This window comes from Pseudolabrys sp. FHR47 (assembly GCF_005153485.1).
Taxonomy (GTDB): Bacteria; Pseudomonadota; Alphaproteobacteria; order Rhizobiales; family Xanthobacteraceae; genus Pseudolabrys.
Genome location: NZ_CP039740.1, coordinates 892,499 through 949,077, shown reverse-complemented (window position 1 = coordinate 949,077; position 56,579 = coordinate 892,499). Strand labels below are relative to the sequence as shown.

Genomic DNA, 56,579 nt, shown 5'->3' with positions numbered 1-56,579 from the left:
TCGACCTGCAGCCGGTCGTTGTCGGGCACGATATACATAATCGGATCGGACGCGGTGATCACGCCGCCGATCGTATGCACCGACGACTGGAACACGAAGCCGGTCTGCGGCGCGCGGATGTCGATCCTGCGCAACTGATCCTCGGCGGTGATCTTGCGCTCGACGAACTCGCCGATCTTGCCGTCGGTCTCGCGCAATTCCTTGGCGACCTCGCTCGACAGGTTCTGGTCGATCTGGATGATCTGCAATCTGATTTCGGCGATCTTGCCTTTCGATTGCGCCGCGACCGCAATGAGCTGCGCCCGCTCGCCGCCGAGCCGCGCCATTTCGCGCTCGAGCTGGGTGAGGCGCGAGAGCTGCACCAGGTTCTTGTTGTAAAGGTCCCGCACGCCGGCAAGTTCACGGGCAATCAGGTCGAGTTCCTGGGCCTTAGCGGCCTGCTGCGCCTCGATGCCGCCGATCTCTTGCTCGAGTTGGGCGACGCGCTGGCTCAGTTGCGCCTTCTGGCCGGTGCGCTCGGTACGGCGCAATTCGAACAGCTTCTGCTCGCTGGTGAGCGTCGCGGCGATGTCGGGGTCCTTGCTGCGCGCCACCAGATCGGTCGGGAAGGCGATGGCTTCAACACCGTCGCGCTCGGCCTCGAGCCGCGCCTTGCGCGCCAGTTGCTGATCGAGCCCCTTGGCGACGATCGCCAGGTTGGCGCGCATCACCGTTTCGTCGAGGCGCACCAGTATGTCGCCGGCCTTGACGTGATCGCCGTCGCGCACACGCAGTTCGCCGACAATGCCGCCCGTCGGATGCTGGACCTTCTGTACGTTCTGGTCGACCACCACCGAGCCTTGCGCAATCAACGCACCCGACAGTTTCACCGTCGCCGCCCAGCCGCCGACGCCACCGCCGAGCAGGACCACAATCATCAGGCCGACGATCAGATGTCGCCGGATCGAGGCGCGCGCCGCCGAGTTTGGCTGCGGGCTCATGACGCCTGCCCTTCCGACCGCGCGTTGATCGGCGTCGCCGCGGCGACACCGGGCGGGCGCTGCAACACCTTGGCCAGCACTTCGTCCTTCGGTCCGAAGGCCTGCACGCGCCCCTGATTGAGCACGAGAATCTGATCGACGCCCGCGATCGCGCTCGGCCGATGGGCGATGACGACGACGATGCCCTTGCGCTCGCGGATGCCGAGGATGGCGCGTGTCAATGCGGTGTCGCCCTCGGCATCGAGATGTGAGTTCGGCTCGTCGAGCACTACCAGAAACGGATTGCGATAGACGGCGCGGGCGAGCGCGACGCGCTGCGCCTGCCCGGCTGACAGAGACTCGCCGTGGTCGCCGACCGGCGTCTCGTAACCTTGCGGCAGCGCCACGATCATTTCGTGGACGCCGACGGCTTTGGCGGCGGCAATGACGGCTTCGGCTTCCGGCTTGTCCTCGAAGCGGGCGATGTTCTCCGCGACCGTGCCGGCGAGCAGCTCGACGTCCTGCGGCAGATAGCCGATATGCGGGCCCAGTTGCTCCGGCGACCACTGATCGAGGGCGGCACCGTCGAGCCGCACCTTGCCGCGCGCAGACGGCCACACGCCGACCAGAACGCGCGCCAGCGACGACTTGCCCGAGCCGCTCGGTCCGATGATACCGAGGCCCTGCCCGGCTTCCAGCTTGAACCCAACCTCCTGCACCAACACTTTGTTGGTGCCCGGCGCGGTGGCGGCGACGCCTTCGACAATGAGCCGGTGCGACGGCGCCGGCAACGCCATGGGCTGCTGCGGCGCCGGCATCGCCTCGAGCAGATTGTTCAGACGTTTCCAGCTCTGCCGCGCGGCGACGAAGCCTTTCCAGTTGGCGATGGCCAGATCGACCGGCGCCAGCGCCCGCGCGCTGAGGATCGAGCTGGCGATGATGATGCCGGCGCTCGCCTGCTGATTGATGACCAGCCAGGCACCGACCGCGAGCACGGCCGATTGCAGCAGCATGCGCAGCACCTTCGACGCTGCGCCGAGGCCGCCGCCGATGTCGCTGGTCCGCTGCTGGTTTGACAGATAAGCGCCGTTGGCCCTGGCCCAGCGCGCCGCCAGGCGCGGCAGCATACCCATGGCGATCAGCGCCTCGGCATTACGCCGGCTCGACTCCGCGATGTTGCTGCGCGCGGCCGCCGCCTCCATCGCCGCCTTCGACGGCGCCTGCGTCATCATCTCGGTCGCCACCGTCAGCGCGACGAGAATGATAGCGCCGCCGAGCGCCGTGAGACCGATGAGCGGGTGGAAGACGAAGCAGATGGCAAGATAGAGCGGAATCCAGGGCAGGTCGAACAGCGCCACCGGGCCGAGCCCGGACAGATAGGAACGCACGGCGTCGAGATCGCGCAGCGGCTGGTTGCCGTCGCCGCGCGTACCGATACGCAGGGGCAAACGGACCAGAGTGTCGTAGACCCGACCGCTCAGGGATTCATCGAGCGCGGCGCCGACGCGGGCCAGAATACGGGAGCGGATGGCATCGAGCACGCCGAGCGCGGCGAACAGAACGACGACGAGAATAAACAGGCCCACGAGGGTCGGCACGCTGCGGCTGGGAAGCACGCGGTCATAGACCTCGAGCATGAACAGGGCGCCGGTGAGCATGAGGATGTTGCTCATGCCCGAGATTAGCCCGGTGCCGACGAATGCGCCGCGGCAGGCCGCGAGCGCATCCGAGAGTTCGGAACGGGGCTTGGTTGACCGGGGTCCGGCTTGCATCAGCCGATATTATACTGGGCCGGGTGGAAGATGAAATCCGCGGCCGTGAGCTGATTGGGATCGACGTCGACCAGAGTGATCGTGTCGCCGCCGCCAAAGTCGATCAGAGTCGTGTGATGGCCGTCCTGCCCGATGTCGGTGATGTCGGCATTTTGCTTCAATTCATTGAAGCTTGAGAAACTGAAGCCGTCGAGCGCGATGACGTCGCCCTGACCGGCGTGGCCGGAGAAGTCTTCGATCCTATCCTCGCCGCCGCCCGGCTGGAAAACGAAGGCGTCGGAGCCGCCATTGCCTGTCATGGCATCATTGCCGTCACTGCCGATCAGGACATTGTTGCCGCTGCCGCCGATCATGATGGACGCACTGGCGGCGACAAGGATGCGGTCGTCGGTGGATTGCGACTGATCGAGACTGGCGGCCTGCGTCACCGTAACGGTGGCGCTGTCCGTCAAACGGGTGTCGGAAACCGTGTAAGTGAAAGTTCGGTTGTCGCCGGCGAGGCCGTTCAGATCGACGGTCACCTGATCGTCGCAGTGGGAAGCCGAAATCGGTGCCGCGGCATTGCTCACCGTTTCCACGGACAGGAAGCCATCGGGATCGTTGTCGTTCCGCAGCAGAACCCAGTCCGGAATGTCGAAAGAGCCGCTTGCATTGGTGAACACGCTGTCATTCGACGGGTTCGGCCCGTCCTGATCGTAGACATGCACCGTGATGCTGGCGCTCGCCTTGTCGCCGTCATTGTCCACGAGGGTATATCGGAACACCTCGTTGCTCGAATGATCGACATTGTCCGGCGGCGTATAGGTCCAGTCACCGGCTTGATGGGCCTGGCCTTCGTCGCCGAAATAGAAGGTGAGAATGCCGCCGAGCGCCGTCGTTACCGTGAGCGAGGAAGCGGTATGGCTCCACTGCGCCTGCGAACTCGACGACACCGTATTGAGGCCGTCCCAGGTATAGGTCTGACCATCGACGGCGATCGACAGGATGCGGCCGCCATCGCCGCCGAAATCTGCGCCATCGTCGAAAATGTTATGGGTCGCGACGAAAGTGCCTTGCAGCGTGTCGTTAAGATCTGTCGCCGAATCGATCACGATGGGCGCGAAGTTCGGGTTGGTCGAACTCCAGGCGATCGGCGCAAGGTCCGCATCGTTCACATTGGTGCTGATGCCAATCGCGTAGGAAATGTCGACGTTATTGCTTTGCAGGAACGACTCCCAGGTTCCCGCATTCGCACCGTGACCGGAACTCGGCTCGCCGTCGGAGATGAAATAAGCGACCGTTTTCGACGCGGAGCTCGGGCCCTGCCCCCAATTGTCGGCGACTGCATCGAGCGCCGTGTCGTAATAGGTGCCGCCTCCCGGCTGGAGCGACTGAACGTACTGGTTGGCCTGCGCGGCGCTGACCCAGTGATTGCCATCAACATCGTAGACATAGGCCTGGCCGTCAAAGGCGACCACCATGACCTGGTTGATCGGAACCGAACTGGATTCAAGAAGGTTCTCAATCGCCTGCTTGGCCAGATCGAGACGGGATACGCCTTGCGACACCTCGGAACCCATACTTCCCGAAACATCGAGAATAAAGACCAGGTTATATGACGACGCCGCCGTCCCCGCGACGACATCGGCCGACACACCCTTCGCCACCGGCAGATGATCCTCGACCGCGGAGCTCGAATCGATGCCATCGCTGACGGAGACCGAATAGCTCACCGGGTCGCCGCTGCCGTCCGGCACGAACTTCACGCGACCGTTCGCGATGTCGTCGGCCGTGAACGTCACCGGCCCCTGCTGGAACGACTGTATCGAGAACAGGTTGTTCGACCCTGAATCGACCACGAACTCGCCGCCAGTAACGTTCGTCACCGTGAAGATCACGTTCGGGCCGTCGGGATCGGTAACGCTGAAATCGCTCGACGTCAGAACGACCGGGTCATCGCCGCTCACATTGAAGTTGAAGTAATTCAGCACCGGCGCGTCGTTCACGGCGGTGACGTTGAGAGTTACCGTCGTCGACAACAGCGCCGAGTTGCCGTCACCTGCCGAAATGCTCAAGGTGGCCGGGCCGTTGTAATCCTGCGACGGCGTATAAGTGAGGCCGTTCAGGGCGGCGGCGATCGCCGCCGGCGAGCCGCTGAAGGTCATCGCGCCATCGTTAGCACCGTCACCGGCGCTGAACGTCAACCCGGCGACATTGCCGAGGCTGAGCACGCCGTTCGTCACCGACAAGGTAACGGTCAGGGTCGAACTGTCATTATCGACGATGGAAATGGCTCTCGAACCGCCGAAGACGAGCGGCGTGTCTTCCGCCGTGGTCAACGACAAGGGCGCGAATGTAACCGGCGGCAAATTCACCGGAAGCGGCACCGTGATGGTCGGCGGACCGTCCGGGTCCTTGATGAGGGTTTCGATGACGGCGTGCGTCAGCGGCGTGACAGTGCCGTTATTGCCCGGATTGTCCTGGAACAGCGTGATCTTAAATCTGTCGTCGACCGGAATCTGGGTGTGCGGCCCGCCTTGCGGCGATTGTGGGTTGGGACTTTGCTGTTGCTGCTGCTGGAAGAACTGCTGCAGCAACTGGTCGCCGATCGCCTTGATGTTGACGATCTGCTGCAGCGCCTGGAGTTCGAGGGCGAGCTGCGCCGGAGATTTCTGAATCTCGTCGGCGACGACCTGCAGCGGTCCGACCGGCCGCACCACGATGAGCGGGCCGTCCTGCACGACGTTGGCGATGATCTGGCCCTGCTGATTGATGATAACCGCGCCGGTCGCGCTCTGCGACACGTAGAACTGCACGGTGCCATCGCTCGCCGTGGTGACGCCGCCGACGGTGCCACGGATGCCCATGGTCGCGACCGGCGTGCCGATGCGCATGTCACCGGAATGCGCGACTTCGCCGGAAATGAAGGTGAGCGAGCCCTGGATCAGGTCGAGCAGTTGCGAGTTGCCCGTGTTGCTCGGCGAATAGATGAACTCGCTGACCACGATCCGCGTATTGGCGGTCAGGTTGAGTGTCGAGCCATCGTTGAAGGTGACGGCCATGGTGCCACCCGCGGTCTGCAGCACATCGGCGCGCAGCACGGGATCGCCCGGACGCACCGTAACCGGTACGCCATTGCGCAGGATGGTCGAGTCGGAGCTTGCGGTGACGACGCGGCCGACCGCATCGCTTGCCGCGGGGGCCGGCGGCGTGGCCTGCGCATATTGATGCGGCGCGACCGACTTCGTCAGCGCTTCGACCAGATCGGGCGACAGGCGCGCGCCTTCGTGAGACATCAGCGAGGCCCGTTCGCCGATACCGAAGTAGTCGCTAACAATGGCGCGGTCGCCGCTGTGGCCGTCGATATGAAGGTCGTTGCCGCTGCGGGTGAAGTCCGAATTGAACAGCAGATGCGCGTCGGCGATCGTGGCGGTCGCGCCATGCGCGCCTTGCTCCACGGTGACGAGCGCCGGCGCCTTCGGCTCGCCCATATCGGCGAACGCGAAGCCTTGCGCGTCGAACACATCCGTTTCGCGTAACATGCCCCTGACCGCCCCGACGGCCGCGATAAGATCGGATTACCGCCCGGCTCGCCCACCTTGCCAGAATTGGGCTCGGCGCCAGCGGGTCGGGTCTTTAACAGGTCGTTTATAGTATACACTCCGCAAAATCGCCGGGAAAATCCGGAAAATCGCGGAATTATCATTAATCGGGGGCCAAACAGGCTCATTTCGGCAACTGCCGACAAATTGGGCTGCGCCGAGCCCGAATTTGCAACCTGCCGATGCGTTTTACGGAGACGCCCGCGAAGGCCTCCCTTTCCGGGGCCCTATTGGCCGCACGCCAAGGCGCCGAACCGCGGCATCCGCCCGATCCCTTCCAATTGAAGCTTATTCCGACCGCCGGCCGGTCTGCCGTGATCGGCATCACACCGGGGCCAACGATCCTGCGGCACATTGGCCACGCGATGGCCGGAGCCCCGCAGCCTTCCTGGCGATCCGCTAGGATGCAGGGCAAATGATTCCAAGAAACGACCGAAGGCGGCGGACTTCATGCGCGTACGATTCTGGGGAGTGAGGGGCAGCATCGCCTGCCCGGGCGCCGACACGATCCGTTACGGCGGCAATACGCCCTGCATCGAGGTCCACTGCGGCGACCATGTGCTGATCTTCGACGCCGGCACCGGACTGCGTCAGCTCGGCAACGCGCTGGTGAAAAATAGTATGCGCCGCGATGCCGATATCTTCCTCACCCACTGCCATCTCGACCACGTCACCGGTCTGCCATTCTTCGCGCCGTTCTTCGTCGACGGCTACAAGGTCGGCATCTGGGCCGGCAACCTGCTGCCCGACGGCAGCGTCGAGCAGGTGATGCGCAAGATCATGAGTTCGCCGCTGTTTCCAGTCGAAGTCGAGATCTTCCGCGCTGGCATCGAGTATCACGACTTCGTCTCGGGCGACGTGCTCAAGCCGCATCCCGGCATCGTCCTGCACACCGCGCCGCTCGACCATCCCGACGGCGCCAGCGGCTATCGCCTCGAATACGGCGGCAAGGTGTTCGCGCTGATCAGCGACACGTCCGGCTTCCCCGGCAGACGCGACCGCGAACTGGTGACGCTGGCGCGCAACGCCGATCTCATCGTCTATGATGCGACCTTCACCGAGGAAGAAATAAAGACCCGTGAGACCTGGGGCCACTCGACCTGGAATCGTGGCGTCAAGCTCGCCAATGAGGCCGGCGCCAAAACCCTCTGCCTGTTTCATCACGACCCGTCGCACGACGACGACTTCATGGACGCGCTGGCCGCCGACGCCGCCGACGCTCGCCCCGGCACGCTGACCGCGCGCGAGGGGCAGATCATCGATCTGTAGCGCTACGTAGCCGGATCCCGGCAGCATCGTCCACGAAGAATTAATGCTGAATCGTTCGTTGCCGTCATTTAAATTTTTAGACAAGTCCGCACGCGCGCATTGACGCTGCCCGGCAAAGTATCCGCCGTGGAACTTCTCACTTAACCGGCCGGCAGAGACCGGCATTCTATCGATAGCCCTACGAGCGGACCGACACCGGCCAACAGGACCGGTGCGCCGCTCCCATGGGAGCGTTCGATGGCTATCCGGTCGCAATGGCGAGCGTGGCTTTGTCTTGGCGCGATCCTCGGTCTGATCGTGTTCTGCGCGTGCCACAACAGAGCCCGCGCCGAACCTTTCATGTCGTCGATGCAGATCGCGCTGGCGCCATTCGATGCGCCTGCCGAATCGCCGGCGCCGCTCGCCGCGCCCTTCGGCCTGACGCAGTCGGCGATTTCGGAAGCGTCGGCGCAGGCGATGGCCGCGAAATGGAGGAGCCTGCAGGCCATAGTCGCGCTCGAGACGCGCGTCATTGCGCTGTGCCGGCAATTGCCGGACGCCTGCCCGCCTTCGACGGCGCACTTCCTGACGATCGTCGATGCGGCGCGCGAGGAGACCGGGCGCACCCGCGCCGGGCTGATCAACCGCGCCGTCAATCTCGCCATCCGCTTCTCGCGCGACACCGCGCAGTTCGGCGCCGCCGATGTCTGGCAATCGCCTCTGATGACCTTCGCATCGGGTAGCGGCGACTGCGAGGATTATGCGATTGCCAAATACGTGGCGTTGCGCGAAGCCGGCATGAGCGCCGACGACCTCAAATTTGTCATCGTCCATGACGCTCGCGTTGGCGAGGACCACGCCATCACCGCGGCGCGCATCGATGGCGAGTGGCTCATCCTCGATAACCGCAAGATGCTGCTGCTCACCGATGCGCAGGCGTCGGATATCAAGCCGCTCATCGCTCTGGGTGAGGACACGCCGAAGCCGGTGTTGGTGCGCGATGCGGGACTGGACGGATGGTTTGTGGCGGCGGCCGCGTTCGGCTGACGGTTCTCACCGACGCCAAGGGTCCCGGAGCGACTCGTAGCGCGGCCCCCGCGTCGCCATGCGATATGGCCGCGGGTCCGGGACATAACGGCAATCGCAATCGGACTTCCACTGCCGCGTAACGACGCCCGGTTCGGAATCATAGACCACGATCATGTCGGAACCGCAGTTGCAGTCCGTAAACCCGCCGCCGATGGAAAAATCGGCGGCCTGGGAGACGCAGGTCGAGCCCAGGACAGCGGCGATGATGATGGTGGCGCGTGCGAACATGCCGCGATGGTAGCGGCGCAAGGCAAACAAGGGGTTAAGCGGGTTTGGAGCGGGCGAAGGGAATCGAACCCTCGTATGCAGCTTGGGAAGCTGCCGTTCTACCATTGAACTACGCCCGCGTCGGGCGGGACCATAGCGAAAGAAGTGGCCCGGCGGAAGCACCGATGACGAGGCCGGCCAGATGGCTATAGCGAAATCCCCGGATCAAGAATCGGTGCCATCAGCGCAATATGCTGGTCGATCGCGTCCAGAACCGGCACCGGCACGACGTCACGCTCCGGTAGCGTGCGCCAACGCTCCATGACCGTAGCGACGGTTTTTGTGACGGCGTTCTCGACGGCGCCCACCGGCAGTCGCGCCCGATGCGCTAGGTTGCGCCACCGGTCGCGCGTGAGAGAACGAAACGATTTCGTACCGCCGAGGGACAGCGCCATATTGTCATCGGGCAGATAAGCGACGGTCGACAGCATGTCGTAAACCGGCGCGAACGCCGGCTTCGTGCCGTCGTCGGGATAGATCAGCGACCAGTTCTTGAGATGCATGTCGCCGTTGCCGGTCAGCGCCGAGAAGGCAAGGCGGCGGACGAAGTCGATCGACGCATCCTGCGACACCGCGATGTTCAGGACCTCGGCGATGTTGTGATAGCCCGCGCCATCGTATTTTCTGGACGGCGGCAGGCCGAAGACCTGCGCGAAGTCTTCGGTGTGGACGCGGCCCGCCGGCGTTCGGTCGAAGCGGCGGAGCAGCAGAACTCGACCGGTCGCCAGCGTGTTGAATTCCTTTGGGATGCCGTCGAACGCTTCCTTGTCGACGAGTTCATTCTCTGGCACGTCCATCCCGACAGCCTTCGCCAATGCCAGCATCGCGAATTCGTTCTCGGACAGGCCGATTTGATTGAGCGAAGGGAATTTGGCGATGAAATCTCCATCGGCGTTGCCGACTGGCAGCGTGATGCCGCCCTCCTTGCCGGTATTCTTCATCACCGACAATTTCATCTGGACGCCGGCCAGCGAGAACCGCGCCTTGCTCTTGAGCGCCGCAGGTACGAGCGGCGCCGATTGGCCGTCCTTCGGCATCGCGCGCACAGCACCGGGTAGATCGGCGCCGAGCGCGGCCAGCAAATCGAAATCATTGCCCCGCCGCACCGTGCCGGCATGATGCTTCTCCATGGCCTCCCTGAGCTTGTCTTCGGGCAGCAGGTTGGAGAAGAACGGCGGCAGCACGCCCTGTTGCGGCTTGGGATCGTTGCGCAGCCCGCCATTGGCGGCCCTGAACGACAGGCTGAGGATCGGCGGCGTCGCCAGCGCGCGATAGCCAGCTGCGAAGCTGAAGGCGTTGTAGTCGCCGGGCGTGCGCACCATTGTGCCGACAGACAGCCCGTTGAGCGTGATGTCGAGCGTGTTGACGTCTTCGAGCGGGGAGCGAGAGCTCATCGTTGTGCTTCCCCTTCCTCGTCGTCATCGCTCCGATCGGGGACGAAAGCGGGCCGGTCCTGATCGTCCGCTGGACGGAGCATCGCCTGTACGGCCGGCAGCATCGGCTTGGGAATGAGCATGAGTTCGAGATCGAGTGCGCGCGCGATATTGATCAGCGTTGTCGCCCGCGCCGCGGCTTCGCCCGCCTCGATCGTGCGATAGCGCAGCCTGCTCAGGCCTGCCCGGGTAGCAACCTGCTCCTGCGTCATCCCGGCGCGCTCACGGGCCTGCCGTAGCAGCCGTCCGAGGTCTCGCAACAAGTTCAAATCCTGGCGCATGGCACGTTTTCGTATCTTAAATTCGATAAAGATACGTAAAGGTATCTTTTCGGAAAGTCAAAAGATACGTTTTCGTATCAAAATGCCAAATATGATACGTTTGGGTGTCTTCCGAAGACACCCCGCGGTACGGCCTCTGCCGAGGCCCTCCAACAGGGCCTCAAACCTTGAAATGCTTACTGAGCTTCAGGCTCTGCGCCTGGTAGTTCGAGCCGATGCCCTGCCCGTACAGGCTCTTCGGCATGCCGAGCATCTTCTCGTAGACCAGCCGGCCGACGATCTGGCCGTGCTCGAGGATGAACGGCACTTCGCGCGAGCGCACTTCCAGCACCGCGCGCGATCCCTTCCCGCCGGCGCCGGCGTATCCGAAACCGGGATCGAAGAAGCCGGCATAGTGCACGCGAAATTCGCCGACCAGCGGATCGAACGGCACCATCTCGGCGGCAAAGCCGGGCGGCACCTGCACCGCCTCCTTGGAGGCGAGAATGTAGAACTCGTCCGGATCGAGGATGAGGCGCTGGTCCGGCCGCGCGTCGATCGGCTCCCAGAAATCGGCGACGTTGTAACCGGCACGGCGTTCGACATCGATGACCGCGGTGTGGCGTTTGGCGCGATAGCCGACAATGCCCGACCTGCCCTCGCCGGCGATGGTGCCGGAGAGATCGACGCTCACCGCGATGCCGTCGGACAAATCCGCGTCGTCGCTGTCGACAAGGCGCTGCTCCTTGTGCAGCGCCTTCAAGGCTTCGGCATCGAGCTGCGCGTGGCCGTGGCGGAAGCGGATCTGCGACAGGCGCGCGCCTTCGCGCACCAGCACCGGAAACGTGCGCGGTGAAATCTCGGCATAGAGCGGACCGATGTAGCCGGCTTCGATGCGGTCGAAGCCGCGCATCTCGTCGGCGATGACGCGGGTAAACACGTCGAGTCGGCCGGTCGAGCTTTTCGGATTGGCGGCGGCGGCAACGTCGGCCGGCAGCGCCAGGCTTTCGAGCAGCGGCACAATATAAACGCAACCGGTCTCCAGCACCGCGCCGTCTTTCAGCGAGAACTGATGCAGCGTCAGTTCCTGGATGCGTTGCGAAACCTTGGCCGTGCCCGGCAGAAACGAGGCGCGCACGCGATAAGCGACGGTGCCGAGACGCAGATCGAGGCTCGCCGGCTGAATCTGGTCGGGCGCGAAATCCTTCTCGCGCCGGATCGCGCCGTCGGCGGCGAGTTGCTCGATCATAGTATCGGGCAGAATGCCCTTGGCATCTTTGGCGAAAGTCAGCGGCACGCCCAACCTCTCTGGTGGGTGCCGATCTAACCCAACCGGCCGCTTGACGGGAAGCCGCGCGGGCCGCTAAAAAGGCCCTTATCCCGTGGTCATTTGAGCCGGCCGGCTTGCAGCCACGTAAAACAAATCGCTAAAAGGCCGTGGACATGCTGCCCCTGGGTTTCAACCAACCCTCAGGACATATGTGGCCCGGCCGAGGTAACCCCTCCGGCCGGTTTTTTATTGGCCGAGCGCGCCCCGCGCCCGGCCGAAGGAGCCCACGATGTCGGCGTCGAACGATCCCAAGAGCTACCGCCCCGAAACCCGGCTGGTGCATGCCGGCACCTTGCGCTCGCAGTACAACGAGATGTCGGAGGCGATCTACCTGACGCAGGGCTATCGCTACGAAAGCGCGGAGGATTGCGAGGCACGCTTTTCCGGCAAAATCCCGGGCTATGTCTATTCGCGCTACTCGAACCCAACCATGGACATGTTCGAGAAGCGCATGGCCGCACTCGAAGGCGCCGAGGCCGCGCGCGCCACCGTGACCGGCATGGCCGCGGTGACCAATGCGCTGATGGGCCTTGTCCGCGCCGGCGATCATATCGTCGCCGCCAAGGCTTTGTTCGGCTCGTGTCGCTGGGTGATCGAGGAGTGGCTGGCGCGCTTCGGCGTCACCTTCACGCTGGTAGACGGCAAGGATCTCGACGCCTGGCGCAAGGCGGTGCGCAAGGAGACCAAGGTTCTATTCATGGAGACGCCGACCAATCCGACGCTCGAAGTCTATGACATTGCGGCGGTGGCGGAAATCGCGCATGGCGTTGGCGCCAAGCTGGTGGTCGACAACGTATTCGCAACGCCGCTCTATCAGAGCCCGCTTCAGTTGGGCGCCGACGTGGTCGTTTATTCCGCAACCAAGCACATCGACGGTCAGGGCCGCGTGCTCGGCGGTGTCATTCTCGCCAGCGAAAAGATCATCGCCGACCATTATCACAACCTGCTGCGCCAGACCGGCCCGACCTTGCCGCCGTTCAACGCCTGGGTGCTGCTGAAGGGCCTCGAGACGCTCGCCGTGCGCGTCGAGCGTCAGACCAAGACCGCGGCCACGATCGCCGACCGGCTTGCCGGCCACGACAAACTCACGCGGATGATCTACCCCGGCCGCGCCGATCACCCGCAAGCAGATATCGTGAAGAAACAGATGAAGGCCGGATCGACGTTGATCGCCTTCGAGATCAAGGGCGGCAAGGAAGGCGCGTTCCGCTTCCTCAATGCGCTCAAGCTGATCCTGATCACCAACAATCTCGGCGACGCCAAGAGCCTGATCACGCATCCGACGACGACAACGCATCAGCGCCTGACGCCGGAACAGCGCGCCGAACTGGGCATCGGCGACGGACTGGTGCGGCTGTCATGCGGGCTCGAACACCCGGACGATATCGCCGAGGATCTGCTGGCGGCGCTCGAAAAGGTCTAACGGGTTAGCGCGATCCGCCGCGCTATCTTGCGACCGCCTTGGCCGCCACGATCGGACGCTTCACCGTCTCGGCGATTGCGACGCCGAGATTGTGCGCCATGCAGCCATAGCCCCAGTCGTTCATGTGCAGACCGTCGGCGACGACGAAGGCGTCGAACGGAATGCGCTCGACCTCGCTCCAGTGCTTCATCACCGCGAAGCGGCGGAACAGGCCGACGTTTTCATCGCGCGAAATCTCGGCGATGAAGTCGACCATTTGCGGCGCGTGCGGCTTGGCAATGACCTTCGGCGCATATTGCGGATCGATCAGGATGGTGTCGGCGCCGCTTGCACGGATCTTGAACAGACCCATGCGAATGGAGGCGCCGCGGTCGCTCATCTGATGATCGCGGATCAGCGAGTTGGTGCCGAGTTGCCACAGCACGAGGTCGGGCTTGTTGGCGATCACATCCGTATCGAAGCGACGCAGCATGTCCGCCACTTCCTCACCGTTGACTCCCTGATTGATGACATTGAAGCGGGCCTTCGGAAACTGCTGCTGCAGCTCGGCCGCCAGCCGGTTGGGGTAGTTCATGGCCGGCGACGTCGCGCCGGCGCCCGCGGTCGACGACGAGCCGATGGCGACGATGGTCACCGTCTGGCCGGCATCGATGCGGCGCGCGACCTGGGCCAGCGACCCGCCAAGACCCATCAGATTCTGCTGGGCCCGGCACGGCGGACTGGAGGCACTGGCGGGCGCCGCGATTACAAACATCAAGAGCGCCGCGACAAGCGATGCCATCGCCCGGCCGGCGAGAGTGAGAAGCGTCACGGTATGGATCCCAGAGCCAAGTATTTGTTCGCCGAGTATCTAAAGTCGTGCGGTATCTATTTGCTCTTCTCGATGGCTGCCGGATCTGGCTTCGCCGCCTCGACGATGAGGTCGGCCAGCAGTCGGCCAAGACAGTCATGCACGAGGCCAGCCATATCAAGTTTTTTGGTGGTCGAATAGAGGTCGAAGGTGCCGCGCTCGTACCATGCCTTCATCAGGTTGAACCGGTCGAAAACCGGAACCTCCTGTTGCACCGCGACCCAGCGCATGTTTTCGACGTAGGTCCCGAGCGCGATGACATATTCGGTACGCGGGCTGTATTGCGGATTGATGAAGATGACATCGGCGCCAGCGGCCCGCGCCAGCCGCACCCCCTTATCGAGGGCCTGGCTGAACTGCTCCGGATCGACCGCCTGGATCGCGTCCACCGTCGCCGTCTGCCACAGCACAAGGTTCGGCTTTGCAGCCGCCAGAGCAGGCGGGAAGGCTTTGACCATGGTGTCCGCCGTCCTTCGCTGCGCCACGTCCGAAGCGACCGTCACCGCCACGCCAGGCAGCATACGATTGAGCGCCGCCTGCAACCGCGCGGGATAGGCATTCTGTGCCGAGCCGCCCAGTTGCGAAGAGCCGGTACCGATGACAAGGATCGACAGGTTCTTGTTGGCGATCGCTTGTTTGACGTGCTCGAGCGGAAAAGCGATGTCGGACGACACGCCGTCAACCCGGCAATCGGCTGGGTGGCCCGCGAAAGCGGGGGCGCTGGCACCAAGTGCCATCACCGCAAGGCACAGCCCGATGAGCCATTTAAGCATCGGCACGGACCCTGCCCCGGTTTGCCGCCCGTTCATCACTCGCCCCCCGCGAAACCCGGCTTGGCAACCGGCGGCCGCGGCCCCTGTCTCTCGATCTTTTTGTACCATGAAATCAGCCAAGCGGCGCCAGCCATGATGGCGATTCCGACCAGGCTGACCAGGAACTGGACCGGGATCCGGTTGGAGACTTCGGTGAAAACAAAGTGCCCGGCGAAAGACAGGAACACGCCGAGGCAGAAGATGCCGAGCGAATGCTGGCCGCACAGGATCGCGGGGCGGAAAAAAGGCGACTTCAACGCCGGCCAGTCCCGCGGCACCAGACGGACGGTGACGACTGCCAGGGCCAGGAAATGCAGCACCCGCAGCACGTCCATGTCGGTCTTGTCGATCGGGTAGATGTTGTCGCTGATGATCCGCGGCACATAGACGCCGAGCGCCGGGAAGTACCAGGTCATCGCGATGGCGAAGGCGAACACCAGATAAGCGATGGCGAGCGCCAGCGTGATCGGCGAACCGATGGTGCGCGACAACCGCGCCGCGCCGCCGAGTGCGCACCAGGCGCCGAAAATGAACAGGAACTGCCAGGCGAATGGATTGAACACCCACTCGCCTTGCGGCCAGGCCGGCAGATTCCAGTTCAGCACATAGGCCACCGCATAAATCGCCCCGGACGCGAGCAGCGCCAGATTCGCCGAGCGCATCAGCAGCCACAGGAACGGCGGAAAGCCCACCAGGAGCACGATGTAGAGCGGCAGGACATCCATGTTCACAGGTTTGAATTTCAGGAGCAGCGCCTGGATGATCGTGACGTCCGGATTTTTCAGAAAATTCAGCACGCCCATTTCTTCGGTGAAGAGCGGGTTCTCGAAGGACTGGGCGATCCAGGAAATCTCGGCGAGGTAGATGGCGAACAGGAAGATGTGCGCCACATAGATCTGCCAGGCGCGCTTGATCACGCGCGCACCGGCCACGATGAAACCGCTGGCCTGCATCGCCCGGCCGTAGACGAAGGCGACGGTATAGCCGGAGATGAAGACGAAGATTTCGGTCGCATCCGAGAAACCATAGTTGCGGATCGTGACCCAGCTCACAGCATTGGACGGAATGTGGTCGAGAAAGATGAGCCATAGCGCGAGCCCACGGAACAGGTCGAGGCGCAGGTCTCGTTCACTCGGGATCGGGGCCATAGGCCGCTTTTCTTTCGTCGGTTGCTTCGGCCATAATCGCCGCGAGTCGTGCGACCTGCCACTACAATCGTCGGTTCCAATTAAGGCATATAGATGTACCGCGCCGTAACCCGCAAGATCGAGGTGACCGTGAAGCCCCGCTTCCTTGCGGACAGGTCGTCGCCGGCCAGCGGCTATTTTTTCTGGGCCTATACGATCGACATCGTCAACGGCGGCGACGAAACGGTCCAGCTCAAGACCCGGCACTGGAAGATCACCGATGCGCACGGACGGCTGCAGGAGGTGAAGGGCACCGGCGTGGTCGGCGAAGAACCGGTGCTGCGGCCGGGCGAGTCTTATGAGTATACCAGTGGCGTGCCGCTGCCGACCCCGTCCGGTTTCATGGAAGGGTCATACGGCATGATCACCGAGGATGGCCGTCCCTTCGATATCGATATCCCGCCGTTTTCGCTCGACGCGCCGCAGGGCGGCAAACGCACATTGAACTAGTTCGGGAAGCAGCCGGTAAATCGGCCAAGCGCCTGACGCGGTACCACGGCGAGCACGGCGCCGCCCGACGCAAAACGCTGCAGGCGTTCGACTTCGGGTTCCGGCAGCGACACGCAGCCGGACGTGCCCGGTACGCCCGGCTTGCGCACATGGATGAAGATGCAGGAGCCGGCCTTGGCCGCGCGGTCGGTTGGATAGTCGACCACCAGACCGCGCCGATATTCCGGTATGCGCCACATGTTCTCGCCGCTGACTTTCCAGCCGACCTCGGCCCGCGAAGTGATGGTGTTGTAGGTAGGCGAAGACGGATCGTCGACGCAAGTCATGCCGTCGGTGATACGCATATAACCACGCAGGCGCGACAGTCCGAAACCAAAGCTGCGGCCGAGTGGATAGATGCCGGCCGGGACGCGCTTGTCGCCATCGACTTTCACCGGCTCGCCAGGCACCGCATAAGACCGGAAAGCATGGGACCACGCGGTGCCGCCGCGGCCAATCGTTGCCGTAATCGGCCCGCCGTCGACGCGCCAAGGCGCGTTCATCGCACTGCGCGTATACCGCTGCATCGTCGCCATCGTGCTTGTCATCGTGTCGGGGGTGACCAGCACCAGTTTGCGCGCACTGGCCAAAGGCGCCGGGCAACTTTGTCCCAGCGCCGGCGATGCCACGAGCAGCAATGTCACTATTGGCAAGATGGACCGCATCGCGACCCGGCTCCTTGTTTGAAAGGAGTCGGGCCGCGTTATCGTCTCAGGCGCAAGGTTAATGCGGACGCAGAGTTAATTTGACTTCGCGCCGACGTCTTCCGGCTGGAACACGTATGTCGATGAGCAGAATTCGCAGGTCACGGAAATCCGGCCGTCCTCGACCATGTGATCGCGGTCGTCCTGCGAGAAGCTCTTGAGCATGGCCTCCACGGCGTCGCGCGAGCACGAGCATTGCGCCTTGACCTCCTGCGCGTTGAACACGCGCACGCCTGGCTCATGAAACAGCCGGTAGGCCAGACGCTCACTCGACAGCTCCGGATCGATCAGTTCGATATCCTCGACGGTCTCGAGCAGGGCCCGGCCTTGCACCCAGGCGTCATCTTCGATCACCGGCGCAACCTCAAGCCCATCCGGCGCATCGCCCGGATGCAGATCAGTCTGGGCCCGCTCCTGAGATTTCGGCAGAAACTGCAACATCACGCCGCCGGCACGCCAGCGATGGCTGCCGACGCCGGTGCCGGGCATGATCTCTTCCGCCACCGCGAGACGCACCCGCGTCGGGATTTGCTCCGAGCGCAGGAAGTATTCATGCGCGGCGTCTTCGAGCGAAACGCCGTCGAGTGCGACGAGACCCTGATAGCGCTGGGTATTCTCGCCCTGATCGATCGTCATGGCGAGATGGCCCTTGCCGAGCAGATTGCCGGACGTGGCTTCGCCCGCCGCGACCAGCGCCTCAACGCCCGGCGCGCCGTAGCGGGCGCAGGCGCGGACGTGGCCGGGGGTGGTGTAATCGACGACCAGCAGGCCGACCGGACCGTCGGTCTGGGTTTGCAGGATGAACCGGCCCTTCATCTTCAGCGAGGAACCGAGCATCACCGTCAGCACGATGGCCTCGCCCAGGAGCTTGGCAACCGGCAGCGGATAAGCGTGCTTGGACAGGATTTCGTCGACCATCGGCCCGAGCCGGACCAGCCGGCCGCGCAGGTCGAGGCTCGCCACCTCGAACGGCGTCACCGCGTCGTCGATCGAGACGGCGGACGGGGCACGTTCGGGAAGGGAGATGTCGGGGGAATTCGCCATGGAATCCAAATTGGTTTCGGTCATGCGGGGTTATGTAGCGAGCGAATGCGAAAATGCGAGGCCGCGGTTCCTTCACCTCTCCCATTGGGAGAGGTCGACGCGCGAAGCGCGTCGGGTGAGGGGTTACGGCCTGACGATAGTCACTTGCCCCCTCACCCCAACCCTCTCCCCCAAGGGGAGAGGGAGCAGGCTTGTGAATGCCGCGCCCTCTACGCGTTCTCGGCGTGCAGGCACCAGGCGAGCAGACCCTTCTGCGCATGCAGACGGTTCTCCGCTTCGTCGAAGACCACCGACTGCGGCCCGTCCATCACCTCGTCGGTGACTTCCTCGCCGCGATGTGCCGGCAGGCAGTGCATGAACAGCGCGTCGGGCTTGGCCTTGGCCATCAGCGCGGCGTTGACCTGGTAACGCTTGAGAATGTTGTGACGGTGCGTGGCTTCGCGATCGCCCATCGACACCCAGGTGTCGGTGAAGACGGCGTCGGCATCCTTGACCGCCACTTCCGGATCGTCGCCGATCGTAATGTTGGCACCCGAGGCCTTCACCCAGTCGACCAGCCATTTCTTCGGCTTGAGTTCCGGCGGGCAGGCCACGCGCAGTTCGAAATCGAAGCGCTCGGCGGCGTGCATCAGCGAAGCGCAGACATTGTTGGCATCGCCGGTCCAGGCAATGGTGCGGCCCGTGATCGGCCCGCGATGCTCCTCGAAGGTCATGACGTCCGCCAGCACCTGACAGGGATGCGAACGGCGCGTCAGGCCGTTGATCACTGGCACGGTGGCGTTGGCCGCGATTTCGGCGACTTCGTCATGGCTCAGCGTGCGGATCATGATGGCATCGACGAAGCGCGACAGGACGCGCGCGGTGTCGGCCAAAGTCTCGCCGCGACCGAGCTGCATTTCCTGCGCGGTGAGCATGATCGCCTCGCCGCCAAGCTGGCGCATGCCGACATCGAACGACACGCGCGTGCGCGTCGACGGCTTGTCGAAGATCATCGCCAGAGTCTTGCCTTCGAGCGGCTTTGGCCCCTGCCCACGCTTCTGCGCGGCCTTCATCGCGCGGCTATGCGTGATCATCTCCTTCAGCGTCGGCTTCGGGATGTCGGTGAGATCGAGGAAGTGCCTCACCTGATTGTTAGTCTTGCTCATGCCGCCGCTCCCGGCTTTCCGGCCTGCCGCGGATGCGCTTGCGCCAGCTTCGCGCAGGCACGCTCGATACGGTTCACCGCTTCGCCAATCTCGTCGTCGCTGATGATGAGCGGCGGGAGAAGGCGCACAACATTGTCGCCGGCCGCGACCGTGATCATCTGTTCATTGCGCAATTCGTCGACCATTTCGCCGACCGGCGGCACCATGCGCAGGCCGACGAGCAGGCCTTCGCCACGCACTTCGGCGACGACGGAGGAATATCGGTCCTTGATCTCGGCGAGGCGCTGTTTCAGCAGCAGGCCCTTGCGTTTGACCTCGTCGAGAAACGCCTTGTCGGCGACGATGTCGAGCACGGCATTGCCGGCCGCCATGGCGAGCTGATTGCCGCCGAAAGTCGAACCGTGCGAGCCGGCGGTCATGCCCTTAGCCGCTTCCGCGGTTGCAAGGCAGGCGCCGATCGGGAAGCCGCCGCCGAGCGCCTTGGCCAGACCCATGATGTCGGGGGTGACGCCGGTGTGCTGATAGGCGAACAGGTCGCCGGTGCGGCCGATGCCAGTCTGTACCTCGTCGAAGATCAGCAGCAGGCCATTGTCGTCGCACAATTTGCGAAGCGCGCGCAAAAACTCATGGGGAACGACGCGCACGCCGCCCTCGCCCATCACCGGCTCGGTAATGATGGCCGCGGTTTCCGGGGTGATCGCCTTCTTGACGACCTCGATGTCGCCGAACGGAAGCTGGTCGAAGCCCGGCATGTTGGGGCCGAAACCTTCGAGGTATTTCTTGTTGCCCGTGGCGGCGAGCGCGGCGAGCGTGCGGCCGTGGAAGGCGCCCTCGAAGGTGATGATGCGGTTACGTTCCGGCTTGCCGGACGCGTACTGATATTTCCGCGCCATCTTGATGCAGCATTCCATCGCCTCGGTGCCGGAGTTCTGGAAGAACACGAAATCGGCGAAGCTGTTGTCGCACAGCCGCTCGGCGAGCTTTTCGCCCTCCGGAATGCGGTAGAGGTTCGAGGTATGCCACAGCTTGGTGGCCTGCTCGGTCAGCTTGGCGACCATATGCGGGTGCGCATGGCCGAGCGCGTTGACGGCGACGCCGGAGGTGAAGTCCAGATAGCGGCGGCCGTCGGTCGCCGTCAGCCAGACACCATCGCCCCGCTCGAAAGCGAGGTCGACACGGGCATAGGTCGGCAACAGATGCGAGCTCACGGCCAGTCTCTTTCCAAAGTTCGAAATCCAACGCCTTTCGGGCGCAATACAGAAACAGCAACACGCCCCGGCGACAAAACCGAGGACGTTCGATGTTTATCGCCGATGACTAATCCCGGCCTCCGGGTGCGAGAGAACCCGGCCCCTGGACTGAGCGCTTTACCGGCAGGCGGCGCCCGAAACGAAATGTGCCGCCTCGCCGGGCGGCACTTTCAATATTTTAGGCCGCCCCGGCTCCAAGTCAAACGAAACGGCCGGCCCCGATTCGCGACTCAAAATCACCGCAGTTGCGGATTCTAAAGGAAAACCTGTGGGAGGCGGGCTTTGTCGGGAGGCAAATGCTTGCGGCCGAGTCAACCCATAGTGTAGCTTTTCAATCAAGCGATACGACATATCGTGCGTATCGCCGCCGAAATCTGGTTCATCCCTGAAGCGTACACGTTCAGGCGCGGAAAAGCCGTGCCGGACGATGGGGGTGGATTCTGTCCAAGGGCCTGGATCGCCGAGGGAAATGCCCCATGAGCTGGACCGATGAGCGGGTCGAACTCCTGAAAAAGCTCTGGTCCGACGGTCTGTCGGCCAGCCAGATTGCCGCCGAGCTTGGCGGCATCACAAGAAACGCCGTGATCGGCAAGGTTCACCGCCTCGGCCTGTCCGGGCGGGCCAAGAGCCCGTCCTCGAGCACGCCGCGCCCGCGCAAGGCTCGCTCGTCCGGCCACATGATCCGGGTGCAACGGCCGCAGGTGCGCGGCAATACCGCGCTGGCCTACGACTACGAGGTCGAGCCCGAGCCCGAGCTTCTGGAAATCCCGCTCGAGCAGCGCAAGACCCTGCTGCAGCTCAACGAGAAGACCTGCCGCTGGCCCGTGGGCGATCCGTCAGGTCCGGATTTCTTCTTCTGCGGCGGTGAAGCCGCCGAAGACCAGCCTTATTGCAGCTTCCACTGCCGCGTCGCCTTCCAGCCGGCCAATGATCGCCGCCGCCACAAGCCGGCATTCAGAGGCTGACTGCAAAGACGATACTGGATTGATGAAAGCCGGAGCGACGCTCCGGCTTTTTTTGCTTATCCCTTCCCCGCCTTCGGGGAGGGATCAGAAAGCGCGTGTGACGTGCCGCGCCTTTCCGATTCAATTTTCAAACAGCAGACGTGCCTGATCGCCCCTGTTCTTTGAAGGCCCGGGGCGGCCTGCCTTCCCCTTCGGCCCTCCGGCCAAGCCGGAGGGATGGAGCGCCGCGAGACGCTCTTTGATTTCGCACCTTGCGGTGCGCGGTTCTCCATAACGCGGAGAACCTGCGCCCCGCGGCGCTCCATCGCGGTGTCTTACGGCACACGGGCCGCGCTTCTGGCGGCTGATCTGCCTTTCAGCAGGTAGCGCTCACCATCAGCAAGCTCCTTGCGGCCGGTCTTATTGCCGGCGGGCGGAGCCCCGTCGCCGCCCGAGCGCCTGGCGTGCGTTTCGCCAGACCCGCGGGCACCGCGCCCTGCTCCCACTGAAACGACGCCTCATGACAGCGCCCCCGGCCGGAACAGGACAGGAGTGCTTATAGTCCTTCTAGGAATAATAGTCAAGGACTATTTTCTAGCAAGCCCGGAGCCCGGAACGACAAATCCCGTCGTCCTCCGCGCAAGCGGAGGACCCAGCGCTTTTCAAGGCTGACCAAGAGCTAGATCGCCCGCCTGCGCGGGCGATGACGCCGAGGAAGCCGTTTCGCCGAGCCCCGGAATGACCGAGCGGGAAGCGCCCTGGACTATTGGAGCGACTAACTCGCCACTCGTCCGAACCGATCGTCGAGCGCGTAGCCGGCGCCGCGCACGGTACGGATCGGGTCGGCCTGCTGGCCGCGGTTGATAGCCTTGCGCAAGCGGCCGACATGAACGTCGACGGTGCGCTCGTCGATATAGATGTCCGAACCCCAGACGCCATCGAGCAACTGCTCGCGCGAGAACACGCGGCCGGGACGCTCCATCAGGAACTCCAGCAGGCGGTATTCGGTGGGGCCGAGATCGATCGGCTTGCCGCTGCGCGATACCCGCTTCTTCTCGCGGTCGAGTTCGATATCGCCGATATTAAGCACGGTGGCGACGCGGTCGGGATGAGCGCGGCGGAGCAGCGCGCGCACGCGGGCGAGCAATTCCGGCACCGAGAACGGCTTGACGATGTAATCGTCGGCGCCGGTGGCGAGGCCGCGGATTTTCTCGCTCTCCTCGCCGCGCGCGGTCAGCATGATGATCGGCAGGTTCTGCGTCTCCGGCCGCGCCCGCAGCCGGCGGCATAGTTCGATGCCGGACAGGCCGGGCAGCATCCAGTCCAGCACCACGAGGTCCGGCACGCGCTCTTTCAGCTTGGTGTCGGCGTCGTCGCCGCGGGCCGCGGTCTCGACCTCGTAGCCTTCCTTCTCGAGATTGTAGACGAGGAGCATCGTGAGAGGCTCTTCATCTTCGACGATCAGGATTCGCGCGCTCATAAGTCAGTAGCTCGTCAAGCGGGAGTGCCGGCCAGGGCCGAAATCTCGGTGTCGCCTTTGGGCCGGCGCTCGGTGATCGGGGTGCCTTCGATGATGAAGTGCACGGTTTCGGCGATATTGGTGGCGTGGTCGCCCATGCGCTCGATGTTCTTGGCACAGAACATCAGATGGATGCAGAAGGTGATGTTGCGCGGGTCTTCCATCATGTAGGTCAGCAGTTCGCGGAACACCGAAGTGCAGACCGCGTCGATTTCCTCGTCGCCGCGCCACACCGCCATCGCCTTGCTATCGTCGCGGCGAGCGTAAGCATCGAGCACCGCCTTGAGCTGCTCAAGCACGAGGTCGGTCATGTGCTCGACGCCGCGGATCAGCTTCGGCGGCGGGAATTCGGCGTTGAGGGCGATAACGCGCTTGGCGATGTTCTTGGCGAGATCGCCGACGCGCTCGAGATCGTTGGCGAGCCGCAGCGCGCCGACGATTTCGCGCAGGTCCACAGCCATCGGCTGGCGGCGCGCGATGGTGAGCACCGACTTTTCCTCGATCTCACGCTGCAGGACGTCGATGGCGTTATCGGACGCGGTCACGCGCTGCGCCATGTTGGTATCGCGCTTGGCCAGCGCATCGACCGCGTCGGCGACCTGCTTCTCGGCCAGGCCGCCCATCTCGGCGACCATCCGGGACAACTCCTGGAGGTCGATGTCGAAGGCCTTGGCGGTGTGCTGCTCGTTCATGATCCTGATCCTTCATTCCCTTCCGGGCGCCGGCCTAGCCGAAGCGGCCGGTGATGTAGTCCTGGGTGCGGCGGTCGTTCGGCGCGGTAAAGATCTTGGTGGTCTCACCGTATTCCACGAGCTCGCCGAGATACATGAAGGCGGTGAAGTCGGAGACGCGCGCCGCCTGCTGCATGTTATGGGTGACGATGGCGATGGTGTAGTCTTCCTTGAGTTCGTCGATCAGCTCTTCGATCTTGGCGGTCGAGATCGGATCGAGCGCCGAGCACGGCTCGTCGAACAGGATGACTTCCGGCCGCACCGCCACGGTGCGAGCGATGCACAGGCGCTGCTGCTGGCCGCCCGAGAGCGACTGGCCGTTGGCGCCGAGCTTGTCCTTGACCTCGCCCCACAGCGCGGCGCGCTCCAGCGCGTGCTGCACGCGGCCGTCGAGTTCCGACTTCGGCAGCTTCTCGTAAAGACGGATGCCGAAGGCGATGTTCTCGTAGATCGTCATTGGGAACGGCGTCGGCTTCTGGAACACCATGCCGACCTTGGCGCGCAGCATGTTCAGGTCCTGCGACGGCGACAGGATGTTCTCGTTGTCGAGCTGAACCGTGCCGGTGGCGCGCTGGTTCGGGTAGAGATCGTACATCCGGTTGAGGATGCGAAGCAGGGTCGACTTGCCGCAGCCCGACGGGCCGATGAAGGCCGTGACCTTGCCGTGATAGAGCGACACGTTGATGGTCTTGAGGGCGCGGTGATCGCCGTAGAAGAAATCGAGATTCCGCACGCTGACCTTTTCGGTCAGGCCGTCGGCCGAGGTCACGGTGCTGGTGACGGTCGGGACAGTGAATGTGGCCATGGTCATTGTGATTTACTCTGCGAAGCGAGGGCGCGGGCGACGATGCTCAGGGTCAGAACCGACAGGGTGATGATGAGCGCGCCGGTCCAGGCGAGCTCCTGCCAGTCCTTGTAGGGGCTCAAGGCGAACTGGAAGATGACGACCGGCAGGCTGGCCATCGGAGCATTCATATTGGTGCTCCAGAACTGGTTGTTCAGCGCGGTGAACAACAGCGGCGCGGTCTCGCCGGAGATGCGCGCCACCGCGAGCAGCACGCCGGTGATCATGCCGGCGCGGGCGGCGCGGTAAGCAACCTTCTGGATCATCAGCGCACGCGGCAGGCCGATCGAGGCCGCCGCCTCGCGAAGCGTGTCCGGCACCAAAGTGAGCATGTCCTCGGTGGTGCGCACCACCACCGGCACAACGATCACGGCAAGCGCGATGGCGCCGGCCCAGGCGGAGAAGTGGCCCATCTGCGCGACCATGATCTCGTAGACGAACAGGCCGATCACGATCGACGGCGCCGACAGGAGGATGTCGTTGATGAATCGGACGACCGACGAGAGTTTGTCGTAGCGGCCGTACTCCGCCATGTAGGTACCGGCCAGGATGCCGAGCGGCGTGCCGATGATGACGGCGAGTATGGTCATCGCTAAACTGCCGAGGATCGGGTTGAGCAGACCGCCGGCCGATCCGGGCGGCGGCGTCATCTCGGTGAACACCCGCAGCGACAGACCGCTGAAGCCTTCCCACAACAGCACCGCGAGGATGAGCACCAGCCAGGTCAGGCCGAAGCCCGTAGCGGCATAGGCCAGCCCCATGGTGATGCCGTTCTTGCGCCGCCGCTGGGCGTAGAGCGGACTGTTTGCACCTGAAACAAGTGCCATGATCAGGCTCCCACGCGGGCGTTGAGGCGCATCAGCATGATGCGAGCGAAGGCCAGAACGATGAAGGTAATGACGAAGAGGATGAGGCCGAGCAGGATGAGCGAGGACGTGTAGATCGGCTCGACCGCTTCGGTGAACTCGTTGGCGATGGTCGCCGAGATGGTGGTGCCGGGCGCGAGGATCGAAGCCGATATGCGGTGCGCGTTGCCGATCACGAAAGTCACCGCCATCGTCTCGCCGAGCGCGCGGCCGAGGCCAAGCATGACGCCGCCGATGACGCCGACGCGGGTGAACGGCAGCACGACGTAACGCGACACTTCCCAAGTGGTGCAGCCCAGACCGTAGGCGGCCTCCTTCAGCACCGGCGGCACGGCCGCGAACACGTCACGCGAAATCGAGGTGATGAAGGGCAGCACCATGATCGCCAGGATCAGGCCGGCGGTGAGAATGCCGATGCCATAAGGCGGGCCGGCGAACAGGTTGCCGATGCCGGGCACGTTGCCGAGGGTGTTGATCAGGAAAGGCTGGACGTATTGCTGCAGGAACGGCGCGAAGACGAACAAGCCCCAGATGCCGTAGATGATCGACGGAATGCCGGCGAGCAGCTCGATGGCGATGCCGATCGGGCGGCGCAGGAACATCGGGCACAGCTCGGTCAGGAACAGAGCAATGAAGAGGCCGATCGGAACCGCGATCACCATCGCGATGATCGACGTAACGATGGTGCCGTAGATCGGCGAGATGGCACCGAACTGTTCGGTGACAGGATTCCAGCTTTCGGTGACGAGGAAGGCGAAGCCGAACTTGCTCATGGCCTCCCAGGAACCCCAGACCAGCGAGACAATGATGCCACCGAGGATCAGAAGGACCACAATCGCCGCGCCGCGTGTGAGCAGGCGGAAGCCGATATCGGTCAATCGCAGCTTTTGCAGAACCTTGCTGCGGTCGGACGTCTCCGCGATCGAGACATTCCCGCTTTGCAACGCAACATCCGCCACAGGTTGCCTCCCCCGGCTTTCCATCCGACGCTCCCGTAGCTGGTGTTCCTGCGGGCGGTCGGCAGTTCGATACGCCATCCGGCCATACGCTAGCCGTCAGGCCGACACCGGCCGCCACCTGCGATGATGGCCGGATGATAACGTGAAGAAGGAAGGGGCACCAGAACGGCGCCCCTTCCGAAGCGATGTGGATTTAGTTGGTAACGGCGTAGATCGGCTTGCCGTTGGCGTCGGTCACTTCCTTCGCCCAGTAACCTTCGATGTCCTTCACGACGTTCGTCGGCATGGGAACGTAGTGCAGTTCTTCCGCCAGCTTGTCGCCCTTGCGATAGGCCCAGTCGAAGAACTTGAGGGCATCGGCCGTGACGGCGGCATCAGCCGGCTTCTTGTACATGAGGATCCAGGTCGCGGCAGTCATCGGCCACGACTTGTCACCGGGCTGGTTGGCGAGGATCACGCCGTAGCCGGGCTTCGACTTCCAGTCGGCGTTGGCGGCGGCGGCCTGGAAGGCTTCCGACGTCGGGGCGACATTCTTGCCGGCGGCATTGACCATGTTGGTGTGGGTCAGCTTGTTCTGCAGCGCATAGGCATACTCGACGTAGCCGATCGAGCCCTTGGTGTTGCCGACGTTGTTGGCGACGCCTTCGTTACCCTTGGCGCCGATGCCGACCGGCCACTGCAGCGCGGTGTTCACGCCGACCTTCGACTTCCAGTCCGCGCTGACTTCAGCGAGGTAATAGGCGAAGTTGAAGGTGGTGCCCGAACCGTCCGAGCGGTGCACGACGGCGATGGCCTGGTCGGGCAACTTAACCTGCGCGTTGAGCCTTAACCTGCGCGTTGAGCTTGGCGATGGCCGGCTCGTTCCACTTCTTGATCTCGCCGAGGAAGATCTTGGCGAGCGTCGGGCCGTCGAGAACGATTTCGCCCGGCTTGATGCCGTCGAGGTTCACGACCGGCACGATGCCGCCCATGACCATCGGGAACTGCACGAGACCGGTTTCGTCGAGGTCCTTACCGCTGAGCGGGGCGTCGGACGCGCCGAAGGTCACGGTCTTGGCCTTGATCTGCTTGATGCCGCCACCCGAGCCGATCGACTGATAGTTCAGGCCGACACCGGTCTCTTTCTTATAGGAGTCCGCCCACTTGGCGTAGATCGGATAGGGGAAAGTCGCGCCGGCACCCGAGATGTCGGCGGCATTGGCCGGAAGAGACATCGCGGCGGCGACGAGGCCGGCGGCTGCCAGTACGGTCCAGTGTTTCAAGGGATCTCTCCATGTTTGCGGCCAAATCGAAAGAACCCGCAGGCCCCTCGATTCCGAGGCCCGAACGGGCGGCCGCTGTTGTTAAACGCACCCCGAAAAGGCTTCGGTTCGGGAGTTTTCTGGGCGTTGGCACAGTTCGTTTCCGAAGCCCACGGTCAGCCATAGAGTTGGCCTGTCATGGTTTTATAAAGCTTCCATGACAATCACATGACAGTGCAAGACATTGAAATGTATCGATATTATACGCCGGAGGGGGTTTCGGCTGTGCGTAACGGCAGGTGCATTGTGAAGGTCGCGCCCTGCCCCAAAGTGCTCTCTACCGCCACCCGTCCGCCATGCCGGTTGAGGATGTGCTTGACCAGCGCGAGGCCGAGACCCGTGCCGCCCTGCGAACGGCTGTCGGCAACGTCCACCCGGTAGAAGCGCTCGGTCAGCCGCGGCAGGTGTTCGGGTGCGATACCGGGGCCGAAGTCACGCACGGCGATCCGCGCTTCCGGCGCACCGGCGCGGGTCTGCGCCCGCGACAGCGTGATGTCGACGCGTTTGCCAGCGGCGCCATATTTGAGCGCGTTCTCGACCAGGTTTTCCAGGGCGCGAATAAGCTCATCGCGGTCGCCGAGCACGGTCAGCGGCTCGGGCGGCAACACCAGGCGGATTTCGACCTGCCGATCGCGCGCCAAAGTCTGCAGGCCGTCGGCGACCTGCCGAACCAGCGACGCCAATTCAACCGGTGTACTCGGCGCCATATGGGCGTTGAGTTCGATGCGGGACAGCGACAACAGGTCGTCGATCAGCCGCGCCATGCGCGCGGCCTGCTGCTGCATGATGGCGAGGAACTTCTCGCGTGCCGCGGTATCGTTCCTGGCAGGCCCCTGCAGCGTCTCGATGAAGCCGAGAAGCGCGGCCAGCGGCGTGCGCAGTTCGTGGCTGGCATTGGCGATGAAGTCCGCGCGCATTTCCTCGACGCGGCGCAGCGGCGTCAGGTCGTTGAAGGTCATGAGCAGCAGGTCGATATGCGCGCCGTCGGCCTCCGGCAACGACACCGGCGCGACGAAGGCCTCGAACCAGCGATCGTGCGGCACGCGCTCGATGAACTCGACGCGCTGCGGCTCCCGCTTCTTGGTGGCGCGGCGCACCGCATCCACCAGTTCCGGCATGCGCAGCGCGATCAGCGCCAACTCGCCGGCGCGCAGCGCGGGCGCGATGCCTCGCGCCGCCTGGTTGAAGGCGACAACGCGGCCGTCGCGATCGAGCACGATGGCCGGCGCCGGCAGGCCGCGGATCAAGGCATCGATCAGGCTCACACGCCGGGCCAGCCCACCGCCGCGTCGCGGCGATGGACGCGCGAGCGTAGTCTCGGTGCCGCGGCCGGTCAGCGCACGCCAGGCGCCGCGCAAACGTCCCGGCCGCGCGTTATCGCCTGAATCGCCAGAACCGTTATCGCTCGTCATGGGGCCATGCCGTGATCAACGCGCGCATTTTAGCATGTCACTTAACATGTCACTTGGCACGTCACTTGGTACGTCACTTGGCGTTTGACCCGTTGCCTTCGAGCTCGGTGCTGATCGGCTTGGTCACGGTAGCCACCGGATGCAGCTCGATCTTCGGCCGCGTGCCCTTGAGGCTCAGCCATATCTCACGGATGCCGATAATGGTGACGGCGAGCGCGAACGGCACGAGATAATAAAGCAGACGGAACAGCAGCAGCCCCGCGAGCAGCTGTTCCTTGTCGTACTGCCATAGCGCCACCAGCATGGCGGCGTCGAATACGCCGAGGCCGCCCGGGGCGTGGCTGGCGAAGCCGAGCAGTGTCGCGGTGACGAAGATGACCGCCAGCGTGATGAAGTCGATATGCGGCTCCGCCGGCACCAGCATGTACATCGCCAGCGCGCAGAACATCAGGTCGAAGATGCCGATGACAATCTGCAAGAGTGTCGTCGGCCCGTTCGGCAGGTTGACTGTCCAGCCGCCGCGGCCGATCTCGCGCGGCGCCGTGAACACCCAGGCGAGATAGCCGGTCAGGACAACGAGCAGGCCGATACCGATGGCGCGATTGACGCCCGGCCCGAGCTGGTCGATGGCGCCGGCGGCTTCGGGATGAATGGTGATGCCGATGCCGAGCACGGTGACGTTGCCCAGCCAGAAGGTGAGTCCCGCGACGAAACAGATTTTGGCGACATCGACGGCGTTGAGGCCGTACATCGAGTAGATGCGGTAACGCACCGCGCCGCCGGTGAACACCGTGGCGCCGATATTGTGGCCGATCGAGTAGCTGGTGAAGCCCGCGAGCGCGGCGATGCGATAGGGAATGTGCGTCTTGCCGATGGTGCGCAGTGCGAACAGGTCGTAGAAGGTCAGGGTGAAATAGCCGCCGGCGACGAACAGGGCGGCAATCGCCACGTCCGTCATGCTGATTGCGTGCACCGCCGCCCACACGTCGTTGACGTCGATCTTGTGCAGCATCCGGTACAGGACGGTCAGGGCCGTACCGATAATGACCAGGCTCAATACAAAGCCGACGCGCTGCCAGCCAATGTAGCGATTGAAGAAACGCGCCACCGCGCGCAAGACATCCAGCATCGTTCCTCCGCGGCGTAGTCCCCTAGCGGTACATGGCGTGCTTATTCGAGATCCCCAGAGTCTCAAATGAGGCGGCCCGGACGGACCGCCTCAATGTCGCCATGTACGCATCGCCTGCGCGAGTTCCCCCGTAGCAGAACTGGGCGGGGCAAGCGAGGGTTAGATGGCCCTGCGAATTGCCGCGCCGACCGCGACAGAATCCGGCCGGACACGTCGGTTCCGGCCAGCATACAGACCGGCCGTCCACCAATACCGACGCAAAAAACCCCGGCGTCGCCTTGGCGAAGCCGGGGTATTTTGCCGGTCATTGCGTGTCAGTCGCAGACCGTGACGCGACGCAGGCGCTTGCCGTAGGGGGTGTGGACGACCCGGCGGACGACGTAGCAGTCGGAACCGGCGTAGTAGGCGGGGCCGTAGAAGCCGACGCCGAAGCCGCCGTAACCGCCGTGCCAGCCGTGGCTGCCGTGCCAGTGCTTGTGCTTCCAACCGCCGCCACCGGCGGACGCCGTGGTCGGAGCGAGAGCGGCGGCGGCGACAACAGCGACGGCGCCAAGGGTGATGGTGAGCTTGCGGATCATGGTCATGGAAGTCTCTCCTCGGGGTTCGAATTCAGGAATGTGCCTCTCACATCCTGACCATGGGTCGCGGGACGACCGGGAAAGGTTCAAAGTTTTTTTGGAGACCGGCGGGCCACCGGTAACACCATGGTTTGAAACGATTTTTTACGGAACGCCGAGTTGCGGAACTCTGGCAAGCGGGCACCCTGAAGTGCCGACCATCACATTTTACGGCCGGCCCGTGCGATACATTTGAACCGAACCGGCGGTTGCCGCGACACAGGTCTATGAGCAAAGGCCGCGATGCAAACGACGAACGACGACGTCCTGATCAGCCGGATCGCCAACGGCGACCGCGTTGCCATGCAGGTCCTGTTCGCGCGGCATCATGTGCGGGTGTACCGGTTCGTGCTGCGGCTGGTGCGCAACGAGGCGACGGCCGAAGATCTGATCAGCGAAGTGTTTCTCGACGTCTGGCGTCAGGCTGGCAAATTCGAAGGCCGCGCGGCGGTGTCGACCTGGATACTGGGCATCGCGCGCTTCAAGGCGCTGTCTTCCATGCGGCGCAAGCCCGAGCAGGAACTGGACGACGAGACGGCGGAACGAATCGAAGACCATGCCGACAATCCGGAAACGGAGTTGGCAAAGAAGGACAAAGGCGCGCAACTGCGGCAGGCGTTGACGCGGCTGTCGAACGAACATCGCGAGATCATCGACCTTGTCTACTATCACGAGAAATCGGTGGAAGAAGTGGCCGCGATCGTCGGCATCCCGGAAGCGACCGTGAAGACGCGCATGTTCTATGCGCGAAAGAAGTTATCGGAACTTCTCAAAGAGCAAGGCATCGATAGAGGCTGGCCATGAGCACGACAGATAAAGAAGCGCACGGCGATATCGAAGAGCTTCTGCCGTGGCATGCCGCGGGCACGCTCAGCCGCCGTGACGCCCAACGTGTCGAGGACGCACTTGAGCGCGATCCCGAACTCGCCCGCCGCTACGCGCTGGTGCGCGATGAGCTCGGCGAGACCATTGTTCTCAACGAAACTTTGGGCGCGCCCTCCTCGCGCGCGATGGAAAATCTGTTCGCAAAAATCGACGCCGAGCCGGCGCGCACCACCATCCGTTCACTCGGCTTCAGCGCTCGGCTCAACGAATTTTTCGCCAGCCTGTCGCCGCGCACGCTCGCCTTTGCCGGCGGCGCCGCCGCGCTCGCTATCCTTCTGCAGGCCGGGATCATCGCGGGGGTCATGCTCAAGGAACGGCCCGCAGATGGCTATGTGACCGCATCGTCGACCACAGCGGACGCGAATGCCGGCGCGTTTGTGCTCATCCGCTTCGCGCCGCAGGCGACGCAGGACGAGGTCACCAAATTTCTCGAGGCCAACAAGCTGGCGATCGTCGCCGGACCGACGAGCGGCGGGCTGTATAAAGTGAAGGTCTCGCCGGCGCTGCTGCCGCAAACGGAACTCACCGCCATCGTGAAGAAGCTCCAGGACAACAAGGTGGTCGGCTTTATCGCGAGCACCCAGTAACTCCGCCACGGAGGACAAGCCATGCCTATCAAGCGCAATGCCATATTGTGTCTCGCCGCGGCGACAATGTTGATAGCCGCTCCTCTGTCGATCGACGGCGCCGCTCACGCGCAGCAATATCGCGGCGGCAAACCATCGACCGGAAGCCCCGGTGGTGGTGGCAGCGGCGGTGGACCGGGTTGGGGCGTGGTCGTGCCCGGCATCATCATGGCGATACCGCATCTGGTGCCGCCACCGCAGGACCGGGAGATCGTCGACGATCAGCCGCGCCAGCCGCGACGTCCTCCGCCACAGAACGCGGCACGACGCGGCCCGAGCGGCGCCCCGCCGGCTAACGAGAGTCGGCTTGTGCCGGACGAAGTCGTGATCGAACTGCGCAATACCGTTCGGCCGCAGCAGATCGACGCACTGCAACGACGGCATCGGCTGTCGCGGATCGAGTCTCAGGTCAGCCAATTGTCCGGCACCACGCTCTATCGCTGGCGTATTCCGGATCGCCGATCCGTCGCGCAAGTCGTGCGTGAGCTCGAAGCCAACAATCTCGTCGTCTCGGCGCAGCCGAATTATCTTTATACGTTGCAACAGACAGAGCAGAAGCCAACCGGCGACCCCGCGCAATACGAACTTGCCAAGCTGCGCTTGCCGCAAGCACATGAAATCGCGCAGGGCGAAGGCGTGCCTGTCGCAGTCATCGATTCCGGCATCGACACCGAACATGACGAACTCAAGGGCAGCGTCACCGATTATTACAACGCACTGTCAACGCCGATGGCCGCGCATAGTCACGGCACCGCCATTGCCGCGCTGATCGCCGGGCACGGCAAATTGCTGGGCGCAGCGCCGAAAGCGAAGATTCTCGCCATCCGCGCCTTCGACCCGAAAGGCGGCAGCGCCGAAGGCACCACATTTGGCATCCTGAAAGGGATCGAATGGGCCGCCGCCAAGAACGCCCGGGTCATCAATATGAGTTTTGCCGGACCGAACGACCCGGCCATTCGCCGCAATCTCGACGCGGCATACAAGAAAGGCATCGTGCTGGTCGCCGCCGCCGGCAATGAAGGGCCGACATCGGCACCGCTTTATCCGGCCGCCTACCCCAATGTGATCGCGGTGACGGCGACCGACGCCGAAGATAAATTGTTCGCGCAGTCCAGCCGCGGGCGGCACATTGCGGTGGCTTCGCCGGGCGACCAACTTCTGGTGGCCATACCGGACGGATATGAAGTGTCGTCCGGTACTTCTTACTCCGCGGCCGGTATCAGCGGGATCGTGGCCCTGATGCTCGAGCGCGATGGCCGTCTGACGCCGGCCAAAGTGAGCGCCATTCTGCAATCGACCGCGCGCGATCTCGGGCCGAAAGGACGCGACCCGGATTTCGGCGCCGGCCTTGTCGATGCGATGGAAGCATTGAGCGCCAATACCGTACCGGTCTCCGCCGCCTCAAGCAGCAAGCAGCCTGTCGAGCGCGTCAGCACGGGCGCTCGCTGAGACCTAAGTGAAACTCCGGAGCTTGCAGTGGCCGCCAAAAACGGCCACCTGTGAGGCTAGTCAAGAGATCCTACCGGAGTGCCTGTGAGCCACGACGCCAGCCTCGACCCGCGGATGATGCCGCTGCGCGTCACCCGCAATGACCCGATCGCCGACGGTGTTCATTTGTTCGAGTTTCAGGGGAACGGCGGGCAGGCCCTGCCGGAATTTTCCGCGGGCGCCTATATTCCAGTCCGCGTGCCGAACGGCGCAATCCGCAAATATTCGCTGTGCAACGATCCGGCCGAGCGCGACCGCTACCAGGTTGCGGTCAAGCGCGAGAGCAGCGGCAGCGGCGCCTCCGGCGAGTTGATCGACCGGACCAAAGCCGGCGATATCGTCATGGTCGGCGAGCCGGTCAACGTCTTCGGGCTGCCGCCGCGCGCCCAGGACTTCCTGTTCATCGCCGGCGGTATCGGCATTACTCCGATCATGTCGATGATCCGGCACGTGCACCGCGCCGGTAAGCGTTTCCGCCTGATCTACATCGCGCATTCGCCGGAGATGGCGCCGTTCCGTGAGGACTTATCGGCGCCGGAGTTCAAGGACTTCGTCACCATTCATTACGACCATGGCGATCCCGCCCGCGCCTTCGACTTCAGCTCATATCTGAAAGAACGGCAGAACCGCGAGCATCTCTACTGCTGCGGTCCGCGTCCGCTCATGGAGACCGTTCGCGAGTTGACCGATCACTGGTCGCCGACGGCCCTACACTTCGAAGCCTTCGCGCCAGCGGCCAAACCGCCCGGCGGCGATCATGCCTTCCGCGTCAAGCTGGCGAAGTCCGGCAAGACGCTCGACGTGCCGGCCGACAAATCCATCCTCGATGTGCTGCGCGGCGCGGGCTTCGAGGTACCGAGTTCGTGCGAGACCGGTACCTGCGGCACCTGCCGTGTCAAGGTGCTCGCCGGCGAGGTCGATCATCGCGATCTGGTGCTGTCGCATGCCGAAAAAGCCGACACGATGATGATCTGCGTGTCGCGCGCCAAGGACGACGAGATCACGCTCGATCGGTGATCGGGCTACTGCTGGATCGTTCGCAGATAGGCGACGACGGCATCGGCGTCGTCGGCATTGAAGTGGAATTCCGGCATGTCGGGATGCGACGACGCCAGCCCCCGGCGCAGTTGCCGCGCGAACCGATCGAGATCGAAGCTCTCGCCGATAACACGGAACGGCGGCGCCGCCCGATGGGGGCTCGTATCGAGCCGATCGATGGCGTGACAGCGCGCGCAGTATTCCTTGAGCAAGGCGCGGCCGCGGGCGGCCGGCTCCTGGGCGCGGGCTTCTACCATCCCCGCAAGAAGCGCGGCGGCGGCAAAGGCGGCGAGAATGTGTCGTTCCCGACTCATGGCGACGACACGTTTAGCAGAAAGCCGGGCCGCCGCCTTGACCTTTGTCAGGCGGCGGCGTGGCGTTTTTCAGACGCGTTTTCTTAACGCGAACCGGTATCCACTTCGCTTGAAAACGCTACGTTTCAGCACATTTTGTCGGCGAGCTTGCGGAACGCGGCGAGCTGATCCGGCAGCAATTCGCGCTTGTCGTCGCGGCCGACGAAAATCTTGAACATGATGCCGCCGTCGCGATTGAACAGCAGGATCGACGCCGACAGCCGCCCGAAGAACGGCCTCTCCATGAAGCAGATGCCGGCGCAGCGTTCGGCGCGCAGATGACCGTGCAGACCCTTGGCGCCGGAGAGGTTATAGAAATTGCGCGCCTCCGAGCCCGGCGGGATCGGCCCGCCGAATTCGAAGATGCCATCGTCGGTGTGAACGATGAAGGTGACGTCGCCCCAGGCGGCGACCTCGCCCATCACCTCGACGAAGGCCGCGGTGGTGGAAAAATCCCCTTTGGCGAAGCGGATCATCGAAGGCGGCATTGCCTCGACGACCTCGCGGCAGGTGACGCCATTTTCCTCGGCGAAGGTTTCAATGACGACGCCCGGCTCGGCCGCGAGCTTCGCTCGCAGATCGGGCGCCGCCGTCAATGTGTCGGACATTGTTGCTACTCGCGCAAAGAAGGCGCCGCCGTCAGGCGACGGCGGCCTTGTTGGTCTGCGTGAGCTTGACCTCGAAGCCCTCGAACTGCGGGTGGCCGATATAGAGCGGCGCGCTGCTCGAGTCGTTACCGGCGCGGGCATGCGCCGCACGGAATTCTTCCGATTTGGTCCAGGCCTCGAAATTGGCCTTGCTCTGCCACACGGTGTGCGACGAATAGAGCGTGTGATCTTCCGCTTCCGGGCCCTTGAGCAGGTGGAATTCCACGAAGCCCGGCATGCGGTCGAGATAGGACTCGCGGCTCGACCACACTTTCTCGAAAGCCTCCTCGGAACCCTTCTTCACCTTGAAACGGTTCATCGCGATAAACTGGGACATGACGTTACCCTTTTGGCTGGCGCTTGCTGGCGCGGGTTAGTGTAGCAAAGCCTTCAATCCGGCGGTTCATCAACTCACACTCCACCGAAGTGAACTTTCACAGCGGCCTTGTAGGTGATGCCGGGTCCCGGCGCGGTCCACAGAATGTCGTTCTGGGTCGTGCCGTCGGTCGAGGAACCCGGGATGGCGTAAGGCCGGTAGTATTCGTTGAAGACATTGTCGATGCCGAGATTGATCAGTACATCCTTGGTCGCCTGATAGGTCGCGTAGAGATTGACCAGATTGTACGACGTCGACGGAACGTAACCTGCCGGGATGTCCGTGTTGGCCGCGACCGACGACCACTGCGCCGACAAAGTCAGCTTGCGGTCGAGCAGGCGCACGCCGCCGGTGGTGGTCACCCGCGCCGGCTGGATCGTGGCGAGGCCGACCCCAGTCTGGGTGTTCTCGCCCTTCTGCAGCGTGCCGTTCACACCGATGAACCAGAGACCGGCATCGTAATTGACCTCGGCTTCAAGGCCACGGATGCGGGCGCTCGGAATGTTCTGGTACTGGTAGTATTGCGAATAGGAACCGAACGGCGGCACTGGCGTCGGCGCCGATGCGACCAGATCGATGTAATCTTCGACATCGTTCTGGAAGACGTTGACCTTGGCGCGGAACGTGTCGCCCTTGGTGGCGATGCTATCGAACTTGAAGTTGATGCCGACTTCCTTGTTCTTGCCGACCTCGGGACGAAGATTCGGATTCGGCAGGAAACAGAACAGGCCCGACGAGCCATCCGGACAGTTGAAGAAGGTCGGACCGCCACCGGTGGCGTGGGCGCCGGCGATCAGGGTTTCCGTGATCGACGGTGCGCGATAGCCTTCGGCATAGCTGACGTAAGGCGTGATACCGGGGACCGGCGTGATACCCACGGTGATCTTCGGCGACACGCGGCTGCCATCGGTGGTCGTGCTGGCCGACTCCAGTCGATAATGATCATAACGCGCCGCGCTAATGATCTCCAGCCAGCTCGAATAGTTGGCTTTCCACTGCAGGAAGCCGCCGGACACGGTGCGCTTGCCGCCGGGCGTGGTGACGTTGGAATTGCCGCGCGAGTCCGCCGTCGCGACGTCATCCTGGAACCCGTCGATGCCGTAGGTGAAGGCGTTCTCCCAGCCCGCAATCGCGACGCGAGACGTATTGCTGAAATCGAATCCAACGGTGTCGATCTGATAGCTGCGCGGATCACCGACGCAGCCTGAGATGTTGTTGCCAGTGCCGCCGCCGCAATAGGCGGCGCCAGACGTGCTGTAGTGATAGGATTTCCACTGGTCGGTCGCCGTGCGCGTGGCGTAAAGACCGAGATCAAAGTCGAACAGCCGATCCTCCGGCCTGCTGTACTTCCAGCGCAAAGTGCCCTGGTAGTTCTTGGTGACGGAATCGTACACCGACGAGCCCTGATAGAGCGCGCGCTGGGCCGCCGTCGTGGTCGGACCGCGGTTGATCTGGCCAGTCGAGTAAAGATCCTCCTGGAACAGGCCACCGAACTTGACCTCGTGGCCATCCGCCGGACGCACCGTCACCTTGAGCAGACCGCTCGACGCGTTCAGTCCGGTATTGCCGACCTCGGTGCCGGCGCCGTCCTTGTAGTTCTGCTGGGAGCGATAGATGGCGCCCGTGAAAAGATCGAGTTTCGGATTGACCCGCACGCCGCCAAACGTCGATATCCGGCCTTGCTGCTGATTGGTCCCGCCGGCCACACCGACATCGAAGCCCCACTTTTCGCCGGGGCGCAGAACGTCGTTGATGTCCTTCGTCTGGAATGACACCACGCCGCCAATGGCGCCTGAGCCGTAGATGTTCGCGGTCGGGCCGCGCACAACGTCGACGCTGCCGATCAGTTCAGGATCGAGAAAAAACGAGCCCTGCGCACCGTGACCGGAGCGCTGATAGTTCTGCCGCGCACCGTCGACAATGGTGGCGACGCGACCGAAGTCCTGCAGGCCGCGGATGTTGATGGTGGTGGCCGGATCGTCGCCGCGATCCTGGGTCCACAGGCCGGGCACATAATAGAAGAGATCGGACACTCGCTTGGGCTGGGTTGTCTGGATTTTGTCCTGGCCAATGACACTGACCGGAGCCAGCGAGTCGGTCGCCTTCTCCGGCGTCTTGGTCGCCAGAACGGTGATCGGATCGAGCACCAGAGCTTCCTGAGCGGACGCTGACCGCTCGCCCAACGTCAACGCCATTGATGAAACCGAAACCAGAAGCGCAATGGCGCTCCCGCGAAGCACAGTCATGTCGACCCCCAACCCGTAGCCGGTGTTTTTGGATTTTTCGGCGGGCTGGCAGGCGGACCTCATTCGGGACCACCGGGCTGGCTGGCTTTTTGAACTGCTTACCGCAGCAAATGTTTGCCTTTGTAACGACCGTGTATTACTGAGGTCAAGGCATGAATAAACAAGTTATAAATGCTCTAAACTAGCGGATCGCCATGTATTCGTAGTTTAAAATGGCTCAAAATTATAAGCAACAACATGGCATAACATTACGAATACTACGAGAGCGACGGCGATGAGCGATGAAAAGGCCGCCGATGGCCGAAGCAATGTGACACTGAGTGCAAGTCATACCGATACCGCGCGCAGTGTTTCACTTAGCGAAAACCGCATTGATAGCCGCGCGCTGTTTGCCGGCACTCGCGAAATCACCATTGCGCATGGCGACGAGACTTACCGGCTGCGCCTCACGGCGCAGAACAAACTGATCCTCACCAAGTAACGGCGCGAGAAATCCGATGCACTGTAGCTTCCAGACAACACTTCGCGGTGCACTCGCGCGGGTCCTTGTATTTGCCGTCGCGATGACGCTCGCCGCGCCGGCTCTAGCGCAAACGACAGCGACCGACGCAACCGGACGCAGCATCACGATCCGCGACACAAGCCGCATCGTTTCGATCGGCGGCGCGGTGACAGAGATTCTTTACGCTCTCGGTCACGGCAAGGACATCGTCGGCGTCGATACGACCAGCCTCTACCCGCCGCAGGCGATGAAAGAGAAGCCTAATGTCGGCTACATGCGCCAATTGTCGGCGGAAGGCGTGCTCGGCCTCAATCCGAGCGTGATGATCGCCATTGCCGGCTCGGGTCCGAAGGAAACGATCAATGTCCTGGAAGCGGCCAAAGTGCCGCTCGTGGTCATTCCGGACACCTATACGGAAGCCGGCATCGTCGAGAAGATCAAGCTGATCGGCAAAGTAGTCGGTGCAACCGAACGTGCGGCCTGCCTCGCCACCCAGGTCCACAACGACGTCGCCGCGCTAGAGAAGATTCGTGCCGGCATCAAGACCCCCAAGCGCGTGCTGTTCATGCTGTCCTTTATCAACGGCCGCGTCATGGCGGCGGGGCGCGGTACCGCGGCTGATGGCATCATCACGATGGCCGGCGCCGTAAACGTGTTCCACGGTCATGAATCCTACAAGCAGATCACCGACGAAACGGTGATCGCCGCCCGTCCCGATGTGATCGTCACCATCAGCCGCGGCGGCCCCGGCGAACTCAGCGCCGACACCGTGTTCGCGCAACCGGCGCTCGCGGCGACCCCCGCTGCCGCCACGAAAGCCTTCGTTTCGATGGACGGTCTTTATCTGCTCGGCTTCGGACCGCGCACCGCGCGCGCCGCGCGCGACCTGGCGCTGACGCTTTATCCCGAACTCAAGAGCGCTGCGCCCCTGCCCTCCGAGCAGGCGGGCGGCAAAGGCGCGTGCGTCGAATGAGCGACGCTGTCGTCAGCGGACTGATCGCACGGCCGGCCGGATCGCGGCTGCGCGCGCTGCTGGCCGGCCCGCTGCTGTTTCCGATTCTTCTGTCGATCCTGTTGATCGTCGTCGTCGCAGCAACGGCGATCGGCGGCGCCGGCATTCCGCTCGAGCGCATTCCGGCGGCGCTGGGCTTCGCCGACCCGGTGGCCATGACCGAGCGCGACCGGCTGGTTCTATTGTCAGTGCGTCTGCCACGCATCGCCATTGCGATCGTCATCGGCGCCATGCTGGCCGCGAGCGGCGCCATCATGCAGGGCCTGTTCCGCAATCCGTTGGCCGATCCGGCGTTGGTTGGCGTGTCCAGCGGCGGCGCGCTCGCGGCCGCCACCTCGATCGTCATCGGCGACCGCATGGCGCAGAAGTCGATGCCCGTATCTTTTGCCATTCTGCCTCTCGCCGCGTTCGGCGGCTCACTCGTCACGACCGCGATCCTGCAAAGGCTGGCGAGTCGCGGCCGCATCACCTCAATCGCCATCTTCCTGCTGGCGGGCCTCGCCATTGCCGCGCTGGCCAATGCCGGCATCGGACTTCTGGTGTTCATCGCCGACGACCGCGCCTTGCGCGACATCACCTTCTGGATGCTCGGCTCGCTCGGCGGCGCGACTTGGGAGAAAGTATCGCTGATCGCGCCGTTCCTGCTCGCCATGCTGGCCGCCGTGCCCTTCATCGGCCGCGGTCTCGACCTTCTCGTGCTCGGCGAGTCCGAGGCCTTTCACATGGGCATCGCCGTCGAACGTTTGAAGCGCGTCGCTATCGTGCTGATCGCAGCGATGACGGGCGCCGCCGTGGCTTTCGCCGGTGTCGTCGGCTTCGTCGGCATCGTCGTCCCGCATCTCCTGCGCCTCGTCATTGGACCTGGACATCGGAGGCTGCTGCCGGCCTCGGCTATCCTGGGCGCGATCCTGCTGCTCGCGGCCGACACGGCCGCACGCACCATCGCCGCCCCGGCCGAGGTGCCGATCGGCGTGCTGACGGCGCTGGTCGGCGCGCCCTTCTTCCTCGTCCTGCTGCTGCGCCAGCGCGGATTGGCCGGGCTATGAACGCGATCGACGTCAACGCATTATCGGTGAAGGTCGGCGCCAAGCGCCTGCTCGACGGCGTGTCCTTCAAGGTCACGCAAGGCGAAACCGTCGCCGTGATCGGCCCGAATGGCGCCGGCAAATCGACGCTGCTGCGCGCAATGTCCGGCGAGATCGCACCGACCGACGGCGCCATTCTGCTCAAAGGCCGCGCACCGCAGGCCTGGCAGCCGCGCGAACTGGCTTTGCGCCGCGCCGTGCTGTCGCAGCACGTCACCGTGACATTTCCCTTCACCGTGCTCGAAATCGTGCGCATGGGCGCCGGCGACCGCCGCGGCAAAGCCATCGACGCCATGGCGGAAGCGGCGCTCGCCGCCGTGGACCTCACCGGCTTTCAAGATCGCATCATCGGCACCTTGTCGGGCGGCGAGCAGCAGCGCGTGCACTTCGCCCGCGTCATGGTGCAGCTCGCCTGCGGCGAGGAAGCGCACGGCCCCGGCATTCTCATGCTTGACGAACCGACGGCCAGCCTCGACCTGCGGCACCAGCTCGATCTGGTATCGGTCGCGAAGCAATGCAGCGCGCGCGGCACCACGGTGATCGCCATCGTTCACGATCTCAATCTCGCCGCGCTGGTGGCCGATCGGATCATCGTGCTCGGGAATGGCCGCCTCGCCGCGGACGGCGCACCGGCCGACACGATCAACGACGGCACAGTGAGCCGAGTCTTCGGCGTGTCATCGGCCGTCGGGCTGATGCCGCAAGCCGGCGCGCCTTTCGTGCTGCCACATCGCGCCGAACGGCTGCGCGCCTGAACATCAGCGCGCCTTGCCGCTACGCTCCTTCTTGGCCTGCTTCGCCGCGCCGGGCACATTGCGCCGCATCAGATCGAGCAGATATTCGGCGGCCGGCGTCAGCGGCAGACCGGCGCGGCGGACGGTGACGATCGACGGCGCGCGCAAGCTTTCGCGGACCGGAATGCGCGCAAGCTGATCGCCGATCCAGGGCGATTGAATCCACTGGACCGGCACCATCGCCAGCAGATCCGTCGCAGCCAGTGACGACATCAAGGTCAAGGTCGACTGGCTGCGCAGCGCCAGCTTCGGCGCCGGAAGATTGAAGCGGCTGAACAACTCGCTGAGCTCTTCCTCGGCCTTTAAGGTAACCGATGTGGTCGCCCATTCGGCGTCGATAAGTTGCGACAGCGAATGCGCATCACCGAGCGGATGACCTTTACGGCCCAGGACGATACGGACATTCTCGAACAGCAATTCCTGCACGAGGTCGCCCGGTGGCGCCTGCACGGGTTCCGGACCGACGTAGAAATCCATGCTGCCATCACGCAGCGCATTCTCGAGGGTCGTATACCAGCCCTCGATGAGATGAAGCTGAACGTTGGGATAGCGGGCGCGAAACAGCGGCAGCGCCTTCGGCAGCAACGCCGTCAACGCCACCATCGACAGACCGGCGACGACTTCGCCACGTGTGCCGCCATGAAGCTGCTCGACCTCATCGCGCGCCCGGCGCACTTCGCTCAGCACCGCATTGGCGCGGCGTACGAAAGCTGCACCCATCGGCGTCAGAATCATGCCGCGGGCGCGGCGCTCGAACAAAGGCACGCCGAGCTCGCGCTCGAGATCGCGCACACTGCGGGTCAGCGCCGGCTGGGCGAGGTCAAGATGGCGGGCGGCAGCGCGCAAACTGCCGCGTTCGGCCACGGCCACGATGTCTCGGAGTTGACTGAGCTTCACAGTCCACCGATAATGAATAGGTATCGCTTGGACGCATCTCACATCTATCCGTGATCCCTGTCCAGCGGTATCGCTTGAAGCAACAGAACAACGAAAACAGCGGGACGGAACCTGAGGGCACGGAAAAGCGGCCTGTTTGCCGCGCGTTAGCCGGATCGCCTCAGCCATTCCCGCCACAGGCGAGGAAACCGGGACGCCATGAGCGGCTCATACGATACCGAGGTGCTGATCGTCGGTGCCGGGCCGGCGGGCCTGTCGCTGGCCACCGAACTCACCATGCGCGGCATCACCGCCGTCGTGGTCGAGCAGAACGAGCGCGTCGGCGTACAGCCGCGCGCCAAGACCACCAATGTTCGCACCATGGAGCAAATGCGGCGCTGGGGGCTGGCTGCCAAGGTGCGCAGCCTGTCACCGATCCCGCCCGAAGTGCCGCGCCGCGTGCGCTTTGCCACCTCTCTGTTCGGCGGCGATCTCTGGTTGTTCGAGAACTCGTTTTGCGCGGCGCGGCAGCGCGACGACCGCTTCTCGGAAAACGCCGAGTGGATTCCGCAATACACCATCGAGAAAGTGCTGCTCGATCATCTTACCGGCCAGCCTAAGGCGACGGTGAAGTTCAGACAGCGGTTTATCGACTTCGTACAGGACGACGACGGCGTCACCACGCGCATTGCCGACCTCGCTACTGGCGAGACGCGCACGATCCGCGCCCGCTATCTCGTCGGCGCCGACGGCGGACGCTCGCCGGTGCGCACGCAACTTGGCTTCTCGATGCAGGGCCAGTCCGGCATCGTGTCGTTCGTCACGCTGATCCTGAAGATTCCCGGGCTTTCCGCCGATCCCAAGCTGCAACCGGCCTTGATGCACTGGCTGGTCGACCCGGCGGCGCCCTGCATCATGGGGCCGATGGATCGCGACGACACCTGGTTCTTCAATGCGAGCCCAAGGGCCAGTGCATCGGGCGACGACGCACAGATCCACAATGAAATTCGCCACGCGCTGGGGGACCGCTACGACTACACCGTGCTGGCCAAGGACCTGTGGACCGCGCACAAACTGCTCGCCGACCGCTACGGCGAAGGCCGCGTTTATCTTGCCGGCGATGCCTGCCACCTGCACTCGCCCTTCGGCGGCCACGGCATGAATTGCGGCATTGGCGACAGCGTCGATCTCGGCTGGAAACTCGCCGCAACGCTGCAAGGCTGGGGCGGACCAAGCCTGCTCGATTCCTACGAGACGGAACGCCGGCCGGTGCATCAGCGCGTGCTCGATTCCGCGACAGAGAATCTGGCGACGCTCAGCGGCAGTTTCTCGGCGCCCGAACTACTCGAGGACTCCGAGCGCGGCGAAGACGCCCGGCGCGAGATCGGCAAAGCGGTGGAGAAGGCCAAGACACCGGAATTCCGCTCGCTCGGCCTCGTGCTCGGCTACAGTTATGCCGGTTCGCCGATCGTCGCACGCGAGGACAAGGCGCCGCCGCAACCCAACGTCGTCGAACTGCGGCCGAGTGGCTATCCCGGCGAGCGAGCGCCGCATGCGTGGTTGGCCGACGGCCGGTCGATTTATGACATGTTCGGTCTCGGCTTTACGCTGCTGGTGACAGGCGAAGCACCGGCGGCGGACCTCGCCGCGGCGACGGCAGAAGCGGCGCGACAGACCGTGCCGCTCGCTGTAGCATCGCCGAACGAGCCGCGCCTGAACGCGCTCTATGGTGCACGCTATGTGCTCATTCGCCCCGACCAGCACATTGCCTGGCGCGGCGATACGCTCGACGATTTTGCCGCCGTGCTGACCATGGCGCGCGGCGGCGCCAAGAACGACAAAGAACAGGCGTCTCCACAGACGGGACGCCGGCAAAACGCATAAGGGGAGGACACCATGATTTCACGCCGTACACTTCTGGGCACGGCCGCGGCCGGCGCCACCGTCATCGCCAATGTCATCGCTATGCCGGGCGTTCTGCGCGCCGCGCCGGTCAAGCTCAAGCTGTCGCACTATCTGCCGCCGAAGCACCAGATCAACACCGAGCTCAACCGCTGGGCAGGCGAACTCAAACAGAAGAGCAATGGCGAGCTCGACATCGAAGTCTTCCCCGCCGGCCAGATGGGCCCGCCACCGCGCCAGTTCGATCTGGCGCGCACCGGTGTCGCCGACATCTCGTTCTTCTTCACCGCGCTGGTGCCGGGCCGCTTCCCGCTATCCGAGGTTCTCGGCGCGCCGTTCCTGTTCACCAATGCCGCCGGCAAGCCGCTCAGCGCCGCTCAGGCGTCCTTCATCGGCACCAATCTGCGCGAAGACCTCGCCGCCGAATTCGCGGGCACTGAACTGCTCTACTCGGTGCTGTCGCCGACGGTCGGCTTTTTCATGCGCGACAAGCAGGTCAAGACGCCCGACGACCTAAAGGGTCTCAAGATCCGCCCGACCTCGACCACGATGGGCTCGCACCTCAAATCCTGGGGCGCCGTGCCGACCACGATCGCGCCGGCCGAGGTCTCCGATGCTATAGCCAAGGGTGTGGTCGATGGCGCGATCTTCAACTGCGAAGGCGGCGCCGCCTTCCAGCTCCATCACTCCGTCAAGAAAGTGTCGATGTTCGGCGACTCCGCCGCGCCCTTCGCGCTGGTGATGAACTCGGGCGCGTTCAAGGGATTGCCCAAGGACATGCAAAAGCTGATCACCGACACCACGGGGCCGGAAGGCGGCCGCCGCGTCGGCAAGCTTTATGACGACGCCGAGGCCGCCGGCCGTAAGGTGTTCGTTGAGGCCGGTGTCGAAGTGATCGACATCGACGGCGCGGCCATCGAACCGTTCAAGAAGCTCGCCGACGTGCCGACGCAGGAACAGATCACCGCGCTCGAAGCCAAGGGCATGAAGGCGCGCGCGCTGCTGTCCAAGGTCCGCGGCCTGGTCGCGCAGGCATGAACCAGGCGCTTCATGAAACTTGAGCGCGCGCTCGGGCACATCGCGAGAGCATGCACGGCGCTGGGCGCAGTCGCGCTCGCGGTGATGATGCTCTCGACCAACTATGACGTGGTGGCGCGGGCGCTGTTCCGCGCCCCATTGCACGGCGCCGTCGATATCGTCGAGATGATGGTGCTGTGCAGCGCCTTTCTCGGCCTGCCGGAAATCTGTCTGCGCGACGAGCAGATCCGCGTCGATATCGCCGACAGCTTCGTGCCTCACTGGGTCGCCGCCACGCTGAAGGTCGCGGCGCTGCTCGCCAGCATGGCCTTTCTGGCGATTCTCGCGGTTAACGTCACGCACCCGATGGTGGACTCGTGGCGGTTCGGCGACATCAAACCGGATACCGGCTTTCCGACCTATCCACTGTACGCCCTGACTCTGTTCTGCCTCCTCGCCTCGATCGCGGCGACGGCGGCGGTTCTGGTCAGCGCCTTCCGCGGCAAGCCGGCGGCCCAATCATGACGGCTACGACCATCGGCGTCATCGGGCTCGCCAGCCTCGTCGTCCTTATCCTGCTGCGCATTCCGGTCGCGGTGGCGCTCGGCCTTGTCGGTTTCTTCGGCTATGCCGCGCTCGACGGCTTTGCCCGCGCCAACCTGATGATCAGCGGCGTGCCGGTCGAATTCGCCTCGACCTACACCTTGTCGGTGGTGCCGCTCTTCACACTGATGGGCGCGGTGGCGGCGAGCGCCGGCTTATCGTCCGACCTGTTCCAGGCCGGCCGCGTGCTGTTCCGCGGCGCGCGCGGCTCGCTGGCGATCGCGTCGATCTTCGCTTCAGCCATGTTCGGCGCGGTGTGCGGCTCATCGGTCGCGACTGCGCTCACCATGAGCAAGGTATCGATCCCGGAAATGCTGCGCGCCAAATATCCGCCGACGCTGGCGGCCGGCGCGGTCGCCGCGGGCGGCACGCTCGGCATTCTCATTCCGCCTTCGCTGATCCTGATGATTTACGCCATCATCGCGCAGCAATCGGTCGCCAAACTGTTCATGGCGGCGCTGATCCCAGGCATCATCCTCACCGCGCTCTACAGCATCACGGCGCTGATCTATTACCGCTGGCTGACCGGCAACGCGCCGGAGCCCGAATATGCCCAGCGCCAGAACGACACGCTGGTGCGTTCCTTCGCCCGCATCTGGCATGTGATCCTGCTGTTCGGCGTGACGCTCGGCGGCATCTATGCCGGCTGGTTCACGCCGACCGAAGCCGCCGCCATCGGCGCGCTCGGCGCCATCCTGCTCGGCCTTATGCTCGGCCGCCACAAGCTTTCCGACACCTTCGGGTGCTTCTTCGAGACCATCCGGCTGGTGTCGAGCCTGGTGTTCATCGTCATCGCCTCGGCGGTGTTCTCCTATTTCGTGGTGCAGACCGGGGTATCGAACCAGCTTATCGGCGCGCTCAAGGGCATCGGCCTCGACGCCATCGGCGTCATCGTCGCGGTGTGCGTTCTGTACATCGTGCTGGGCGCCTTCCTCGAAGGCATCGGCATGCTACTGATCACGGTGCCGATCACGCTGCCGCTAGTCTTGTCCTACGGCTACGACCCGGTCTGGTTCGGCGTGCTGCTGGTGATCCTGATCGAGCTCGGGCTCATTCATCCGCCGATGGGCATGAACCTGTTCGCCATCAACGCCGTCACCAAGGAAATCAACATCTTCGACATCTATAAAGGCTCAGCGCCGTTCCTCATCGCACCGCTGCTACTCATCGTGCTGATGATCATGTTCCCGCAGATCGTGTTGTGGCTGCCGGCGCAGATGAATTAGGCATCACACGTCTTCCGGATTATCGACATAGACGAGCCCAGCCTTCGCCAGCGGCTCGCGCATGTTGTACATATCGAGGCCGAGCACCCCCGACGCCAGCTTCTGGCGCTTGGCGTCCTCGTCGTCGAAGCGTTTCTGCGCCTTGGCGGCGACATCGGCGCAATATTTCTTCGGAATGACGACAACGCCATCGTCATCGGCGACCACCGCATCGCCAGGCTCGACATTGACACCGGCGCACACCACCGGGATGTTGACCGAACCGAGCGTCGCCTTGACCGTACCCTTCGACGAGATCGCGCGCGACCACACCGGAAAACCCATCTCCTTGAGCGTCGCCACGTCGCGGCAGCCGGCATCGATGACCAGACCCTTGACGCCGCGCGCCTTCATCGAGGTCGCCAAGAGATCGCCGAACATACCGTCGGTGTTGTCGGCAGTAACGGCGAGAACGACGATGTCACCGGGCCGGCACTGCTCGACCGCGACATGGATCATCCAGTTGTCGCCGGGCTGCGCCAGGATGGTCACCGCAGGGCCGGCAATGCAGGCGCCGGGATAGATCGGGCGCATGTAAGGCTTCATCAGGCCGTAACGGCCATAGGCCTCATGTACGGTGGTGGCGCCGAGCTTCTCGAAGGTTTCGATGGCCTTCGGATCGGCACGCTTGATGTTGCGAACAACGACGTTTTTCATTTGTGTGTCCTCAGCCCAGCTCGAACGTCACCCGCGGGAACAGGGTCTGGTAGGCCTCGCCGTAAGTCATCGGAATGCCGGTGTTGCGCGAGCCCTGGATGCCTCGGTTCAGCGCGACGCGCTCGTAATAGCCCCAAAGGTGCTTTTGCGCCGCGAGGATCTGGAACGCCTTGTATTTCTGCTCCCAGACATCGTCGATCTTGAGGATCACGTCCGGCTTGTAGTTGCACTGCTCGGGCTGGTGCGGCTCGAACATGTAGAACGGCGGCGCCGAATACTTGTACTGCGCGCCCGGCTTGTGCCCCATGGCCTGCGCCACGACGCGGGTTTCCTGCGCGAAATGGCAGGCGTTCGGGTGATCGAAGTTGTAGGGGTCCTCGAGGGCGTGGCTGAGCACGAAGCTCGGGTTGAGTTCGCGGTAGATATCAACCATGCGGTCGAAATGTTCCTCATTGAGCTTGAGCGGATAGTCGCCGCAGTCGAAGAACTCGATCTCGGCGCCGAGCAAATCGGCGGCGCGCTGCGCCTCGTCCTTGCGGCCGGCTTTCACGCTGTCCAGCGTGGCGCCCTTCTCCTTCCAGGCGAACTGGCTTTCGCCGCGTTCGCCGAAGGACAGGCAAACGATCTTGACCTTGTAGCCCTTCTTCGCGTGCAGTGCGATCGCGCCGCCGGCGCGCCAGACGAAATCGCCCGGGTGGGCGGTGACGACGAGACCTGTCTTCTGCTCCGACATGGACGCTGTACCTTCTCCTGAGTGTCAAAACCCGCCGTGCTTCGCGGCGTCGATAGCCTGCCGGAGCAGGCCGATGAAGCTGGTGAGATGCTGGCGCATCGCTCGTTCGGCGGCCTCGGCGTCGCCGGCACAGACGGCGGCGACGATGGCGCGATGCTCCGCGAGCGACGCCTGCGGCCGGCCGGGCAGCAGGATGACGCGATACTGCAGCCGGACAAGGTGCGATTTCAGCGTATCGAGAATGCGGTCGGCGGTGGTGTTGCCGGCCATCGCCTGCAACTGACGATGCAGTGCGGCGTTGAATTGCGAGTAACGCATCGTATCGCTATCGGCGATCGCCTGCTTCATGTCCTTTTCGATGGCTTTCAGCCGCGCGCGGCCTTGCGCGTCGCCGCGTGAGGCGGCCTGCCGCGCTACCATGACCTCGATGGCGAGCCGCGTCTCGGCGATCTCGATGGCTTCGTCATCGGTTACGGCGCGCACGCGGGCGCCGCGGTTCGGCTCGCGAACGACGAGACCTTCCTGATCGAGCATGGCCAGCGCCATGCGGATATTGGCGCGATTGACCCCGAACTGCTCGGCAAGTTCGACCTCGATGAGCCGTTCGTTGGGGGTCAACCGGCCGCGCGTGATCGCGTCGCGCAAACGCGCGGTGACGTCGATCTCGGCGGCTTTGGCAGCGCGGGCGGCAGGCATGGAAGGTACAATCTGGTTGACATGATTGTTAACAATTGAACGCGGCAGGAGTCAATGGCGGTCATTCCCTTCTGCCGGATTAATGGCGGGTGCTGGTCAGGGTCTCGGGAGATCAATCGCAAAGACGACGTAACGGCGGGCGCGCCTGCCAATGCGCGACCCGGACACCGAACTACTCGCTCTGTTTCGGCCTCGATATCGACTGAGCATTCAGCCTGATTGCGGCGTTCGGGGCGCCATACCCTGCGTAGCCGTCGCGCTGCACGATCTCGAAGAAGAAGCCGCCTTCCATTGTGGCCGTGTAGGCCTGGAAATACGCGCCTTTGGCGTCCGTATCATAGAGAATATTCAGCGCCTTCAGCGCCGCGATGTCCTTTTCCGACAGGTCGCCGCGCGATGCCAGATCGTCGTAATAGTTCTCGGGCATCGTCAGCATCTCGATGCCATTGGCAACGAGCTTTTGCACCGTGGCGCGAATGTCGCCGGTCGCGAGCGCGATATGCTGCACGCCCGAGCCGAAGAACTCGTAGACGAAGCGCGACGACAAGGTCTGGTTGCTCTGCGAGCCGTTGAGCACCATGCGCAGGCCGTGGCCGGGGCGATCGAGCGCGCCGCTTTCGATGACCTGGCTCTGCACGATACCGCCCGGATCGACGACGGCCTGACTTTGCGTGCGTCGGGTGACGAACAGCGACGTATAGAACAAGAGCCAGGTCAGCATCTCCTCATAGAACATGGTCTGCGAGACGTGATCGACCGCGAAGAGTCCGGCGTCCGCGGTGCCGCTCGTCACCGGCTCGAAATCGACGGTCGACCAGCCGCCAAGCACCGATTTATCATCGACGAAATACAAAAGGCTGCCGCCGACTCCGCGGATCGCCGGAATATTGAGCTCGCCCCGCCCCACTGCGCCTTCGTGCGGCACGTCGAGCAGCGCCTTGGCGCGGGCGATGGTAGCGCCGGCATCCGGAACGCGAAGCGCCATGGCGCAGACCGAAGTGCCGTGGGTGATCTGGTAGCTGTGGGCAAAGCCTTCATCATCGCTGTTGACCACAATGCGGATGCCGCCTTGTGTCCATAAGTTGACGTTTTTCGATTTGTGGCGGCCGGTCATGGCGAAGCCGAGCTGCGTGAGCAGGGCTTCAAATCGCGGCCGGTCACCCTCATGGACCGCGAATTCGATGAACTCGATCGCTTCGACCGCCTCCGGCGGCGGCATCGGCACGGCGCCGTTGACCGGAGAACCATGCCGGCGTGATGCCTCGTCAAGCAAATAGATCAGCGAACGGTGACCATCGAGCGCCACCGAACGGGCCGAGCCCGCGCGGAAGCGATCGTTGAAGATTTCCAGCGACAGGTAGCCGTCGTATCCCGTCGCGACCAGCGCATCCATGAAGGCGGCGAGGTCAAAATCACCTTGCCCCGGCAGGCAACGCCAGTGCCGGCTCCAGGACAAATGATCCATCTCCAGCTTCGGCGCATCGGCGATCTGCACCAGAAAGATGCGGTCCTTTGGAATGGTGCGGATCGGCTTCAGGTCGATACCGCGCGACTGGATGTGAAACGAGTCGAGCACGATGCCGACACTGTCCTGGCCCGAGCGGCGCACCACTTCCCAGGCGTCACGGTAGTCGAAGATCTGCCGCCCCCAGGCCAGCGCCTCATAACCAACACGCATCTTGCGTTTGGCCGCGCGTTCGCCGAGCAGAGCGAAGTCCTCGGCCAGCCGGTCGATGCCGCCGCTGGTTTCGTTCGACGTGCTTGAGCATACGAACAGGAGGTCGGAGCCGAGTTCCTGCAGGAGATCGAACTTGCGCTCGGCGCGCTCCAGCGCCTTGTCGCGCCTGTCGAGCGGCAAACCCTCGAAATCGCGAAACGGCTGGCAGGTCACGATCGTCAGGCCGAGGTCGTCGCAGATACGGCGGACCTCCTTCGGCGAAGCCGGATAGGCGATCAGATCGTTTTCAAAAATCTCGACCGCCTTGAAACCCGCCGACGCGATCGCTTCCAGCTTCTCCACAAGATTGCCGGACAGACACACCGTCGCGATTGAGGTTTTCATCGATCGCTTTCCTTACACTTGCCCATTCGCCAAGCCTTGCCGGCTCGACGCCGAGCGCTTCAATGCGCTCCGACCGGAGACGTCTCCCCGACATGCCCGCCGAGGAACAGTTGTCCGACCCGCGGATCGACCAGCAACCTGGAAGCCTTGTCGTGCATCCGGGTCTGGCCAAGTTCGAGCACGATACCGTAATCCGACATGACCAACGCCGCCTTGGCGTTCTGCTCGACCATCAGGATCGTCACGCCCTGGTCGCGCAGCCGGATCAGCGTCCTGAACACTTCCTGCACCAGATTAGGCGAGAGGCCGATCGAAGGCTCGTCAATCAGGATGAGCTTGGGATCGAGCAGCAAGGCGCGTGCCACTTCAAGCTGTTTCTGCTGGCCACCGGAGAGTTCCACGGCCTTACGGTTGCGGAATTCGCGCAGCATCGGAAACTGGTCCATGACGGTCTCGATGCGTTGCTTCACCTTATCCTGGTCCGGCGCGGTGACGCCGCCGAGTTCAAGATTGTGATAGACGGATAACTGCGGAACGATGTTGCGGCCTTGCGGCACATAGGTGACGCCCTGGGCGATCATCTGCCGGGGACTGCGCCGCGTGACATCCTGCCCGTCGATGAGCACCTGACCGGATTCGATCTTGAGCAGGCCGAAAATGGCCTTGAAGACCGTCGATTTGCCGGCGCCATTCGGGCCGATCACGGTCGTGATGGTCGCCTTCGGAATCGCAAACGACACGCCATTGAGGATCGTGATCTTGCCGTAGCCGCCGACGATGTCCTTGAGTTCGAGCACGGCTCAGCCTCCAAGATAGGCGTCGATGACGGTCTGATTCGACCTGATCTCGTCGGGCGTGCCCTCGGCAATCACCGCGCCCTCCGCAAGCACGATGATCCGCGTACACAGGCTCATCACGAATTCCATGTTGTGCTCGATCACGACGAAAGTCGTGCCGTGCTCGGCATTATAGGCGACAAGACGATCCTTGAGATGCGCCAGCATCGTGAGATTGACGCCGCCCGCCGGCTCGTCGAGCAGGACTATGCTCGGACCCGCCATGAAGGCCATCGCAGCATCGACCAGTTTCTGCTGACCGTAGGACAGCGACCCGGCCAGCTCGTCGCGTAGATGCGTCAGTTTGAAGAAGGCAATCATCCGCTCGGCTTCTTGCGTCAGTCCGGCATCCGGCGCGCCGAACAGACGGGAGGCCATGGTGCCGCAATGCTCCTGACCCGCGAGGATGATGTTGTCGAGCACCGACATGCGCGGAAACACCGAGAGCTGCTGAAAGGTGCGCCCGACACCGAGCTTGCTGAGATCGGACGGACGCATGCCCGAGACGTCGCGCCCGTTGACCTCAACCTCGCCGGCATTCGGAATAAGCTGGCCGAGGATACAATTGAACAAGGTCGATTTGCCCGAGCCGTTCGGGCCGATCAGGCCGAGGATCTCGCCCTTCTGGACGTCAAAGGTCACGCCGCGCACGGCGCGGATGCCGCCGAAGCGTTTTTCGATGTTGCGGACGGAAAGGACTGGCGCGGTCATTTCAGGCCCGCTCCCTGGCTGAGATCGGCCCTAGCCTGCGGCCGCGACCAGATTTTCGCCCGAAGCCGCGCGCCAATCCCGACCAGACCCTCCGGCGCGTAGACCAGCATGACGATGACCAGCACGGAGTAGATGATGAGATAGTACCCTTCAGTAAAGCGGAGCACTTCCGGCAACAGGATCACCACACCGGAACCGAGGAACGGTCCGAAGAAGGAGCCCGCGCCGCCGACCACCACCATGAGCAGGATACGCAGCGAGTGCCCGACACCAAATGACGCCGGCTCGATGAACTGCACCAGGGATGTGACCAGGGCGCCCGCGAGCCCGCCATAGGCCGAGCCGATCGCGAAGGCGAGCAGCGTGATGCGCCGCGTATCGACACCAAGGCTTTCCGCGCGGATTGGATTTTCGCGCAGCGCCTTGAAGGCGCGGCCCCAGGGCGAGCGCACGATGCCCCACATCGCCAGCGCCGCGATCACGGTGATGGCCAGCGTGAAGTAGTAGAACGGCAACTGCTTCATGGTGGAGAACAGGCCGAAGCCCGGCCGCGGCATGCCGGCAAGGCCGTAGCTGCCGCCGGTCAGCCATTCCTCGTTGCGCAGCACCAGAAACACCAGCGTGTTGAATGCGAGCGTCACGAAGGCAAGGAAATGTCCTTTGACGCGCAGCGCAGGATAGCCGAGCAACAGGCCGATGACGAAGCAAGCGACCAGCGCGAGCGGCATGGCGACCATCCAGTGCCAGCCCGCCAGCGTCAGGAGCGCCGTGATATAGGCGCCGATCGCCATGAAAGAGGCCTGCGCCAGCGATATCTGGCCCGCATAGCCGAGCGTCAGGTTAAGACCCATCGCGGCAATGGCAAATACCAGCCAGGAGGTCAGCACATAGATGATATAATTCTTCTGCCCCAGCGGCGCAGCGACCGCCACGCCGAGCAGGAGAACGATGAGCAGGAAGCGCCATTTGCCTGTCATCACACCGACCTCCCTTCAGAGGTTCCCATGATGCCCTGCGGTCGAACCAGGATGATGACGATCAACAGCACAAGCGGCAGCGCGGCGCGATACTGCGCCGTGACATAGGTCGCCGTCAGATTGTCGAGAACGCCCACCAGCAGGCCGCCGACGAGCGCGCCGCGAATCTGGTTGAAGCCACCGACGATCGCCGCGATGAACGCGATGAGGCCGATAGTTTCGCCGTTCGAAAACTTGGCGAGATACACCGGCGTGATCAGGAACGAAGCGAGCGCGGCCAGCGCCGCATTGATCAGGAACGTGTACAGCACCATCCGCTTGACATCGACGCCAAGAATCTCGGCGACCGCGGGATTCTGCGCCGCCGCCTGCATGCAGCGGCCAGTTCGCGTGCGGTTGAGGAACAGCGTCAGCAGGACGACAACACCCAGCGACACGAGGAGATTGAGAATATCCTGCATCGATACCGCGGCGCCAAAGAAGTTCATCGGCGTATTGGAGAACAGCGCCGGAAACGGCTGCGCCTCGGCGGAGTAGAATTCTTTGACCGTCTCTTTGAGCAGGATCGCCAGCGCCATGGTCGCGATAATGAGCGTGATACCGCCATGTGGCAGGATCGGCTCGACAATCATTTTCTTGAAGGCGTAGCCTAGAACGAGCATCGACACGACGAGCCCGAAGCCCAAGGCCAGCCAGAACGGCATGCCGAAAAAACCCATGCCGATAAGTACGAAGAAGGCGGGCACCATGACGAACTCGCCTTGGGCGAAGTTCACGGTGTGCGCGGCCTGCCAGACCAAAGCAAAGCCGATCGCCGCCAGCGCGTAGATCGAACCGGTCGCTAGGCCGGACAGAAGAACCTGGAGAAACTGGGACATGGCGGCTCTTGAAGTTGACGCCCGCAGCGGCTCGTAACCGCCGCGGGCATCAGTTCAGGTTCAGTTGGCGGGAACGGTGCCGATCACGACCGGCGAACCGTTCTTGACTTGCACCATGAAGCTCGGACGCGACATCTCGCCGGTCTTGTCCCAGCAAGTGTCGAGCAGGATCTTCGGGTGGTCCGCGACCTTCAGGCAGAGGCCAAGAATCTTCTTCGAGAAGGCCTCGCCATCGAATTTGCCGACCATCTCGGTGACGTACTTCGTCGCCCAGGCGCCGACATAACCCTTGATGGCGTCATGGGTCGGCTTGCGCTTGAAGGTCTCCTCGAACTTCTTGGCAAATGCGCCGATGCCGGGCACATCGGTCGCGGTGGCGGTCACGCCGACATGAGCGATCGCGCCTTCCGCCGCGCCGCCGGCCAGTTCGATGACCTTGGCTTCGGTGAGCGTCACTTCGCCAACCAGCGGCATCGACAATGCCTGCTTCTTCGCCTCAATCAGGAAGCGCGCGGACTCTTCCTGATTCATGTAGACGAACACCGCTTCCGGGTTCGCCTGCTTCAGCTTCGCGACGTCGGAGGCGTAGTCGGTCTGCGCCTGCTCGGATGCGACGTCGGCAACGACTTCGATGCCGGCCTTCTTCATCTCGTCGATAAAGACATTCCGGCCGCCCTTGCCGAACTCGTTGTTGACCCAGGCGACGCCAACCTTCTTGGCCTTCAGCGTGTTCTTGAAATACGGCGTCAGCGCCGGAACACCTTTCTGCGCACCCGACGACGTGCGGTACACGAACGGATTGCCCTTCTGCACGATCGCCGGCGCTTCCGAGCCGACGAACTGCGGCGTGCTGTTCTGCTGCGCGACAAGCATGTTCACCATCGTCGAGCCGGAATAGATCGTACCCCAGATCGCGTAGGCGCCAGCGTCAATCGCCTTCTGCACCATGGCACGCGAGACCTGCGGATCGGTCTGCGTGTCGTACTCGGTGACTTCGACCTTCTTCTTGAGAATGCCGCCGGCGGCGTTGATTTCCTCAACCGCAATCTTGATGCCGTCACGCCAGTTGGTACCGGCCGGCGCACCGGCACCCGACAGTTCGGCCACCATGCCGATCTTGACGGTGTCTTGTGCATAGGCCGGGCTGGC

53 protein-coding genes, 1 tRNA gene, 1 pseudogene and 1 riboswitch (2 of these 56 running past the window's edge) are annotated in these 56,579 nt (G+C 63.6%); of the genes and pseudogenes, 17 read left to right on the top strand and 38 right to left on the bottom strand.

The window, feature by feature from the left end:
* The 3 genes in view from E8Q40_RS04705 to E8Q40_RS04695 are tightly spaced (each overlapping or abutting the next) and all read right to left on the bottom strand, a layout consistent with a single transcriptional unit that may run on beyond the window.
* On the bottom strand, nt 1–980 hold the 5' portion of the coding sequence (locus E8Q40_RS04705) for an HlyD family type I secretion periplasmic adaptor subunit (protein ID WP_137043295.1). It extends 331 nt beyond the left edge of the window; 980 of the gene's 1,311 nt are visible here — the first part of the coding sequence; the start codon lies at nt 978–980; the stop codon falls past the left edge of the window.
* Nucleotides 977–2,731 (bottom strand): type I secretion system permease/ATPase, encoded by a 1,755-nt coding sequence (locus E8Q40_RS04700; protein WP_137043294.1) that lies wholly within the window; start codon nt 2,729–2,731, stop codon nt 977–979. The genes E8Q40_RS04705 and E8Q40_RS04700 overlap by 4 nt, the downstream gene beginning before the upstream one ends.
* Complete coding sequence (locus tag E8Q40_RS04695) at nt 2,731–6,252, bottom strand: VWA domain-containing protein (protein ID WP_137043293.1); 3,522 nt, start codon at nt 6,250–6,252, stop codon at nt 2,731–2,733. The genes E8Q40_RS04700 and E8Q40_RS04695 overlap by 1 nt, the downstream gene beginning before the upstream one ends.
* Before the next feature lie 531 nt (nt 6,253–6,783).
* On the opposite strand from E8Q40_RS04695, the gene E8Q40_RS04690 reads away from it, so the two are divergent.
* Together E8Q40_RS04690 and E8Q40_RS04685 are read left to right on the top strand one after the other, a co-directional pair.
* Nucleotides 6,784–7,581 carry an MBL fold metallo-hydrolase gene (locus tag E8Q40_RS04690; RefSeq protein WP_246663000.1) on the top strand — a complete coding sequence of 266 codons (798 nt, stop codon included), beginning with the start codon at nt 6,784–6,786 and terminating at the stop codon, nt 7,579–7,581.
* Nucleotides 7,582–7,818: 237 nt separating this feature from the next.
* Nucleotides 7,819–8,607: a transglutaminase-like cysteine peptidase gene (locus E8Q40_RS04685; RefSeq protein WP_246662999.1), complete on the top strand. Its 789-nt coding sequence runs from the start codon at nt 7,819–7,821 to the stop codon at nt 8,605–8,607.
* Nucleotides 8,608–8,613: 6 nt separating this feature from the next.
* Here the strand turns inward: E8Q40_RS04685 and E8Q40_RS04680 are convergent, their stop codons facing one another.
* The 5 genes from E8Q40_RS04680 to E8Q40_RS04660 form a co-directional block, all read right to left on the bottom strand.
* A complete protein-coding gene (locus E8Q40_RS04680) occupies nt 8,614–8,877 on the bottom strand; it encodes a hypothetical protein (protein WP_137043291.1) in 264 nt (87 codons plus the stop codon).
* A gap of 45 nt (nt 8,878–8,922) precedes the next feature.
* Nucleotides 8,923–8,996: transfer RNA gene (locus E8Q40_RS04675), tRNA-Gly, on the bottom strand.
* A 66-nt stretch (nt 8,997–9,062) separates the two neighbouring features.
* Nucleotides 9,063–10,310 (bottom strand): type II toxin-antitoxin system HipA family toxin, encoded by a 1,248-nt coding sequence (locus E8Q40_RS04670; RefSeq protein WP_137043290.1) that lies wholly within the window; start codon nt 10,308–10,310, stop codon nt 9,063–9,065.
* A complete protein-coding gene (locus E8Q40_RS04665) occupies nt 10,307–10,630 on the bottom strand; it encodes a helix-turn-helix transcriptional regulator (protein ID WP_137043289.1) in 324 nt (107 codons plus the stop codon). Before E8Q40_RS04665 ends, E8Q40_RS04670 begins: the two co-directional genes overlap by 4 nt.
* Before the next feature lie 160 nt (nt 10,631–10,790).
* A complete protein-coding gene (locus E8Q40_RS04660; RefSeq protein WP_370455248.1) occupies nt 10,791–11,858 on the bottom strand; it encodes a 2'-deoxycytidine 5'-triphosphate deaminase in 1,068 nt (355 codons plus the stop codon).
* A 123-nt stretch (nt 11,859–11,981) separates the two neighbouring features.
* Nucleotides 11,982–12,060: riboswitch (SAM riboswitch) on the top strand.
* A 108-nt stretch (nt 12,061–12,168) separates the two neighbouring features.
* Here E8Q40_RS04660 and E8Q40_RS04655 point away from each other — a divergent pair.
* The gene (locus E8Q40_RS04655) at nt 12,169–13,362 is read left to right on the top strand and encodes an O-succinylhomoserine sulfhydrylase (protein ID WP_137043287.1); all 1,194 of its coding nucleotides are present in this window, start codon (nt 12,169–12,171) and stop codon (nt 13,360–13,362) included.
* Between the two features lie 22 nt (nt 13,363–13,384).
* Here the strand turns inward: E8Q40_RS04655 and E8Q40_RS04650 are convergent, their stop codons facing one another.
* Genes E8Q40_RS04650 through E8Q40_RS04640 form a run of 3 tightly spaced genes read right to left on the bottom strand, consistent with a single transcriptional unit; the run spans nt 13,385 to nt 16,253 of the window.
* Complete coding sequence (locus tag E8Q40_RS04650; RefSeq protein ID WP_137043286.1) at nt 13,385–14,173, bottom strand: SGNH/GDSL hydrolase family protein; 789 nt, start codon at nt 14,171–14,173, stop codon at nt 13,385–13,387.
* Nucleotides 14,174–14,229: 56 nt separating this feature from the next.
* Nucleotides 14,230–14,985: an SGNH/GDSL hydrolase family protein gene (locus E8Q40_RS04645; RefSeq protein WP_370455247.1), complete on the bottom strand. Its 756-nt coding sequence runs from the start codon at nt 14,983–14,985 to the stop codon at nt 14,230–14,232.
* 35 nt (nt 14,986–15,020) lie between these two features.
* A complete protein-coding gene (locus E8Q40_RS04640; RefSeq protein ID WP_370455246.1) occupies nt 15,021–16,253 on the bottom strand; it encodes an OpgC domain-containing protein in 1,233 nt (410 codons plus the stop codon).
* A 12-nt stretch (nt 16,254–16,265) separates the two neighbouring features.
* On the opposite strand from E8Q40_RS04640, the gene apaG reads away from it, so the two are divergent.
* Nucleotides 16,266–16,661, top strand: a complete 396-nt coding sequence (gene apaG / locus E8Q40_RS04635; RefSeq protein WP_137043283.1) for a Co2+/Mg2+ efflux protein ApaG — start codon at nt 16,266–16,268, stop codon at nt 16,659–16,661.
* On the opposite strand, the gene E8Q40_RS04630 is transcribed toward apaG, so the two are convergent.
* The 4 genes from E8Q40_RS04630 to E8Q40_RS04615 all read right to left on the bottom strand — a co-directional run bounded on the left by E8Q40_RS04630 (nt 16,658) and on the right by E8Q40_RS04615 (nt 20,807).
* Entirely contained in the window at nt 16,658–17,365 is a 708-nt protein-coding gene (locus E8Q40_RS04630; RefSeq protein WP_137043282.1) for a hypothetical protein, read from the bottom strand. The two genes, apaG and E8Q40_RS04630, sit on opposite strands and share 4 nt — an antisense overlap.
* 75 nt (nt 17,366–17,440) lie before the next feature.
* Complete coding sequence (locus tag E8Q40_RS04625) at nt 17,441–18,448, bottom strand: Hsp33 family molecular chaperone (protein WP_137043281.1); 1,008 nt, start codon at nt 18,446–18,448, stop codon at nt 17,441–17,443.
* A gap of 209 nt (nt 18,449–18,657) precedes the next feature.
* Nucleotides 18,658–19,593: an ornithine carbamoyltransferase gene (gene argF / locus E8Q40_RS04620; protein WP_137043280.1), complete on the bottom strand. Its 936-nt coding sequence runs from the start codon at nt 19,591–19,593 to the stop codon at nt 18,658–18,660.
* Nucleotides 19,590–20,807, bottom strand: coding sequence for an aspartate aminotransferase family protein (locus E8Q40_RS04615; RefSeq protein ID WP_137043279.1), 1,218 nt, complete (start codon nt 20,805–20,807; stop codon nt 19,590–19,592). The genes argF and E8Q40_RS04615 overlap by 4 nt, the downstream gene beginning before the upstream one ends.
* Before the next feature lie 512 nt (nt 20,808–21,319).
* Here E8Q40_RS04615 and E8Q40_RS04610 point away from each other — a divergent pair.
* Complete coding sequence (locus tag E8Q40_RS04610; protein WP_137043278.1) at nt 21,320–21,808, top strand: GcrA family cell cycle regulator; 489 nt, start codon at nt 21,320–21,322, stop codon at nt 21,806–21,808.
* Between the two features lie 754 nt (nt 21,809–22,562).
* Here the strand turns inward: E8Q40_RS04610 and phoB are convergent.
* From phoB to E8Q40_RS04565, 9 genes and pseudogenes are all read right to left on the bottom strand, one after another.
* The gene (gene phoB, locus E8Q40_RS04605) at nt 22,563–23,267 is read right to left on the bottom strand and encodes a phosphate regulon transcriptional regulator PhoB (protein WP_137043277.1); all 705 of its coding nucleotides are present in this window, start codon (nt 23,265–23,267) and stop codon (nt 22,563–22,565) included.
* A 14-nt stretch (nt 23,268–23,281) separates the two neighbouring features.
* A complete protein-coding gene (gene phoU / locus E8Q40_RS04600) occupies nt 23,282–23,998 on the bottom strand; it encodes a phosphate signaling complex protein PhoU (protein ID WP_137043276.1) in 717 nt (238 codons plus the stop codon).
* A gap of 34 nt (nt 23,999–24,032) precedes the next feature.
* Nucleotides 24,033–24,842 carry a phosphate ABC transporter ATP-binding protein PstB gene (pstB, locus tag E8Q40_RS04595; RefSeq protein WP_370455245.1) on the bottom strand — a complete coding sequence of 270 codons (810 nt, stop codon included), beginning with the start codon at nt 24,840–24,842 and terminating at the stop codon, nt 24,033–24,035.
* A 2-nt stretch (nt 24,843–24,844) separates the two neighbouring features.
* The gene (gene pstA, locus E8Q40_RS04590) at nt 24,845–25,708 is read right to left on the bottom strand and encodes a phosphate ABC transporter permease PstA (protein ID WP_137043274.1); all 864 of its coding nucleotides are present in this window, start codon (nt 25,706–25,708) and stop codon (nt 24,845–24,847) included.
* A 2-nt stretch (nt 25,709–25,710) separates the two neighbouring features.
* On the bottom strand, nt 25,711–26,706 hold the full coding sequence (pstC, locus tag E8Q40_RS04585; protein ID WP_246662998.1) for a phosphate ABC transporter permease subunit PstC: 996 nt from the start codon (nt 26,704–26,706) through the stop codon (nt 25,711–25,713).
* A gap of 193 nt (nt 26,707–26,899) precedes the next feature.
* Nucleotides 26,900–27,920: pseudogene (gene pstS / locus E8Q40_RS04580) on the bottom strand (phosphate ABC transporter substrate-binding protein PstS).
* A 287-nt stretch (nt 27,921–28,207) separates the two neighbouring features.
* Nucleotides 28,208–29,419 carry an ATP-binding protein gene (locus E8Q40_RS04575; protein ID WP_137043272.1) on the bottom strand — a complete coding sequence of 404 codons (1,212 nt, stop codon included), beginning with the start codon at nt 29,417–29,419 and terminating at the stop codon, nt 28,208–28,210.
* A 73-nt stretch (nt 29,420–29,492) separates the two neighbouring features.
* Complete coding sequence (locus E8Q40_RS04570) at nt 29,493–30,548, bottom strand: lysylphosphatidylglycerol synthase domain-containing protein (protein WP_137043271.1); 1,056 nt, start codon at nt 30,546–30,548, stop codon at nt 29,493–29,495.
* Nucleotides 30,549–30,862: 314 nt separating this feature from the next.
* Nucleotides 30,863–31,132 (bottom strand): sulfur globule protein precursor, encoded by a 270-nt coding sequence (locus E8Q40_RS04565; protein ID WP_370455229.1) that lies wholly within the window; start codon nt 31,130–31,132, stop codon nt 30,863–30,865.
* Between the two features lie 276 nt (nt 31,133–31,408).
* Between E8Q40_RS04565 and E8Q40_RS04560 the strand changes: the two genes are divergently transcribed.
* The 4 genes from E8Q40_RS04560 (at nt 31,409) to E8Q40_RS04545 (ending at nt 35,181) form a co-directional block, all read left to right on the top strand.
* Nucleotides 31,409–31,969 carry a sigma-70 family RNA polymerase sigma factor gene (locus E8Q40_RS04560; protein WP_137043270.1) on the top strand — a complete coding sequence of 187 codons (561 nt, stop codon included), beginning with the start codon at nt 31,409–31,411 and terminating at the stop codon, nt 31,967–31,969.
* Entirely contained in the window at nt 31,966–32,637 is a 672-nt protein-coding gene (locus E8Q40_RS04555) for a hypothetical protein (RefSeq protein WP_137043269.1), read from the top strand. The genes E8Q40_RS04560 and E8Q40_RS04555 overlap by 4 nt, the downstream gene beginning before the upstream one ends.
* A gap of 21 nt (nt 32,638–32,658) precedes the next feature.
* Nucleotides 32,659–34,125: a S8 family serine peptidase gene (locus E8Q40_RS04550; protein ID WP_137043268.1), complete on the top strand. Its 1,467-nt coding sequence runs from the start codon at nt 32,659–32,661 to the stop codon at nt 34,123–34,125.
* An 84-nt stretch (nt 34,126–34,209) separates the two neighbouring features.
* Nucleotides 34,210–35,181 carry a PDR/VanB family oxidoreductase gene (locus tag E8Q40_RS04545; protein WP_205995689.1) on the top strand — a complete coding sequence of 324 codons (972 nt, stop codon included), beginning with the start codon at nt 34,210–34,212 and terminating at the stop codon, nt 35,179–35,181.
* Between the two features lie 5 nt (nt 35,182–35,186).
* Here the strand turns inward: E8Q40_RS04545 and E8Q40_RS04540 are convergent, their stop codons facing one another.
* From E8Q40_RS04540 to E8Q40_RS04525, 4 genes are all read right to left on the bottom strand, one after another.
* Entirely contained in the window at nt 35,187–35,516 is a 330-nt protein-coding gene (locus E8Q40_RS04540; RefSeq protein WP_137043267.1) for a cytochrome c, read from the bottom strand.
* Between the two features lie 125 nt (nt 35,517–35,641).
* Nucleotides 35,642–36,163 carry a heme utilization cystosolic carrier protein HutX gene (gene hutX / locus E8Q40_RS04535; RefSeq protein ID WP_137043266.1) on the bottom strand — a complete coding sequence of 174 codons (522 nt, stop codon included), beginning with the start codon at nt 36,161–36,163 and terminating at the stop codon, nt 35,642–35,644.
* A gap of 31 nt (nt 36,164–36,194) precedes the next feature.
* On the bottom strand, nt 36,195–36,539 hold the full coding sequence (locus E8Q40_RS04530; RefSeq protein WP_137043265.1) for an antibiotic biosynthesis monooxygenase: 345 nt from the start codon (nt 36,537–36,539) through the stop codon (nt 36,195–36,197).
* A gap of 74 nt (nt 36,540–36,613) precedes the next feature.
* A complete protein-coding gene (locus E8Q40_RS04525) occupies nt 36,614–38,773 on the bottom strand; it encodes a TonB-dependent hemoglobin/transferrin/lactoferrin family receptor (protein WP_246662997.1) in 2,160 nt (719 codons plus the stop codon).
* Nucleotides 38,774–39,098: 325 nt separating this feature from the next.
* Here E8Q40_RS04525 and hemP point away from each other — a divergent pair, with 325 nt between their 5' ends.
* The 4 genes from hemP to E8Q40_RS04505 all read left to right on the top strand — a co-directional run bounded on the left by hemP (nt 39,099) and on the right by E8Q40_RS04505 (nt 42,178).
* A complete protein-coding gene (hemP, locus tag E8Q40_RS04520; RefSeq protein ID WP_137043263.1) occupies nt 39,099–39,305 on the top strand; it encodes a hemin uptake protein HemP in 207 nt (68 codons plus the stop codon).
* A gap of 82 nt (nt 39,306–39,387) precedes the next feature.
* Nucleotides 39,388–40,299, top strand: a complete 912-nt coding sequence (locus E8Q40_RS04515; protein ID WP_137043262.1) for a hemin ABC transporter substrate-binding protein — start codon at nt 39,388–39,390, stop codon at nt 40,297–40,299.
* Complete coding sequence (locus E8Q40_RS04510) at nt 40,296–41,384, top strand: iron ABC transporter permease (RefSeq protein WP_137043261.1); 1,089 nt, start codon at nt 40,296–40,298, stop codon at nt 41,382–41,384. The genes E8Q40_RS04515 and E8Q40_RS04510 overlap by 4 nt, the downstream gene beginning before the upstream one ends.
* On the top strand, nt 41,381–42,178 hold the full coding sequence (locus tag E8Q40_RS04505) for a heme ABC transporter ATP-binding protein (protein ID WP_137043260.1): 798 nt from the start codon (nt 41,381–41,383) through the stop codon (nt 42,176–42,178). The genes E8Q40_RS04510 and E8Q40_RS04505 overlap by 4 nt, the downstream gene beginning before the upstream one ends.
* Nucleotides 42,179–42,181: 3 nt before the next feature.
* Here the strand turns inward: E8Q40_RS04505 and E8Q40_RS04500 are convergent, their stop codons facing one another.
* Entirely contained in the window at nt 42,182–43,087 is a 906-nt protein-coding gene (locus E8Q40_RS04500) for a LysR substrate-binding domain-containing protein (RefSeq protein WP_205995680.1), read from the bottom strand.
* 225 nt (nt 43,088–43,312) lie between these two features.
* Here E8Q40_RS04500 and E8Q40_RS04495 point away from each other — a divergent pair, with 225 nt between their 5' ends.
* Genes E8Q40_RS04495 through E8Q40_RS04480 form a run of 4 tightly spaced genes read left to right on the top strand, consistent with a single transcriptional unit; the run spans nt 43,313 to nt 47,841 of the window.
* Nucleotides 43,313–44,977, top strand: a complete 1,665-nt coding sequence (locus E8Q40_RS04495; protein ID WP_137043258.1) for an FAD-dependent monooxygenase — start codon at nt 43,313–43,315, stop codon at nt 44,975–44,977.
* A 12-nt stretch (nt 44,978–44,989) separates the two neighbouring features.
* Nucleotides 44,990–46,033 (top strand): TRAP transporter substrate-binding protein, encoded by a 1,044-nt coding sequence (locus E8Q40_RS04490; RefSeq protein ID WP_137043257.1) that lies wholly within the window; start codon nt 44,990–44,992, stop codon nt 46,031–46,033.
* A 12-nt stretch (nt 46,034–46,045) separates the two neighbouring features.
* A complete protein-coding gene (locus tag E8Q40_RS04485) occupies nt 46,046–46,537 on the top strand; it encodes a TRAP transporter small permease (protein ID WP_137043256.1) in 492 nt (163 codons plus the stop codon).
* Nucleotides 46,534–47,841, top strand: a complete 1,308-nt coding sequence (locus E8Q40_RS04480) for a TRAP transporter large permease (RefSeq protein WP_137043255.1) — start codon at nt 46,534–46,536, stop codon at nt 47,839–47,841. Before E8Q40_RS04485 ends, E8Q40_RS04480 begins: the two co-directional genes overlap by 4 nt.
* A 3-nt stretch (nt 47,842–47,844) precedes the next feature.
* On the opposite strand, the gene E8Q40_RS04475 is transcribed toward E8Q40_RS04480, so the two are convergent.
* From E8Q40_RS04475 to E8Q40_RS04435, 9 genes are all read right to left on the bottom strand, one after another.
* Nucleotides 47,845–48,537, bottom strand: a complete 693-nt coding sequence (locus tag E8Q40_RS04475; RefSeq protein WP_137043254.1) for a 4-carboxy-4-hydroxy-2-oxoadipate aldolase/oxaloacetate decarboxylase — start codon at nt 48,535–48,537, stop codon at nt 47,845–47,847.
* Between the two features lie 10 nt (nt 48,538–48,547).
* On the bottom strand, nt 48,548–49,270 hold the full coding sequence (locus tag E8Q40_RS04470; protein WP_137043253.1) for a PIG-L deacetylase family protein: 723 nt from the start codon (nt 49,268–49,270) through the stop codon (nt 48,548–48,550).
* A gap of 24 nt (nt 49,271–49,294) precedes the next feature.
* Nucleotides 49,295–49,966, bottom strand: a complete 672-nt coding sequence (locus E8Q40_RS04465) for a GntR family transcriptional regulator (protein ID WP_137043252.1) — start codon at nt 49,964–49,966, stop codon at nt 49,295–49,297.
* Between the two features lie 172 nt (nt 49,967–50,138).
* On the bottom strand, nt 50,139–52,028 hold the full coding sequence (locus E8Q40_RS04460) for a bifunctional sugar phosphate isomerase/epimerase/4-hydroxyphenylpyruvate dioxygenase family protein (RefSeq protein WP_137043251.1): 1,890 nt from the start codon (nt 52,026–52,028) through the stop codon (nt 50,139–50,141).
* Between the two features lie 59 nt (nt 52,029–52,087).
* A complete protein-coding gene (locus E8Q40_RS04455; protein ID WP_137043250.1) occupies nt 52,088–52,825 on the bottom strand; it encodes an ABC transporter ATP-binding protein in 738 nt (245 codons plus the stop codon).
* Between the two features lie 3 nt (nt 52,826–52,828).
* On the bottom strand, nt 52,829–53,575 hold the full coding sequence (locus tag E8Q40_RS04450) for an ABC transporter ATP-binding protein (protein WP_137043249.1): 747 nt from the start codon (nt 53,573–53,575) through the stop codon (nt 52,829–52,831).
* A complete protein-coding gene (locus E8Q40_RS04445) occupies nt 53,572–54,552 on the bottom strand; it encodes a branched-chain amino acid ABC transporter permease (RefSeq protein WP_137043248.1) in 981 nt (326 codons plus the stop codon). Before E8Q40_RS04445 ends, E8Q40_RS04450 begins: the two co-directional genes overlap by 4 nt.
* Nucleotides 54,552–55,430 carry a branched-chain amino acid ABC transporter permease gene (locus E8Q40_RS04440; RefSeq protein WP_137043247.1) on the bottom strand — a complete coding sequence of 293 codons (879 nt, stop codon included), beginning with the start codon at nt 55,428–55,430 and terminating at the stop codon, nt 54,552–54,554. Before E8Q40_RS04440 ends, E8Q40_RS04445 begins: the two co-directional genes overlap by 1 nt.
* A gap of 60 nt (nt 55,431–55,490) precedes the next feature.
* Nucleotides 55,491–56,579 carry the 3' portion of an ABC transporter substrate-binding protein gene (locus tag E8Q40_RS04435; protein WP_137043246.1) on the bottom strand. The gene runs 42 nt beyond the window's last position, so only the last 1,089 of its 1,131 coding nucleotides appear in the window; the start codon falls outside the window, past its right edge; its stop codon occupies nt 55,491–55,493.

Coding starts and splice junctions, on each gene's coding strand:
- E8Q40_RS04700 (WP_137043294.1), bottom strand. CDS start 2,731: ATGCAAGCCGGACCCCGGTCAACCAAGCCCCGTTCCGAACTCTCGGAT.
- E8Q40_RS04695 (WP_137043293.1), bottom strand. CDS start 6,252: ATGTTACGCGAAACGGATGTGTTCGACGCGCAAGGCTTCGCGTTCGCC.
- E8Q40_RS04685 (WP_246662999.1), top strand. CDS start 7,819: ATGGCTATCCGGTCGCAATGGCGAGCGTGGCTTTGTCTTGGCGCGATC.
- E8Q40_RS04680 (WP_137043291.1), bottom strand. CDS start 8,877: ATGTTCGCACGCGCCACCATCATCATCGCCGCTGTCCTGGGCTCGACC.
- E8Q40_RS04670 (WP_137043290.1), bottom strand. CDS start 10,310: ATGAGCTCTCGCTCCCCGCTCGAAGACGTCAACACGCTCGACATCACG.
- E8Q40_RS04665 (WP_137043289.1), bottom strand. CDS start 10,630: ATGCGCCAGGATTTGAACTTGTTGCGAGACCTCGGACGGCTGCTACGG.
- E8Q40_RS04660 (WP_370455248.1), bottom strand. CDS start 11,858: ATGATCGAGCAACTCGCCGCCGACGGCGCGATCCGGCGCGAGAAGGAT.
- E8Q40_RS04655 (WP_137043287.1), top strand. CDS start 12,169: ATGTCGGCGTCGAACGATCCCAAGAGCTACCGCCCCGAAACCCGGCTG.
- E8Q40_RS04645 (WP_370455247.1), bottom strand. CDS start 14,985: ATGCTTAAATGGCTCATCGGGCTGTGCCTTGCGGTGATGGCACTTGGT.
- apaG (WP_137043283.1), top strand. CDS start 16,266: ATGTACCGCGCCGTAACCCGCAAGATCGAGGTGACCGTGAAGCCCCGC.
- E8Q40_RS04630 (WP_137043282.1), bottom strand. CDS start 17,365: ATGCGGTCCATCTTGCCAATAGTGACATTGCTGCTCGTGGCATCGCCG.
- E8Q40_RS04625 (WP_137043281.1), bottom strand. CDS start 18,448: ATGGCGAATTCCCCCGACATCTCCCTTCCCGAACGTGCCCCGTCCGCC.
- argF (WP_137043280.1), bottom strand. CDS start 19,593: ATGAGCAAGACTAACAATCAGGTGAGGCACTTCCTCGATCTCACCGAC.
- E8Q40_RS04610 (WP_137043278.1), top strand. CDS start 21,320: ATGAGCTGGACCGATGAGCGGGTCGAACTCCTGAAAAAGCTCTGGTCC.
- phoB (WP_137043277.1), bottom strand. CDS start 23,267: ATGAGCGCGCGAATCCTGATCGTCGAAGATGAAGAGCCTCTCACGATG.
- phoU (WP_137043276.1), bottom strand. CDS start 23,998: ATGAACGAGCAGCACACCGCCAAGGCCTTCGACATCGACCTCCAGGAG.
- pstB (WP_370455245.1), bottom strand. CDS start 24,842: ATGGCCACATTCACTGTCCCGACCGTCACCAGCACCGTGACCTCGGCC.
- pstA (WP_137043274.1), bottom strand. CDS start 25,708: ATGGCACTTGTTTCAGGTGCAAACAGTCCGCTCTACGCCCAGCGGCGG.
- E8Q40_RS04575 (WP_137043272.1), bottom strand. CDS start 29,419: ATGACGAGCGATAACGGTTCTGGCGATTCAGGCGATAACGCGCGGCCG.
- E8Q40_RS04570 (WP_137043271.1), bottom strand. CDS start 30,548: ATGCTGGATGTCTTGCGCGCGGTGGCGCGTTTCTTCAATCGCTACATT.
- E8Q40_RS04565 (WP_370455229.1), bottom strand. CDS start 31,132: ATGACCATGATCCGCAAGCTCACCATCACCCTTGGCGCCGTCGCTGTT.
- E8Q40_RS04560 (WP_137043270.1), top strand. CDS start 31,409: ATGCAAACGACGAACGACGACGTCCTGATCAGCCGGATCGCCAACGGC.
- E8Q40_RS04555 (WP_137043269.1), top strand. CDS start 31,966: ATGAGCACGACAGATAAAGAAGCGCACGGCGATATCGAAGAGCTTCTG.
- E8Q40_RS04550 (WP_137043268.1), top strand. CDS start 32,659: ATGCCTATCAAGCGCAATGCCATATTGTGTCTCGCCGCGGCGACAATG.
- E8Q40_RS04540 (WP_137043267.1), bottom strand. CDS start 35,516: ATGAGTCGGGAACGACACATTCTCGCCGCCTTTGCCGCCGCCGCGCTT.
- hutX (WP_137043266.1), bottom strand. CDS start 36,163: ATGTCCGACACATTGACGGCGGCGCCCGATCTGCGAGCGAAGCTCGCG.
- E8Q40_RS04530 (WP_137043265.1), bottom strand. CDS start 36,539: ATGTCCCAGTTTATCGCGATGAACCGTTTCAAGGTGAAGAAGGGTTCC.
- E8Q40_RS04525 (WP_246662997.1), bottom strand. CDS start 38,773: ATGGCGTTGACGTTGGGCGAGCGGTCAGCGTCCGCTCAGGAAGCTCTG.
- hemP (WP_137043263.1), top strand. CDS start 39,099: ATGAGCGATGAAAAGGCCGCCGATGGCCGAAGCAATGTGACACTGAGT.
- E8Q40_RS04515 (WP_137043262.1), top strand. CDS start 39,388: ATGACGCTCGCCGCGCCGGCTCTAGCGCAAACGACAGCGACCGACGCA.
- E8Q40_RS04510 (WP_137043261.1), top strand. CDS start 40,296: ATGAGCGACGCTGTCGTCAGCGGACTGATCGCACGGCCGGCCGGATCG.
- E8Q40_RS04505 (WP_137043260.1), top strand. CDS start 41,381: ATGAACGCGATCGACGTCAACGCATTATCGGTGAAGGTCGGCGCCAAG.
- E8Q40_RS04495 (WP_137043258.1), top strand. CDS start 43,313: ATGAGCGGCTCATACGATACCGAGGTGCTGATCGTCGGTGCCGGGCCG.
- E8Q40_RS04490 (WP_137043257.1), top strand. CDS start 44,990: ATGATTTCACGCCGTACACTTCTGGGCACGGCCGCGGCCGGCGCCACC.
- E8Q40_RS04485 (WP_137043256.1), top strand. CDS start 46,046: ATGAAACTTGAGCGCGCGCTCGGGCACATCGCGAGAGCATGCACGGCG.
- E8Q40_RS04480 (WP_137043255.1), top strand. CDS start 46,534: ATGACGGCTACGACCATCGGCGTCATCGGGCTCGCCAGCCTCGTCGTC.
- E8Q40_RS04475 (WP_137043254.1), bottom strand. CDS start 48,537: ATGAAAAACGTCGTTGTTCGCAACATCAAGCGTGCCGATCCGAAGGCC.
- E8Q40_RS04470 (WP_137043253.1), bottom strand. CDS start 49,270: ATGTCGGAGCAGAAGACAGGTCTCGTCGTCACCGCCCACCCGGGCGAT.
- E8Q40_RS04465 (WP_137043252.1), bottom strand. CDS start 49,966: ATGCCTGCCGCCCGCGCTGCCAAAGCCGCCGAGATCGACGTCACCGCG.
- E8Q40_RS04460 (WP_137043251.1), bottom strand. CDS start 52,028: ATGAAAACCTCAATCGCGACGGTGTGTCTGTCCGGCAATCTTGTGGAG.
- E8Q40_RS04450 (WP_137043249.1), bottom strand. CDS start 53,575: ATGACCGCGCCAGTCCTTTCCGTCCGCAACATCGAAAAACGCTTCGGC.
- E8Q40_RS04445 (WP_137043248.1), bottom strand. CDS start 54,552: ATGACAGGCAAATGGCGCTTCCTGCTCATCGTTCTCCTGCTCGGCGTG.
- E8Q40_RS04440 (WP_137043247.1), bottom strand. CDS start 55,430: ATGTCCCAGTTTCTCCAGGTTCTTCTGTCCGGCCTAGCGACCGGTTCG.